Origin of the sequence: Arcicella rosea, assembly GCF_040543805.1 — a bacterium.
In the GTDB taxonomy this organism is placed as follows: domain Bacteria; phylum Bacteroidota; class Bacteroidia; order Cytophagales; family Spirosomataceae; genus Arcicella; species Arcicella rosea.
Genome location: NZ_JBEUMS010000004.1, coordinates 171780 through 229450 on the forward strand (window position 1 = coordinate 171780; position 57671 = coordinate 229450).

Consider the following 57671-nt stretch of genomic DNA (forward strand, 5'->3'; position numbering starts at 1 on the left):
AAAAAGCCCTTGGTAGTTTAAGTACAGAAAACCGTGAATTATTGATTTTAAGTAGGTATCAGGAATTGAGTTATCAGGAAATTGCCAAAATATTGGATACTACCGAAGGGGCAATTAAAGTAAGAGTGCATCGTGCGATGGGTCAATTAAAAAGTATTTATTTTAAAATTAATGTATAAAAAAGGCAAGTCTTATGAAATGTGAATATGATAAAGAGCGACTTACTTATTTGTTGAATAATCCTATCAACGATGTTGAACGTATAGCGTTAGAAGAACACTTAATTGAATGTCCAGCTTGTCAGAAAGAGTTTGAGCAATCTCAAACATTATGGACAATGATGGGCGAGCTTCCAAAGCCTATGCCTTCTGCTAATATGCGTACAGATTTTTATGCGATGTTGGAAGATTATAAAGAAACCGTAGCCGAAAAGAATAATCCGTTGACTAGTATATTGGCGAAATTCAAACAACTTTGGACGATTCAACCTGCATTGCAACTGTCATATAGTTTGATGCTTTTAGTTTTTGGACTCGGTATTGGCTATTTTATCAATCATTCTAGTGTTAAACTAGCCTCTAATCAAGAAATAACGGCTTTGTCGTCTGAAGTTCAGGAAATGAAGAAAATGATGATGATGTCGTTACTAGAAAATCCATCGGCCTCTGAAAGAATGCGTGCTGTGAGTTATTCAGAGGAAATTACAGAAGTAAATACACAGGTAGTAGATGCCTTGTTGATGACACTGAACAACGATGAGAATGTAAATGTTCGCTTGATGACCTTGGAAGCCCTTACCAAATTATCAGATAATGCGAGGGTTCGTGAAGGTTTAGTACAAAGTATTACGAAACAAGATTCTCCGTTGGTACAATCAGCCATTGCTGATGTAATGGTGAAGTTGCAAGAAAAAAAATCAATTAAACCGCTTCAAAAATTGCTTAAACAAGACAATCTCAACGAGATGGTCAAGGACAAAATAAAACAAAGTATTAATCAACTCATTTAAATAAACCTTTACATCATGAAAAGAACATTATTCTCCTTTATAATGGGAGTGGTACTCTCTTGTGCCCAATCGTCAACAAATGCCCAGAAATTTGATGAACATCTTCATAAAGAATTTGAAGTATCGAAGACAACCACTAACATTTTAGCTATTTATAATATCAATGGTTTTGTAAAAGTAGAAGGCTATGCTGGCAATAAAGTAGTAATAGAAGTGGATAAAAATATCTCAGCCCGTGATGAAGATGATGTAGAAACTGGCAAAAAAGAATTCCAGTTGGCATTTGAACAAAAGGGCGATAGTATTATTGCTTACGTGGCTAAACCATTTGATTCTCGCCCCAATCGTAATAACGAACGCAGAAACGACAAGCGTATAGAGTATCATTACAATGTTGAGTTTAAAGTAAAAGTGCCTTATAATATGAACTTGCATATTTCTACCATTAATAATGGATATGTAGACGTAAAGGATGTAGCAGGAGCATTGCATTTACGCAATATCAATGGCGAAATCTCTGTAGCGAATGCCAAAGGACAAAGCAATTTGCATACTATTAATGGCAATATCACCATCAACTACGTGAGCAATCCTCCAGAACCATCATCTTATTATACATTAAATGGCGACATCAAAGTAAGCTATCTCAATGACCTTTCGGCAGACTTACAGTTCAAGAGCATGAATGGACATTTCTATACAGATTTTTCTAATACAGAAGTATTGCCAACACAGGTAGTGAAAAACAAAGAGACTAAGGGAGAAGGGACTGTCTATAAACTAAATAAAACTTCTTCTATCAGAATAGGCTCAGGTGGAAAAGCTTATCGCTTCGAAACTATGAACGGAAGCGTATATATCAAAAAACAATAATAAAGTATTTAAAATAAAAACATATATCATGCAGATGAAAACAATAAAAACAGCAGGATTGCTACTATTATCAATGATGTTGATAAACAAGGCAGTGGCTCAAACAGAATCAAAAGACCAAATTACAGTGCCTTTAACTGACCCAACTAAGCCATATTCGTTAACAGTAAAACTAATCAATGGCTCTATTAAAGTAGCCAGTTATGCGGGTAAAGAGATTTTGATTGAAGCACAAGCTGCTAACGCTAAAAAAGAGGAAAGTAAAACCAATGCAGAAGGCATGAAGCGTATCGTGGCAGATAATGGATTGGAGCTTACTGCGGAGGAAAATAATAACAAAGTAGTAGTACACTCTGATTCATGGAAAAGAGCCGTAAACCTTACGATAAAAGTGCCACAAAATGGAAATTTTAAACTCCATACCATCAATAATGGAGATATTACGGTAGAAAATATCAATGGAGAAATGGAGGTAAACAATGTAAACGGAGCGATAAAACTTTCTAATATTTCAGGCTCTGTAGTGGCTAATACGGTGAATGGCAATATCATTACCATTTTCAAATCAGTAGATGGTAAAGCTCCTATGGCATTTACAACGTTGAATGGAAACGTGGATATTACTTTTCCTGCTACGATTAAAACAAATGTTAAGTTGAAATCAGACAGAGGAGAAATACTAAGCGATTTTGATATTGACATCGATAAAACTCAGCCTAAGACAAATACAGCCAGTGAAAAAGGGATGTATAAAATTAAAATTGAAGACTGGATTTACGGGAAAATCAATGGCGGAGGACCAGAAATCATGATGAAGAATATGCACGGAAATATCTATTTAAGAAAAGCCAAATAAACCTATTTTAACTTATTTATAAAGAATCTGTAGGTTTAAGATTTATTTTAAACTTACAGGTTTTTAACCTCAGCCCAAACCTATTGACCTGTTTTCTCATAATTAAGCCTGATAAAATTGCAACAAATCAGTAAAACCTCTTGTCCTTGTCTCAAACAAAAACCTCAACAAACAACCTAATATGCTATGAAAAAATTACTCGTGCTGATGCTCTTACTATGTATTGCTAGTTTTAGCTTCGCTCAAACGTTTACTATCAACGGAACTGTTAAGAATCAGCAAAATGAAGTAGTTCCTTTTGCTACGATTGCCCTGCATAATGCCAAAGATTCTTTATTGATAAAAGCAGACATTGCCACAGAAGAGGGTATTTTTAAAATGGCTAATATTGCTAAAGGATTGTATTATCTACAAATTAATGCAGTAGGGTTCAAAAGTTTTAGGTCTTCAGACATTGAAGTAATCAATCAAAACATTGATTTACCGTCTTTTACTTTATTAACCTCTGTTCAACAGTTAGAGGAAGTAAAAGTAGTAGCATCCAAACCTTTGATAGAGGTAAAACAAGACAAAATAGTTTTTAATATAGAGAGTAGCATTAATGCGACAGGCTCAAATGCGTTAGAATTATTACAGAAATCTCCAGGAGTACAAGTAGATAAGGATGATAATGTGTTGGTAAAAGGCAAAGCTGGCGTAAGGATTTATATTGATGGAAGACCATCGCAAATGAGTGGGAAAGACCTTGCCTCAACCCTGAGAAGTATGAACTCTGCTGATATTGAGGCCATCGAAATTATCACGAATCCCTCCGCTAAATATGATGCCGCTGGAGACTTAGGCATTATCAATATCCGTTTGAAGAAGAACCGAAAAATTGGAACTAATGGCAATATTAGCCTTGGGGCTAATTTTGGTATTACGCCAAAATATAATAGTTCTTTGAATATTAATCATCGTGATAAAAAGGTTAACCTTTTTGGTTCGTATAGTTATAATCAAGGAGCTTGGCATAATACCACTTTTGATGACCAAATTCTGAACAATACCATTTATAATAAGACGTGGCATGGCTTATGGAAGGATACCTCGCAAAGTGCCAAAGTAGGCGTTGATTATTATATCGATTCAAAAAATACGATAGGCTTTAGTGCCAATGGAAGAATGAGCGACCATAACGGTGGAGGCGAAAGCCAAACGCTGATTGGCAAAAGGTTTAGCTCAGTGCCAGATTCTGTAGTACTTTATTCACAAACATCTAACCCTGAAAAAAACAAGAACCTCAACTTAAATCTAAATTATCGTTTTGCCGATACTACTGGTCATGAACTAAATGTTGATGCCAATTATGGTATTTTTACTTCAAGAGGAATAAATTATCAGCCAAACAGGTATCAGTTTTATTCACCAGAGATTCCCGCCATCGAGCGAAACTATGTTAGTAAAACCCCGACAGATATTACCATCAGTTCTTTTAAAATTGATTATGAACAGCCTTTCCAAAAAGGAAAATTGGGCTATGGTGTAAAATGGTCGGATGTGACATCTGATAATACTTTTGATTTCTTTAATGTCATTAATAATACAGAAGTTAGAGATATTGACCGAAGTAATAGATTTACCTATACCGAAAGAGTATACGCTGGATATATAAATTATAATCTTCAGTTAAATAAAAAGTGGGATTTTCAAGTTGGATTGAGGGCTGAGAATACTAAGTCGTTAGGGAATCTTACCAGTTATAAGCACAACGATTTAGATAGAGTAGATACTACCTACCTAAACTTTTTTCCAAGCGGTACGCTATCTTTCAAGGCATCTGATAATCATTCTTTTAACCTTAATTATAGCCGTAGAATCAATCGCCCGAGTTATCAGAATCTAAACCCTTTTGAATATAGGATTGATGAATTGGTGTATTCAAAAGGAAATCCATTCCTTCGCCCTGAGCTAGCCAATAGTTTTAAATTGACACACGTATATCAATCTAAACTGACAACTTCTTTAGGATATTGGCGAACTAAATTCCCAGTGGTAGGTCTAAGAATTCCTTATGACAGTAGCCGAACCTATTTTATTTCGAGAAACTTAGATTATTCAGAAGGAGTAAGTTTGGATATGTGCATTACGGCTTCTATCACAAAATGGTGGCAAATTTATTTCAATGTGAGTGCCTACCACAATATCTGGAAGGCAAATCTCGAAAACGGATTAGTGATTGATAACAGCACGGCAGCACTTAATTGCAACGGACAGAATACCTTCAAGATAAAAAATAACTGGACGATAGAATTATCGGGCTGGTATAATTCTCCATATCGTAGAATAGATTACAATTCAGGAATGGGGATGATGGATGTAGGCGTACAAAAGAAGTTTTGGAGTGACAACGCCACTTTCAAGGTTTCTTATAGTGACGTACTAGGTACTGCTCGTGGTGGATACCATTCACGATATGCAGGGATTGAAACTAATTTAAGATTTACTTTTGAAGGTCAACAATTGAAATTTAGTTTTAATTATCGATTCGGAAATAAGGAAATCAAAGGAGCGAGAAATCGTAAATCAGGTTCTGAGGATGAAATGAATAGGATTAAGGGAGGGTGATTTTCTATTAGCGGGTGAGTTAAGTCCTGCCGATTACCCACAAGTATATAATTAACTGATAATCAAGGCATAAGAACCTCGCCTCCAACCCCTCTCCTTCAGAGAGGGGAGCTTTAAAAACCAGAGTCTGCTCCCCTTCTCTGAAGGAGAAGGGGCTGGGGGATGAGGTTATTTTAACCCTAATAAAACTTAGGTAAAGGATTCAGTTTTAGATTTTGTCTTTGATGCCAATATGGATAAATAGTTGGTACTTCGCTGGCTTTGTCCAATTTCTTTACTTGTTCTGTGGTCAAGTTCCAACCTACAGCCTCAATGTTTTGAAGGAGTTGTGCTTCATTTCTTGCACCAATGATGATACTCGAAACCGTTGGTCTTTGTAAAACCCAATTAATTGCTACTTGTGCTACGGTTTTGCCCGTTTCTTCGGCTACTTCATATAAAGTATCAATAATATTATAAAATACTTCTTCATTAATTACAGCTTCTGGAATAGGACTTCCGCCTTGTGCTACTCTACTATCTTGTGGCAAAGGCTGATTTCGACGATACTTTCCACCCAATCTTCCAGCCGCCAATGGAGACCAAACAATTCCGCCAACTTTTTGGTCTAAACCCAAAGGCATTAATTCCCATTCGTATTCACGATTGGCCAAAGAGTAATAAACCTGATGTGCTACATATTTATTCCAACCATATTTATCAGCAATAGCTTGGGATTTCATTAAATGCCAACCCGAAAAATTAGAGGCAGCAATATACCTAATTTTGCCACTTTCAATTAAATCATCTAAAGCACGTAAAGTTTCTTCAACTGGTGTGTTTCCATCAAAACCGTGCATGTGATAAAGGTCGATATAATCAGTATTTAGGCGTTTTAAACTTCCTTCCACTTGTTTGATTAATCTAAAACGAGAAGAACCTTGATTGTTTGGACCATCGCCAAAAGTAAAAGTAGCTTTGGTAGAAATTAAAGATTTATCTCTTTTACCAGCCAAAGCTTTTCCCAGAATCTCTTCTGAAAGCCCTTGAGAATAAACATCGGCAGTATCGAAAAAATTTAAACCTGCCTCCAAACAAATATCTACTAAACGAGTAGCTTCTTCTACTTGAGTACTTCCCCAAGCTTTGAAGAAATCATTTCCACCGCCAAATGTAGCAGTACCAAAACTTAGCACGGGCACTTCTAAGCCCGATGCACCTAATTGTCTGTATTCCATTTTAAATAGTTTTAATTTTTATGTCTCAACAAGTAAAGTACTTGATGATAAAATACAAAAAAGACAAAATGGGTTCGTTTGTATAAAAGAATTAGCTGTAAGAAAGGGTAGAAGAGGCTGATTTTCGAAGTCTTTTAAATCAAAACAGCTTCCCGAAAAATTCAGGAAGCTGTCGTTTTTCACCTAACCACTAATATTTATTGTTTTTGAATAATAACTTTCAAAAGACGACTGTTTAATTATCTTTTTGAAAATTTTCTTATTGTATCTTGAAACTCCGCCTTTCTTCTTCGGGCGATGTCTATTTTTTGTTCGTTAATCATAATTACACTTAGTTCCTCTACGGTATTAAAGGCTTTCAAGTACTTTAAATTAATCAGTACTGATCTGCTAATTCTTAAGAAATCGTAAGACTTAAAGAGTTCACAAAATTGTTTTAATGTTTTTGAGAACAAATGTTTTTCTCCGTTTTTGTAATGAACATAAGTATAATTACCTTCACCTTTGCACATCAAGATTTCCTCAATGTAAATTTCTGTTTTTCCTCTTTCTAAATAAATAATTGTTTTTTTTTCTCTATTAAATCTCTTAGGAGAATATAAAAAATTGGTTTGTATTGGTAAGTTCATAGTTGTTTGGTTTGCAAAAATCACCTTGATGAATAGTATTGCATAGTACAAAACAAATGCCTTTGCTATCAATATTTTAGCGTATAAATACCCTATGGGTAAATTAGCGTATTTGTACGTTATGATGAAACTAGCTTTTGGTACTACAATTTGTTAGTCGCAAAAGCATTTAAAAATGGTAACAAAAAAAGTAGAAATAATTTTATGGGTTTGAAGACACACGAATAATCCTTAATTTTGTAGCAAAACAAGATTTGCGATTTTCTTGCAAATCATATTACAACGACTATGCTTTCAGAACAAGAAGTACTTCGCCGACAAAAGCGAGAAGAATTGATGAAGTTGGGAATTGACCCTTATCCAGCTGAACTATACGAAATCAATGTAACTACTGAAGATATTCAGCAGCATTACGAAAACAATAAGATTGATTATAAAAACATCTCGATTGCAGGTAGATTAATGTCTTTCCGTATTATGGGAAGTGCATCATTTGCAGAACTACAAGATGCTTCTGGTCGTATTCAATTATATTTTCGTAGAGATGACCTTTGCCCTGGCGAAGACAAAACACTTTATAATACTGTATTCAAAAAGTTATTGGATATTGGCGACATCATTGGTGTGAAAGGTTATGTATTTACTACTCAAACGGGTGAAATTTCTATTCACGTTACTGAATTCAAGATTCTTAATAAATCTTTACGTCCGTTACCAGTTGTAAAACGTGATGAAGATGGCAATGTATTTGATGGCTTAACTGACCCTGAAACTCGTTACCGTCAGCGTTATGTTGATTTGATTGTTAATCCAGATGTTAAAAAAATATTTTTGAAGCGTTCAAGAATTGTAACGACGATGCGTTCAATTTTTGATGATAAAGGTTGGTTAGAAGTAGAAACACCAATTCTTCAACCTATTCATGGTGGTGCTTCTGCTCGTCCTTTCAAAACACATCATAATACATTGGATATGCCTTTATATATGCGTATTGCCAATGAATTGTATTTAAAACGCCTTATTGTTGGTGGTTTTGATGGTGTTTATGAATTCGGGAAAATGTTCCGTAACGAAGGAATGGACAGAACTCATAATCCAGAATTTACTTCATTGGAATTCTATGTAGCTTATAAAGACTACAATTGGATGATGGGAATCACGGAAGAAATTTTCGAAAAAGTTGCTTTGGCTACCAATGGACAAACGAAAGTAAAAGTTGGTGAAAACGAAATCGAATTTGCTGGACCATTTACTCGTTTGACGATTGCGGAGGCAATTGAAAAATATACTGGTGTTAATGTGGAAGGCATGGACGAAGTAACACTTCGTGAACATTGCAAATCATGGGGAATTGAAGTGGATGCTTCGATGGGAACAGGTAAATTAATTGACGAAATTTTCGGAGAAAAAGTAGAAGGCAATTTGATTCAACCAACTTTCATTATTGACTATCCAGTTGAAATGTCGCCTTTGACTAAAAAGCACCGTAGCAAACCGGGTTTAGTTGAACGTTTTGAATTATTTGTAAATGGTAAAGAAATTGCCAATGCTTATTCAGAATTAAATGACCCAATCGACCAACGTGAGCGTTTTGAAGAGCAGCTCAAATTAGCAGAAAGAGGTGATGATGAAGCGATGGTGATGGATGAAGATTTTCTTCGTTCTTTAGAATATGGTATGCCACCAACAGCAGGTATTGGTATTGGTATCGACCGTCTAACGATGTTGATGACTAACCAAACAACGATTCAAGAAGTATTATTCTTCCCGCAGATGCGTCCAGAAAAGAAAGCTGAACTTTCTACCAATGAAGAATATGAGGCAATCGGTGTTCCAACAGATTGGATTCCAGTACTTCAAAAAATGGGCTTTATGACGATTACTGCTTTGAAAGAAGCCAATCCGAATAAAGTATTTAATGATTTGGGCGGAATGCGCAAAAAACTCAAATTAGATATTACAATTCCTGCTAAGGACGATGTTCTTAAATGGTTTGAATAAACAATAGAAAACGGCTACTTCAATTGAGGTAGCCGTTTTTGTTTACTCACATTTTTCATCCGTGCTTTTCTCTAATGCTTAATGACAATTTTATAATCGTAATTTTTCAAAATCGGCTATTTTGTCATGTATGAAATTTAAAAAATAAAAAATAGCGGACAAAATGGCGCAATTTATTGGCTGGTATAAGATTTGAAATAAAAGGGATGTCTATTAATTAAAAATGGATAATTCATTTTAAACATCAAATCAAAAAACATTTAAACATAATAAAGCCATGAAACTTGTAAGATTCAACAACCCAGCATTCCAATTTTTCAATGAAGATTTCAACAACGTTTTAAAAAATCTAGACACTATGTATCCGTCAAAACAAAATCATCAATTAGCTTTCAATAATATTCCAGCAGTGAATGTAAAAGAAGTAGAAGGTTCTTTCCAGATTGAAGTAGCTGCTCCGGGTTTGAAAAAAGAAGATTTTAAATTAAGTCTTCACGAAAACCGCTTGAGTATTTCAACCCAAAAAGAAGAATCTAGTGAAGAAAAAACAGAAAAATATACTCGTCAAGAATTTAATTATTCTTCTTTCCAAAGAACATTCAATTTGCCAAAATCAGTAGATGGAGAAAAAATTGAAGCTACTTACAATGATGGTATTTTGAATATTAATTTACCTAAAAAAGAAGAAATCAAGCCAGCAGTAAAAGAAATTGCAGTAGCTTAAATAGTTGTGAGATTTGAGCAATGAGCTTTGAGAATAAATTTAAAAATATTGAGTTTTAAGAGAAAGTTTGATGCGTTTAAACTCATTATTTTGAAGATAAGACTTGAAAACTCAAAGCTCATCGCTCAAGGCTTAAAACTCATCGCTATTTTTCTTAAAAATTGTTAAAAAGCCCTACAGCGATGCACCTTAAAAAAAGTTTTTGCGTTAAATTAGCAGATGTGAATGAAAGACCGAAAGATTTATTCAATCTTTAACTGTTTTGTAAAATTTAACAAAATATCACAACCATGGAAATTAAAAATAATGTTAAAAACCTAGCTATAGCCGGAGTATTGAGTAGTGCTACTACGCTTGGAGCCTATAAGCTATTTTTAGAAAAATCATCATCAGATTCTCTGTTTACTAATACGCCTTCAGCTTTCACTAGAATGGTTTCGAATGCTGGTGCAGTACCAGCGGGAGCGCCGGGAGAATTTACCTTTGCTGCCGAAAAAGCAACACCTGCTGTAGTGCATATTAAAACAAAAATGACTCGTAATGTGAGCCGTCAAATGATGGATCCATTTGAGGATTTCTTTGGAGGTTTTGGCGGAGGCGGTCGTCGTCAACAACAAGAACCACAGGAAGCTTCAGGTTCAGGAGTAATTATTAGTTCAGACGGTTATATTGTTACGAACAACCACGTAGTACAAGATGCCGATGAAGTATCTGTAATTTTAAACGATAAGCGTGAATTAAAAGCAAAAGTAATCAGTACTGACCCTGCTACTGATATTGCGGTGATTCAAGTGAAAAGTAATAATTTGCCATTCTTAACTTTCGGTGATTCGGATGGTATTAGAGTAGGAGAGTGGGTATTGGCAGTAGGTAATCCATTTAATTTAGAATCGACAGTTACGGCTGGTATCGTTTCAGCGAAAGGACGTCAAAATATCATTGATCGTGATAAAGATGTAAATCCACTAGAATCATTTATTCAAACTGATGCTGCTGTAAATCCGGGTAACTCTGGTGGTGCTTTAGTAAACTTGAAAGGTGAATTAATTGGTATTAATACTGCAATTTATAGCCGTACAGGTCAATTTGCAGGTTATTCATTTGCTGTTCCTGTAAGCATTGTTAAAAAAGTAGCCGCAGATTTAATTAAATACGGAAACGTTCAACGTGGATATTTAGGAATCAATATTGCGGAAGTAAATGCCAAATTGGTTGAGGAAAAAGATTTGAAAGTAAGTGATGGCGTTTATGTAGGCGGTTTCCCAACTACAGGTGGAAGTTCGGCTCAATCAGCAGGTTTGAAAGTAAATGACGTCATTGTGAAAATCGACGGTATTGAAACGAAATCAATGTCAAAATTGATGGAGTTGGTTGGTCGCAAGCGTCCGGGTGAAACCGTAGTTGTTACAGTAAATCGTGATGGTTCTCTGAAAGATTTCAATGTAGTATTGAAAAACAAAGATGGAAATACGAACATTGTAAAAGGAGAAGTGGCTGGAAATGCTGTTAAAAGTGATTTCCTTGGAGCGAAACTTTCTAATTTAACAGATGGGGAAAAATCTAAATTCAAAGTAAGCGGTGGTGCTAAAATCACAGAAGTTGATCCTGAAGGACGTTTAGGTTACCAAGGTTTAGATAAAGGATTTATCATTACTAAAATTGATGATAAAGCTGTAGTTGATGCTAAAGAAGTAGCAGACATATTAGCCAACCGTAAAGGTAGAGTTAGACTTGAAGGTATTGATGTGGACGGTACTCGTGTACTTATGGTACTTTAGTCATTCTTGAATTCTATAAAAAAAACCTGTGAGGCTTAGCTTTACAGGTTTTTTTATGGTTTTAGTCAAGTCTTTTGATTGCTTCAGAAAGTTTTTTTGCCCAAAGTGGGTAAGCTGCTTGTTTCAAATGAATGCCATCTAAAGAATATTGATTTTTTAATGATTCTTTTTCAGACAGAACTTGATTGGCATCCACATAAACCAGTTGGTTTTGCAGACAAAAACTTGTTAGTTGTTGATTCAAAATCGTTATTTGTTGATTAATTTCAGGGAAATTGGTATAAATAACCGCATTAATAATGGGCTTAATTTGTTGTTTTTGAAGTATATGAATCATTTTGGTATAATTCTCAAAAACTCTTTGTTCAGGAACACCAGCCAATAAATCATTTACTCCACCTTCTATTACACATATTTTAGGTTTTATTTTCGGGCTTAGAACTTCTACATTTTTTAGAATATACAAAGTGATCGCCCCACCGTAAGCTAAGTTTGTAATGTCATTTCTTTCCAAAAGTAAAGCCCAATTTTCTTGTGCTAGTAAAGAATCGCCCACCAATAAAATATTATTTGAAGTTGGCGGAAATAAATATTGATGTAGCTTTTCTTTGAACTTAAAAGCTAAAGTTCCGCCCGTAAGAATAAGGATTACATTTAATATTAAAGAAAAAGTAAGTAATCTTTTTTGCATTATAAAAGGTTGTTAATTTCAAAAGAATCAGCATCTAAATAAGCTGGAAACTGTTCTCTGAATTCTGCTAAACTCTTTTTGTTGAGTACTTGTGTTTCCACAATTTCACTATCTGATTGATAAAAAAGATGATTTCCTTTGAAATCAATTATGGTTGAATTTCCTGAGTAAACTAAATCCATTCCATCTTTTCCCACACGATTTACTCCTACGACAAAGCTTTGATTTTCGATGGCTCGTGCTTGTAAAAGTGTATCCCAAACTTTTGAGCGTACTGCTGGCCAATTGGCTACATAAATCAATAAATCGTAAGCTTGATTTACATTTCTTGACCAAACAGGAAAACGTAAATCATAACAAATTAGCGGACAAATTTTCCAACCTTTCAATTCCACAATTAATTGTTGTGTGCCACCAGTAAAGTAATGATGTTCGCCACCCATTCTGAATAAATGTCGTTTATCGTATTGCTCAAAACTTCCATCTGGTCGCATCCAAATTAATCGGTTAAAATACTTTTCACCTTCTTTGGCAATAAAACTTCCAGTGACAACAGCATTTGTTTGTGCAGCTTGCTGTTTCATCCATTTTTGTACGAAAAAATTCATCGGTTCACCTACCTGTTCAACATTCATTGTAAAGCCAGAATTAAACATTTCTGGTAAAACAATCAAGTCGGTTGGCGTAGAAATCATCGCAATTTTTTCTTCCAATATTGCCAAATTAGCAGTTGAATTTTCCCAATATAAATCAGTTTGGATGAGTGTTACGGAAAGGTCTTGCATACAATTAAAATTGTTTAAGAAAGGAAAATAAGGAAAGCTATTTTTCAAAAATACTCATTTTATGTGGCTCAATCAAGTTTTGATTTCGTAGAATATGTTTGATTTAAAAGGAAACTGAAAACTTAACTAACAAAACAAGATACATTCATGAAGAAAAACATTTATCTTTTATGAAGCATAAAAAACAATTTTAAAAAAATGAAAAGAATACTTATCCTCTCATTATTAACGATTTGCGTAGGGATATTTGGCTTCAAAAATATTGAAGAGCATCCAACTTTAGAAATAGGTTCACCAGCTCCTAATTTCAATTTAAAAGCTACTGATGGCAAAATGTATTCTCTGAATTCTTTTGCTAAAGCCAAAGTGTTGGTCGTGGTATTTACTTGTAATCATTGTCCGACGGCGCAAGCTTACGAAGAACGCATCAAGAAATTGGTGACGGAATATAAAACTAAAGGAGTACAAATAATTGCGATTTCGCCAAACGACCCAGTAAGTGTCCGTTTGGATGAAATGGGTTACACCGATTTGGGAGATAGTTTCAACGACATGAAAGTAAGAGCCAAAGAACATCAATTTAATTTTCCGTATTTGTATGATGGTGATACCGAAGAAGCTTCTAAAAAGTTTGGACCAGTTGCCACGCCACATGTTTTTATATTCGACCAAAAAAGAATTTTGAGATATTCAGGCAGAATTGATGATGTAGAAAAACCAACGGGTACTCCTAAAAATCATGATACCAGAAATGCGATTGAAGACTTATTAGCCAATAAAACTGTAGCAATAAGTAAAACAAAAACATTTGGTTGTTCGGTAAAATGGGGTGGAAAGAGAGAATTAGCGGCTCAAGAAAAAATAGATTGGGCAAAAGAGCCAGTAAGTTTAGAAGCCATTGATGAAGAAGGAATAAAGAATTTATTGAAAAATAATTCTGGGAAATTACGTTTAATCAATGTTTGGGCTACTTGGTGCGGACCTTGCGTAGCAGAATTGCCAGATTTTATGACGATAAATAGAATGTACCGCCTAAGAGATTTTGAATTAGTAACGATTTCAGCAGATAAACCTGATAAAAAAGACAAAGCTTTGGCTACTTTAAAAAGGTTACAAGCTTCGACCAAAAACTATATTTTTAATTCAGACGATGCGTATAAATTGATTGAATTAATCGACCCAAAATGGCAAGGAGCTTTGCCTTATACTCTTTTGGTTGAACCAAATGGTAAAATTGTTTATCAAAAACAAGGAACGATTAATCCGCAAGAAATGAAGAGAATCATTGTAGATAATCCTTCTGTTGGTAGAGTTTATTAGCAAGTGCATTTTTAAAGAAATATTAAAATAGCGATTAAAACGGGCTTGAATGGCTGTTTTAGTCGCTATTTGTTTTGTAAAGATTTTCGCAATATGTCATTTTGTTTGCATGATTGGTCAAGGACGATTTCGGGGCTTTCCGACAACTTTGTATCATCATTAAACAACAAAAAACATGAAATCGGAAATCTTAGTTTTAGGCTCAACAGGAAGCATCGGTTATGCTTTTACCGAAAATTTACTTAGCAAAAATATTCCAGTAACCATTATTGTCCGTGATGTAGCGAAAGCGAAAAACCTTTTTCAAAGCTTCAATCATGTAGAAATTATCAAAGGAGATGCTCAAGATTTGAATCTTTTGAAACAAGTAGCCGCCGACAAAAAGTATATTTTTCATGGTATCAATTATCCATACAATGAATGGTTTGGTAATATGGATGTGGTAACCAATAAGATTATCGAAGCGGCAAGCTTGAATAAAGCCATGATTGTTTTTCCGGGAAATGTTTATAATTATGGCAATACGCCTTTGATTAAAGAAGATTCTCCAGAAAATCCATGTACTCGAAAAGGAGCTTTGCGAGTAGCCATTGAAAAAACGTTGAGAGATGCAGCTGACGCTGGTAAATGTAAAGTGCTCAATGTTTGTTTGCCAGATTTTTGGGGACCAAATGTGCTAAATTATGGTATTAAACCAATTTTTATGAATGCTTTGAATGGCGAAGCACTTCCTTATATGGTTCGTCAAGATATTCCACATCAGTTGGTTTTTACCAAAGATGCTGCTGAAATAATGGTAAGATTGATGCAAAGAGGTGTTCAAAAATCGTATGAAAATTATAATTATGGCGGACAAGTACATCCAACGATGAAAGGCTTATTAAACAGAATTTCAAGATTGGCGAATGCTCCAGAAAAAATAAAACTTCACCCAAAATGGTTATTTTCAGTATTGGGAATTTTTATGCCCATAATGAAAGAAGTAAAAGAAATGCTTTATCTTTTTGAAGGAACAGTACTTTTAGATGATAATAAAGTAAGAAGTATTTTCCCTGATTTCAAAGAAACGCCTTTGGATGAAGCGATTACAGAAACTTTGAATTGGTTTAGAGAGAATCAGTTATAAGCTTTGAGCAATAAGCTTTGAGTTTTTACTCATGCCACGACTTCAAGTCATGGCATGAGTATATTACACAAATAATATTAACAAATTTTAGATAAAACATTTTGAACATGAAAAATATTTTAAAATTAGAAGAATTGGCTGAGTTTATATTGGGGATATTGATTTTCAGTCGTTTAGAGTTTGCTTGGTGGTATTTTCCTGCTTTACTTTTATTGCCAGATTTAGGAATGCTTGGGTATTTGGTGAATCCCAAAATAGGAGCGTGGCTGTACAATTTTGTGCATCATAAGGCTTTAGGAATTGCTATTTTAGCATTAGGTTTTTATGAACAAAATCAAGGTATTTTATTGTTGGGAACAATCCTTTTTGCTCATTCAGCTTTTGACAGAATGATGGGCTATGGACTAAAGTATGAAGATAGTTTTGAAAATACGCATTTGGGAAGGATAGGTAAAGCAGCAAAATAGCTTTCAGCTTTTAGAGAGTAATTTTATTTCAATATTAAAATCCGAAATCCGACCGCCGAAATCCTCCTATGCTACCATTTTAGGATTTTTACGATAAACATTAGGCGTATGTCCTGTCCATTTTTTGAAAGAACGAGAAAAAACACTTGGTTCAGAATAACCCAATAAATAGGCAATATCTGTTGTACTTAAATGTGATTCTTGTAAGTGTTGAAGGGCTAAATTCTTACGAATTTCATCAAGGAGTTGCTGAAAAGTGACTCCTTCTTCTTTCAATTTCATTTGTAAAGAACGTAAACCAATTCCCAAACTTCTTGAAACATTAAAAAGTGAGGGTTCTTCGCCTTTTAAGCCATCTAAAATTTCTTTTTTTACTTTTTCTTTGAATGAATTATCTTGTTTCAAACCATCCAGAATACTTCTTGCGTGTTTATCAAACAAATGAAAAAGACTGGAGTTTGCATTGATTATGGGTAGATGGAAGTACTTTTTTTCAAAAACCATTCCCGTAAAATTACTTTCAAAAATAACTTCTTGCGTTTGAAAAACTCGCTGATATTCAGATGAATCGGAGTATGTTGGATAATTGAAATGAACAGATTTTAGTGGTAAATCTTTACCAATCATCCCTTTCATGGCAGCGTGGTAAATAGACAATTCCGACTCAAAAGCATAGTGTGGATACAACATTTCATCACTTAGTTGAGAAAGCGTTACATAAACTAAACCATCTTGGATAAAAACACTTGTTTTTGAACCATCACAAACAATATCTTGATACTGACAAAGTTTTTCTAAAGCTTTATCTAAAGTAGGGCAGTGCATCATCACATAAGCTAAAATCCCGACTGCAATGGTGTTGATAGATTCGCCAAGATGAAGCGCCAAATGTTTGTCGCCTGTCATTTCTACGGCTTCTTTCCAAAGTATTTGTACTTTTTTGATGGGCAAACGGGCGTCTGGGTCTTGTAGCATTTCTGGACTTAAACCAACTTTTTCGCACAAAGTATTAAAGTCTGCCCCTTTTTGTTGAGCAGCATATAAAATCAGATTGAAAGAGGCTACAGAGAGGGAATTGTTTTTCATGGTTGGAGGATTTTTAGCTATGAGCTATGAGCTATGAGCGGTGAGCTTTGAGCTTTTTTATTTTCCATAATTTTAATTGGAATATTTCTCATTAAGGATTCTAAAAAAGTTCAAAACTTATGAGCGATGAATATTATAGAATCCTTAATTTCAATAGAAATGTTACTTGTCAAAGTATAAAAAAGCTCAAAGCTCACGGCTTACTGCTCATAGCTCACAGCTAAAAAACTTACTTTATATAACGCCAATCTTCATTTCCTTTTAGGGCAAGCAAAGATTCATAAATCAAGTTAATAACTGCTTGTACATCGTCTTTTGAAACAGTTTCAACAGTCGTGTGCATATATTTCAATGGCAAGGAAATCAAAGCAGACGCAACACCTTCAGTAGCATAAGCAAACGAATCGGTATCAGTACCCGTAGAGCGAGAAACCGCCTGACGCTGAATTTTGATTTCTTTAGATTCAGCTACGTCAATGATAAAATCACGTAAATTGTTTTGCACCGCTGGACCATAACAGATCACAGGACCAGAACCACATTTCAAATCACCTTGCTCTTTTTTATTGTACATTGGTGATTGAGTATCGTGAGTAACGTCAGTTATGATAGCAACATCTGGTTTCAAACGTCTTACAATCATTTCAGCACCACGCAAACCGATTTCTTCTTGTACTGCATTTACAACATACAAAGTAAAAGGTAATTCAACGTTGTTTTCTTTCAACATTCTGGCTACTTCGGCAATCATAAAACCACCCATGCGGTTATCCAAAGCACGACCTACAAAGTAACGATTGTTCAATTCTGTAAGTCCATCTTCAAAAGTAACGACTGTTCCAACATGAACGCCCATTTCTTCTACTTCCTTTTTGTTGGCAGCACCCAAATCAATAAAAATGTCATTGACAGTAGGAGCTTTGTCTTTTGCCAAATCACGCACGTGAATGGCAGGGTAACCAAATACTCCTTTTACAATTCCTTTTTTCGTGTGCAAATTACAACGCATAGAAGGAGCAATCACTGCATCAGAACCACCATTTCTTCTTACGAAAATATAGCCGTTATCGTCGATATAATTCACAAACCAAGAAATTTCGTCGGCATGAGCTTCGATAACTACTTTGTAAGATTGTGCTAAAGAAGCATTTTTAGGTTTAATAACACCAACTGCTGTGCCGTACACGTCAATGATGGTTTCGTCGATATAGGGCTTGATATAATCTAACCAAATTTGTTGTCCAGAAGCTTCAAAGCCAGTTGGCGAAGCATTGTTGAGGTATTCGTAGAGGAATGTTTTTGCGTTTTCAGTCATAATCCAATTATTAAAAATCTAAATGTCATTTTTACAAAAATACAAAACCCCAAAGGTTTTTAAAGCCTTTGGGGATAAAAATCAGTTTTTGATTAAGTATTCTGGAAAAAGAAAAGCTCATTGCTCACAGCTCAAGGCTTAAAGCTCACAACTACAAAGGAATATTCCCATGTTTCTTTCTCGGTAAATTCGCTACTTTATTTTCCAACATTTTAAAAGCACGGATTAATTTCTGACGAGTTTCTGAAGGCTGAATTACTTCATCAATATAACCTCGATGTGCCGCACGGTATGGATTCGCAAATTTTTCGGTATAATCATCTACTTTTTCCTGTAGTTTTTCAACTGGACTTTCAGCTTCTGAAATTTCTCTTTTGAAAATAATTTCTGCTGCTCCTTTTGCACCCATAACCGCAATTTCTGCTGTTGGCCAAGCATAATTCATATCTGCTCCAATATGTTTTGAATTCATTACATCATAAGCTCCGCCGTATGCTTTACGAGTAATTACGGTAATTCTTGGTACGGTTGCTTCGCAGAAAGCATATAATAATTTTGCTCCGTGTGTAATAATGCCACCCCATTCTTGGTTTGTGCCGGGCATAAAACCGGGAACGTCTTCCAATACCAACAAAGGAATATTAAAACAATCGCAGAAACGAACAAATCTTGCAGCCTTCTGGCTTGCCTGAATATCCAAAACTCCTGCCATCACCGCTGGTTGATTAGCAACAATGCCAATACTTCTGCCTGCCAAACGTGCAAAACCAACTACAATATTTTCTGCGTAATTTTGATGTACTTCAAAAAAAGAATCGGCATCAGTAATGTGTTCAATTACTTCTTTAATATCATAAGGCTGATTGGGGTTTTCTGGAATGATACTATCCAATGCTTTTCGTCCTTCATCACCAAATTCATAAGGTAGAGAAGGTGCTTGGTCTTCGCAGTTTTGAGGTACGAAGGATAATATTTTCTTGATATTATTGATACAAGTAACTTCGTTGGCACATGAAAAATGCGTAACTCCAGATTTAGTAGAGTGCGTAGAAGCACCGCCTAATTCTTCAGAAGTAACAACTTCGTGTGTAACGGTTCTTACTACATTTGGTCCTGTTACAAACATGTAGGAAGTATTTTCAACCATTAAAACGAAGTCAGTAATAGCTGGAGAATACACTGCACCACCCGCACAAGGTCCCATAATGGCAGAAATTTGTGGAATTACACCTGAAGCCAAAGTGTTTTTATAGAAAATATCTGCATAACCAGCCAATGAAGTAACGCCTTCTTGAATTCTTGCTCCGCCAGAATCATTCAGACCAATAATTGGTGCGCCATTTTTCATGGCTAAATCCATGATTTTACAAATTTTTTCAGCGTGACTTTCAGATAAAGCCCCACCAAAAACAGTAAAATCTTGCGCAAAAACATAAACTAATCGTCCGTTTACGGTTCCATAGCCTGTAATGACTCCATCACCTAAATAATATTCTTTATCTAGACCAAAGTCTTTACAGCGGTGCATGACGAATTTTCCAATTTCTTCAAAGCTACCTTCATCTAGCAATAGAGTTATTCTTTCACGAGCAGTTAACTTTCCTTTTTTGTGTTGAACTTCAATGCGTTTTTCTCCACCACCCAATAAAGCTTCTGTATTTTTTTTTGCTAATTCATCAAATTTTGCTTGATTGCCACCTGTATTCATTTTCGATGATTTTGTTCTAAATGGTTCTGTTTGAATTCTTATCAAAGATATAATTCAAGAATCAAATACCTGCAAAAATGATATAGTTTCTTGATTTTGTATATTTTTTGATTTTGCCGATTTTAGGGTTAAAATATCGAAGTCTATTCATTAAAAATACTTGATGATAAAGAACGAGAAATAAATGGAATAAATTAGATTGATTTGGAGTCTTGAATCGTTTTCTACAAAATGTCTTTTTTTAAAAGTATTGTATGCTCAAATTAAACTAATTTTGGGTTTGAAAGACAAAATCAATTCATTCAGCATGACTAAAAAATACTATTGGATTTTTTTTACGATATTTTTTCTACAAATCGCAAAGCAAGGGTTTTGTCAAATTGGTGGTAACGGAAGTTTTAGCTTCTTAAATATTCCTAGCAATCCTATTCAGCTAGCTTTGGGTGGTGTTAATGTTTCTCGTTCAGAAAAAGATGTTAATGTGCTTTTTCAAAATCCTGCACTTTTAGATAGTAGTTTACACAACCTTTTAGCGGTAAATTATACTCCTTATTTCTCTGGAATTAATTATGCTACAGCGGCTTATGCCAGAAAATTCAAAGAAAATATTATTGCTTTGGGTGTTCAATCTATTAACTATGGAAACTTTCAATTGACGGACGCTTCAGGAAATATACTTGGACAATTTGCAGCAAATGATGTAGCAATGACTTTGTCGAGTTCTCGTACTCAAGGAAATATAACATTTGGTGGAAGTTTGAAATTTGCATCCTCAGTCATAGAAAGTTATTCAGCGGTAGCCTTACTTATGGATTTTGGTGCTATATTTAAGCATCCAACGCAAGCTTTAACGCTTGGTTTAACGGTGAAAAATGTAGGAGTCGCACTAAAATCTTATACTCCTTTTGATAAAACCGATTTACCTTTTGATGTACAAGCTGGTATAAGCTTTAAACCTAAATACATGCCAGTGCGTTTTTCTTTTACGGCTCATCATTTGTATCAGTATGATATTTCATATTTAGATAAAAGTATCATCAAAAAAGATTTGAATGGTAATGTTATCGAAAACAAAATAAGTCCTGTGGATAATTTTGCAAGACATTTCGTCATCGGTGCAGAGCTTTTATTGAGTAAAAACTTTCATGCCTTAATTGGTTATAATCATTTAAGAAGTGCAGAATTAAGCCAACAAAATGTTAGTGGTTTCTCTGGATTTTCGCTTGGTTTTTTGATTCATACTAAATTATTTAATTTTTCTTACGGGTATTCAGGATATAATACTGCGGGAAATTTGAATAGTTTTGGTTTAGTTTGTGATTTAAACAGAATAATAAAATAAAAATTTACTGACCTAGCAAAATTGTGTTCACGCAAATTTGTGGAACGTTTAAAAGATGGCAAATTTAGATTCATTAACTCCTAAACAAATTGTCGCTGAACTCGACAAATACATTATTGGGCAGAAAGATGCCAAGAAAAATGTAGCAATTGCACTTCGAAATCGTTGGAGACGAATGAATGCTCCAGAAGAAATGCAAAAGGAAATTACACCCAATAATATCTTAATGATTGGTTCTACTGGTGTTGGGAAAACCGAAATTGCTCGCAGATTGGCTAAATTAGCAGATGCTCCATTTACAAAAGTGGAGGCTTCTAAATTTACAGAAGTGGGTTATGTTGGGCGAGATGTAGAATCAATGGTTAGAGATTTGGTAGAATCTTCAGTGCATTTGGTACAAATAGCCAAGAAAGAAGAAGTAAAAGATAAGGCTTCGGAAATCGTTGAGGAAATTATTGTGGAAGCACTTGTTCCATCTATGGGAAAGACTGGTAAAAAGAAAAAACAGGAAAAAATCGGTTTTGAAAATGAAGTGCCAGAATCTGACGAAGAACTCAACCAAAGAACCAGAGAACTTTTCCGTGAAAAATTAAGAAGAGGTGAATTAGAAAGCCGTAAGATTGATATTGCCGTTAGAAGTACCAATTCTCCGAACATTGGTGTGATGGGTGGCCCAATAGATGAAATGTCGATGATGAATATTTCTGAAATGATAGGCGGAATGTTACCTAAAAAAGAGAAAAAACGCAAAATGACGATCGCTGATGCTCGTAAAGTTTTGTTGGAAGAAGAGTCAGCAAAGCTGATTGACATGGATGAAGTAAAAGAGGAGGCAATCAGAAAAGCGGAGAATTTAGGAATTATTTTTATTGATGAAATTGATAAAATAGCCTCTTCAAGAAGTGGAGGTGGTGGACCAGATGTAAGTCGTGAAGGAGTACAAAGAGATATGCTTCCGATTGTTGAGGGTTCAACAGTAAATACAAAATATGGTGTGATTAATACCGACCATGTTTTGTTTATTGCAGCAGGTGCTTTCCATGTTTCAAAACCAAGCGATTTGATTCCTGAATTGCAAGGGCGTTTTCCAATCAGAGTAGAGTTGCAAAGCTTGAAAGAAGAAGATTTTTATAGAATTTTGAAAGAGCCAAGAAGTGCGCTTACAAAACAATATATATCATTGTTACAATCTGAAGGCGTAGAATTATCGTTTGAAGATGACGCTCTAGCAGAAATTGCTAGAATTGCTTTCGCTGTCAATTCAGAAGTCGAAAACATTGGAGCTAGACGTTTGCAAACAGTGATGTCACATTTATTAAATGATATTATGTTTGATATTCCTGATGTAATTATGCCAAACGAAAAAATAATTATTGGAAAAGATTTAGTTATTGAACGTTTGGGTGGAATGGTTAAGAACAGAGATTTAAGTCAATATATATTATAAAACAGCATAAGTCAGTCATCAAAAAGAGCTTCTCGAAAATTTTCGAGAAGCTCTTTTTGATGACAAACATTTAGAAAATCAGGGCTAATTACTTACCTCTCTCGTTATAGATGTTTTGTAATTTGATAGCTACAACTGTTGAAGCTCCCATTAGAACGATAAAGAAAGCCCAAGTTAATACTGTTCCAGACATTTTTATATGATTTTGAAGGTTCAATTATTCTATTTAATCTTGCCACAAAGGTAAGTAAGAATTGTTAAAAATGGATTAATAGGAATTAATTCTTTGGTTAATTTCCTATACAAAATGATTTTAGAGATTTATAAAACGCCTTTAGTTGAAGGCAGAATATCTAAATCTTTGATTTCTCTTTTCGTTGCCATTTTGATAGCTTTTGCAAAAGCTTTAAAAATCGCTTCGATTTTATGATGTTCGTTATCCGCTTCTGCTTTAATATTTAGATTACATTTGGCAGTATCTGTAAACGATTTGAAGAAATGGAAAAACATTTCGGTTGGCATTTCTCCAATTTTCTCACGAGAGAATTTTGCATCCCAAACCATCCAATTTCTACCAGAGAAATCAATCGCAGCATGAACCAAGGCTTCGTCCATTGGTAATAAATAAAAACCATAACGAGTAATTCCTTTTTTATCACCCAAAGCTTTTAAATATGCTTCGCCCAAAGCTAAAGCAGTATCTTCAATTGTGTGATGCTCGTCGATATGCAAATCTCCATTTACTTTGATGGTCAAATCAGCGCCAGAATGTTTAGCCAATTGGTCTAACATGTGGTCGAAAAAACCTAAACCAGTATCAATATTTGATTTTCCTTTTCCATCTAAATTCACAGTTACCCAAATTTGTGTTTCTTTGGTAATGCGCTCTATACTTCCGATGCGTTCTGGTAAACGAAGGAATTGGTAAATTTCATCCCAATCTTTTGAATCCAAAGCAATGGCATCCGCTAGTTGTTGGTCTTCAGGTTTATTATCACCCAAATAAATTGCTTTTGCACCTAAGTTTATGGCTAATTGAACGTCGGTAAGTCTATCGCCCAATACAAACGAGTTTTTTAAATCATAAACCGAAGTATCGAAATATTTTTCCAACATTCCTGTTCTTGGCTTACGAGTAGGAGCGTTTTCATGTTCGAAAGTACGGTCGATGTGTACTTCGGCAAAATGAATATTTTCATTTGTCAAAGTTTCCATCATTTTGTTGTGTGCTGGCCAAAAAGTGTTTTCAGGAAAAGAGTCTGTTCCTAATCCGTCCTGATTCGTTACCATCACTAATTCAAAGTCTGATTCTTCCGCAATTTTGCGAAGATTTGAAATCGCTTTTGGAAGGAATGCTAATTTTTCAAGTGAATCTACTTGGAAATCTATCGGAGGTTCAGCGATAATAGTACCATCACGGTCAATAAACAATATTTTTTTCATGGAATATAACATGATTATAAAATCATGAATTTGAAATGGGAACTACAAAATTAGTACTACATTCCTAGAGTTTTATCACTTTTATCAAATTTGCTTGATGTTTATTCTTTTGAATGTCTAATTTTTAAGTAAAAATTCCGTTTTAACTGCAAAATGAGGAATTTGTTCAAAAAAGAAATAGATGAAAATTGAGTACAAATTCTCAGCGAAGATTTGTTCTTGTAAATATTTTGAGTGTTTTTTTGAGAATTAGGTTGTAATTTTGACTTAACATTAAAAGATTTTAAAAACAAAGAGTATGAATTTATTTGGAGAACTTAGAGAGCTGCTAGCAGGAGATATTTCATTCAAAATAGCCAACATAACAGGAGAAAAAGAAGAGAAAGTAAAAGTGGCAATTGATGGATTAATCCCTACTTTGGTTGGAGGTTTGATGAAGAGAGTCTCTAACGAAGCAGGCGCAACAACCTTAATGAATGTTATTCAGAGAGGTAAACATGATGGAAGCATTAGTGAAAAATTACAAGATTATTTAAGAGATAAAGAAAGTTTTACACCACTTTTTGAACAAGGAAGTGCTTTGGTTAGTCAGGTTTTGCCAGACAAAAAAAGCTCAATTGCAACCTTAATTTCACAATTTGCAAGTATTAGAAACTCCTCTGCTACCTCAATAATGGCAGTAGTTGCACCAGTTGTGGTTGGGAAATTAGGTAAATTGGTAATAAGCCAAGGTTTGGATAAAATTCATTTAGCCAATTATTTACTTGATCAAAAAATACATTTAATTGATGAAACACCTGATGCACTTCAGCCAAAAATGATAGATACGCTTGGCATTGCAATTTTCATGAGTCAGGAAATTAAGCCAATTCAGTTTGCTCCAGCTGCGCCTATCAAGTCTGTTGCTGTCAATAATACTGTAGCACCAAAGCCTGAAAAAGAGTCAAAAATGACTTATTCGACTAAAAACTACGAAAGCGAATCAAGTGGTGGTTTGGGAAGTATTCCGAAATGGTTTTTACCATCAGTATTAATTGTAGCAGTTATTGCAGGTTTAGGATATTTTGCTTTTACTTATGATTGGAAAAGTTTAAGTACTTCATCCGACAGCATGGTAGATTCATCTGAAATGGAAGAAGTAACTGGAGCAGTTATTGATACTAATAGTTTAGCAAAGGACTCTTCAACTGCAAAAGTGGATACAACAGCTTTAAAAGCGGAAGAAAAAACAATAGCTGTAAATTTACCAAACGGGCAAAAAATAGATTTAACCAATGGCTCTTTTACTTATAATTTTGCTAGATATTTGGCAGATTCTTCTGCTACAGTAAACCGAGTTTTTACTTTTGATAACATTGGTTTTGAAGGAAATACTGGTGCATTAACAGCAGGTTCTGATAAAACAGTGATTGATTTAGCAAAAATCATGTCGGCTTATCCAAAATCACAAATTAAGCTGACAGCCTATATTGATAACATGGGCGATTCACTTCAAAGTAAACGATTAGGCTCAAGACGTGCAGCGGCTATCAGAAATATATTAATAGGAAATGGTATTAATGCGATTAGAATAGACTTTATGGGTATTGTTTTAAGAAATGCAAGCAATAAAGGAGTAGAGTTAAAAGTGGTTAAGAAATAAAAATTAAGAGGCTAATGTTTTTAAACATTAGCCTCTTAATTTTTAACGATAAGCCAAACGATTGGCTTTCCAATTACTATTTTCTATAGTCGTGGAATTAGCAATGGTGCTATTATTGGTCTTTTTATTAGTCATCAAGAAGTTTGCTAAAGCTGCTGCTAACATTTCCTCTTCAGCATCAGGTAATTCGTCCAATAATTCTGGAGAGTAATACAAACTGATAAATCTTGTATCAAAATTTCCAGACAAAAAAGCTTCGTGTTGCATCACAAATTTACAAAAAGGTAAAGTTGTTTGAATACCTGAAATTTTGAATTCATCAATTGCTCTAATCATTTTAACAATTGCTTCCTCTCTATTTTTGCCATAAGTAATCAATTTTGCAATCATAGGGTCATAGAAAATCGGAATAGCCATTCCTTGCTCAAAACCATCATCTACTCTTACTCCATTCCCTTCTGGTCGAATATAAGTATTCAAAGTACCAACATCTGGTAGGAAATTATTTCTTGGATCTTCAGCACATACTCTTATTTCTATTGCATGTCCTTGAATATGAATATCTTCTTGTTTAAAAGAAATACTTTCTCCTTCAGCAATTCTAATCATTTCTTTAACCAAGTCGATTCCCGTGATGAGTTCAGTAACAGGATGTTCAACTTGTAAACGAGTATTCATTTCTAGGAAATAAAAATCTAAATGTTCATCTACGATAAACTCAACAGTACCTGCGCCATAATAATTACAAGCTTTTGCTACATCAACAGCACAACGACCCATAGCTTCACGAATTTCAGGCGTTAAAACAGCAGAAGGAGCTTCTTCAACAACTTTTTGATGACGGCGTTGGATGGAACATTCTCTTTCAAATAAATGTACAACATTTCCATGTTGGTCGCCTAATACTTGTATTTCGATGTGTTTGGGTGCAGTAATATATTTTTCAATAAAAACAGCTCCATTTCCGAAAGAAGTAATAGCTTCAGAAACAGCTCTGTCCATTTGTTCATCAAAATCTTCTTCTTTTTCAACCACACGCATCCCTTTTCCACCACCACCTCCAGAAGCTTTAATCAATACTGGATAACCAATTTCTAAAGATTTTTCTTTAGCGATGCTTCTGTCGGTTACTGCATCTGGCGTGCCGGGAACCATAGGAATATTGTATTTCGCTACAGTATGTTTAGACGTTAGTTTATCGCCCATCAATTCAATACTTTCTGGAGAAGGACCAATGAAAATCAATCCTGCTTCTATTACTTTTTTACAAAAAGCAGCATTTTCAGAAAGAAAACCATAACCAGGATGAATGGCATCAACATTCAATTTTTGACAAATCTCAATGATTTTATCACCTAAAAGATAAGATTGATGAGAAGGAGGAGGACCGATACAAATGGCTTCATCAGCAAAACGGACATGAGGAGAATTTCTATCTGCTTCAGAGAAAATAGCTACCGTTTGAATATTTAACTCTCTGGCTGTACGCATGATACGCAAGGCTATTTCTCCACGATTGGCGATAAGAATTTTATTGATTTTTGACATATAATATCCTATGCTGTTTTTATGATTTTGTTTAAACAAAGGTAAACTACATTATTAAATGTATAGATTTTTTTTAATTTTTTCTGGTAAATATGATATATTTATTAATAAAGTACTTGTGCTCAATGATTGTTGAATTATATTTATACGTCATCTTAATAATATTTAAAAATAATGCTAGATTATTTTGTGTATTTATGGTACTATTCGTTGGTAATTTATTTTTTGGTATAAATTTTGATATTTAAATTTGTTGTCAACTAAGTTGAAAAATGTATTTATCATTTTTCTTGTATATTTTAATAAATACAATTTTTGGACTTTTTTGATAAACCGTTTTTTTATGAGGTGTAAAATAGACTAACGATTTATGGTTGTTTAAATAAGAATTTACCTGCATGCTGAATTGAATAGTTTCTTCTTAATAGCTATTTAATTATTTCAAATGCTTGTAAACCTATAATTTATAGCAGATTGATTTTTGTTAGTTTTTTTACTTCTAAAGAAAATTAAATTAATTTTGTAGTAAATATGTTTCTAAAACTATTAAAATTTTAAAGTGATTTTACCAAGAAATTAAATAAGGGTAAAAAAGCCTTAAAAGTTAACATACATTAATCATTAATTACTAAACACAACAACACTTAAACGAATGCTCTATAAAAAGTTTAGGGCGAAAATTAAAATGAGAACAAAATTTTTATCAATTGTACTTGGATTAGCAGTTATTGTAGCATCTTGTACTTCAGAACTGATTGTTGATGGAACAAAAACGAATGACATTAATAGTCTAGTAGTTCCTGCTGGTTTTGATTGGAAAACATCAAGAGATGTAAATTTCAACATTTCTATCAGTGACATCCGTTTCAAAAGTGCACTTCATGTTGTATCTGTTTATGGTGCTGATCCAACTACTGGTGCAGTTGCTCTTTCAAAAGGTGCCGCATCAATATCTTCTCCTTTTTTAACGAAGATTTCAATACCATCTTCTGTCAAAGAAGTTTATTTTGTTAAAACAGCTCCAGATGGAACTAAAATAACACAAAAAGTGGCGCTTACTGCTTCTTCTAGTCTTACTGTATCATTAGGAACAGTTTCTTCGGGAAGATTTGGTGTTTCTTCGGATTCAGAGAAGTATGTAACGGCAGCTTCATCTGAAACAAGCCCTGATTGTAGCACTGGATGTGATATTTCGGTAAGTAGTGGAACAACAATTGACCTTAATAATAGCACAGGTTCAAAAACATATTGTTTAACAGGGAGTGATTATACAGTAAACTTCAATCCAAATACTTTGAATGGTGGTACTCTTCGTATTTGTGGTACTAACATTACACTTAATAATTTGAATTTTAATTCTGGTGCTAAATACACCGTAATTATTACTTCAAAAGGTTCGGCTAATTTCAGTAATGTTAACTGGAATTCAGCAGATGTAACTGTGAAAAACTTCGGTACTTTAAATTCTTCAGGTAATCTTATTGTTGGAGGTACTTTTTATAATTACGGAGTTGTAAATGCTAATGCTGAATTACAATCTCGTTCAGGTTCAAATATTATAAACGAAGGTCAGATTATTGTTAAAGGTTCTTCTCCATTAGATGGTGCAATGACTAACAATGCTGAGATTACATTTAATGGCGAAGTTAGATTGAATTCTTCTGGTCAGACGGTAACAAATAATGGTAAAATGACTGCTGTAGGTAATTTTATTATTAATAGCTCAACCACATTGACAAACAATAGCTATATGACTGCTAATAGTATGCAGATAAATAGTTCTGGTATTTTGAATAACAAATGTCAATTAATTATCAAAACTGATTTGGGTGTTGATAAAACAATTAATAATGATAGTTATATTTCAGTTGGAGGTAGTACTCGTATTAATGGGTCTGGTGTTGTTAATTTATTCAACGGAGCTTTATTAGTAACTAATTCTCTATCTACTTACGACGGTAAAATTACTGGTACAGGGAGCAATTATTCATTATTCAAGGTATTAACTACTGCAGGTGGTAATATCAACAATGGTGGTGGACAAAAACTTACAGGTACTGTTCAATTCTCAGAGCCAAGCGATGCTCTTAAAGCAAGTTTCTTAGATGGAACAGCTCAGAAAACTAAAGATGGAGGTATTTACATCGCAAAAACTGCATGTAATGAAGGAAATGGTACAGAACCTGTAGCAAGTAATGATTCAGATAAAGATGGTATCATTGATAGTGAAGATGCTTTCCCTAATGATGCTTCTAAAGCATTTATAAATTCTTCTGCTCCATCTACAGTAGCATTTGAAGACCAATGGCCAAATAAAGGAGATTATGATTTGAATGACGTTGTTCTTTCGTACAGATATCAGATTATTACTAATTCGTCTAATATTGTAGCACAAGTAAAAGCTACTTATACTTTACATGCTACAGGTGGATCAATTCAAAATGGTGCTGGTGTTCAGTTTAACATTCCAGCTGGAAAGGCAACTAACTTTACATCAAATACAGGTGGAAGCTTAGAAGCTGGACAAGATAGTGTTGTAGTAATTCTATTCAAGAATAGCATAGGGGAATTAGCTGCTTGGAATACAATTGCTGGTCAAAGCCCAGTTGCATCTAAATCTTATTCATTTAGTTTTGATGTTGTTGGTGGACCATCTTTAGGTGCATTTGGTGTGGGTTCTTATAATCCATTTATTTGGAATAATTCAAATGGTACAAGAGGTAAAGAAACACATTTACTTGGTAAAAATCCAACTAAGTTAGTTGATAAATCATTCTTCGGAACAATAGATGATTCTTCATTGACAACAGCACTTTACAGTACAAGTACAAGACTACCTTGGGGGATTGAAGTATCAACTGAAAACTTTAAATATCCAAGTGAATTGAAAAATATCACACAAACGTATTTCAAATTCGCAGATTGGGCTACATCAGGAGGTAAATCAAGTGTAGATTGGTATTCAAATGTTTCAGAAGGATATAGAAATAATGCTAATATTTTTAATCCTTAATTGATTTAGGGTTATTATAAAAAGAGCTTCGAGAGTATTCTCGAAGCTCTTTTTGTTATATGGTTGCTTTTTTACTCTTCTTCAAAATCTTCTCTATTAAACAAAGCTCTGAAAGTTTCAGACATGGCGATTAAGTCATGCACTTTGTTTTTGGCTAATTTCAATACTCTTGTTTCTTGGCAATTTTGGATTCTTTTATCAAAATGATTCCACAGATGAATCATATCGTTCATATTTTCTGCGAAACGATCAATGATAAAGCGTTCAAATTTTGGTTTTTCTCCTTCTGCTAAATATAAAATGACGTGAAAGCTTTCACCCACAAAAAACCATGATAGCTGACTTCTACTAAAGTCTTTTATCATGGCATTGTTATCAACCAAGAAGTCAATTATATCCACTTCGTTGCTTACATCGTATAAGTTTTGCGAGTTTTTCATATCATTATTGTATTTTTTTAAGAAAATAGACTCTAAAAATTTTACAAAAATTTGACTACTCTAAACATTAGCTGTAATGAATATAATAATAACAATCGATATTTTACTTCAAAATGAATAAGTTCTTGAAATATTACTAGAAAATATCAATGAATTGTTGAATACAAATGAAATAGCACTTAATGTTGGCACATTTTTGCAGAAAGAAAATAATACCTTAACTTTGTGATTATTTAAAGATTATAAAATGTTTTTCTCTTGAAATATATAATATTATTTAGACAGCGAAATATTTTGTAATTGAATTCAAAGAAAATGTTTTTAGTTTTCCTTGAAGACATATTTAGTTTTAATCATTAAACACAAAAAAAAGTGGATATTTTCGATAAAGTCAGCAAAGGTCTGGGACCTATCGGTGCCCATGCTCATTATTCTCATCACTACTTTACTTTTCCTAAATTAACAGGAGAGTTAGGGCCAAGAATGACCTTCATGGGTAAAGAAATGTTAAACTGGTCATTAAACAATTACCTAGGTTTAGCGAATCATCCTGAAGTGCGTGAAGCTGATAATAAAGGGACTCAAGATTATGGTTTGGCTTATCCGATGGGAGCTAGAATGATGTCAGGTAATTCAGATTTACATGAAGAATTTGAAGCTCAATTAGCTGAATTTGTTGGAAAAGAAGATGCCTTTTTATTGAACTTTGGTTACCAAGGAGTAATGTCAGTAATTGAGTGTATTTGCGACCGTAACGATATTATTGTTTATGACGCTGAAGCTCACGCATGTTTGATTGATGGTATTCGTTTACACAAAGCTAAAATGGGTGATTATTATAAGTTTAATCACAACGACATGGATTCTTTGCGTAAAAATTTAGAAAGAGCTACCAAAAAAGTTGCTGAAACAGGCGGAGGTATTTTAGTAATTACCGAAGGTGTTTTCGGAATGTCTGGTAAAGTAGGTTCTTTAGATGAAATTGTGAAAATGAAAGAAGATTTCAATTTCAGAATTTTAGTGGATGATGCACACGGATTTGGAACTATGGGACCAAACGGTCGTGGAGTACATGAAGAATTGAATTGTATTGATGGAATAGATTTATACTTCTCTACTTTTGCAAAATCAATGGCATCAATTGGTGCTTTTATTGCAGCAAGCAAAGAAATCGTAATGTTCTTGAAATATAACATGCGTTCACAAATTTATGCAAAAGCATTACCAATGCCTTTTGTTGTAGGTGGAATGAAACGTTTGGAATTAATCAAAAAACACCCAGAATTACGTGAGAAATTATGGGAAAATGTAAGAGCTATCCAAACAGGATTTAAAGCAAAAGGATTTGATGTTGGTGAAACTACTTCACCAGTAACGCCAATCTTCTTACATGGTGATTATGAACTTTCGCACGTTACTGCACTTGTACGTGATATGCGTGAAAATATGGGTGTATTTTGCTCAATCGTAACATATCCAGTTGTTCCTAAAGGACAAATTATGTTGAGAATTATTCCTACAGCTTCACATACTTTGGAAGATGTAGCTTATACCTTAGATTGTTTCGAAAAAGTACAGCAACGCTTACAAGACGGTACTTATCGCAGAATTGCTGAAGAATTTTTAGCTCAGCAAGCAGAATTAGCATAATTTATATAGGTTTTTGACTTATTTCGCTTAAAATTTGTTGCTTGGATTTGTAAGATGTAATAAAATAGCTATATTTCGGACACAAAAAATGCGTCTCAACGCTATTAAAGGCTTTTTCAACCAATTATCAACTTAAATCCAGTTTCTATTATGAACAGATTTGCAGAAGTGAAGGACTTAATTTTGTCCTTAGAAGGAGATTTCGAGAAATTTTATGACAAAGGCAATCAAGCTGCTGGTACTCGAGTTAGAGGTGGTATGCAAGAATTGAAAACTTTAGCTCAAGAAATCCGTACAGAAGTTCAAGAGATAAAAAACAATGCAGCGAAATAATGCTAAATAGTTAAGATTTTATAAAAAGGCTCAAAGTATTTTGAGCCTTTTTATTTTTTAGACTAAAACTCTTCTTTGTTCATTATCGTAGCTGAACCTTCAGTAGTTTTCTTCCCAGTTTGAACATCAAAAATCTCAGTTGAAATTTCGGCAGTATGTTTATCAGCATTGATTGATGTTACAGTAAATACTGCTTCATATTCATTATTCACAAACATTGGGCGTTTATAGTCTGAAACCTGTTTTAGATAAACACTTCCGAAACCTGGAAATTCTGTTCCCATAATTTTAGAAAAAACACTTGAAGCCAATGCTCCGTGAATAATCGGACGCTTAAATGCAGTAGTTGCTGCAAATTCAGCATCAAGATGAAGAGGGTTATTATCTCCAGATACTTTTGCAAATAAAATTACATCTTCTTGTGTGAAAGAAAACTTATGACGGTAAACAGTTCCGAGTTGAATCATTGTATAATTAATCTTTGTGATTTGACTTTAATAGCTACAAAATTACGACAAATCCTTCCGAATATTAAATGTTCTGTTAATCAATAGGTAATCACGAATAAAAATAGATACTAAAAACCATCTTAATAGTATCTATCTTTTAAGCTTATTGCTTACAGCGTTATTATGATGAATGATCAGCTACAATTACCCATTGTCCTTTTATTTTTCGCCAAAGTAAAGTATAATGCCCGCCAATATCTCCTTTTTCAGGACGAGTTAAATGCCATTTGCCAACAACAAAGCAAGCATCTTTGGCAATGAAATTGACTTTGATAATATCAAATTTCAAAGTGCCCATTGTGTCTTTGTCTGGATAGTTTTTCCGATAACTGTCCAAAGTTCCTTGGTAACCATATTTTACGCCACTTTTGCCAATGTACATCAGTGAATCTGAAACCCAATAGCCATTCATGAACTTTTCAACGTCGCCGCTGTTCCATGCTTTGGTCTGAGTATCCAAAATATTCAGAATTATTTGTCTGTCTTTGCCCGTTTGAGCGAACACATTCAATGAGAAGAATGTTAATGAAAGCAAGAGTAATTTTTTCATCCCTTAATTTTTATGTAAATTTGAATATATATTTAATTCTTATCCAAATATAAGAATATGTTTAAATACTCTTGATGAAGAGTTTGCTGCTTATGAAATTCAAAGAGTTTTACGAAAAATACAAAGATTATTATTTAGTTGACGGAATGATGTACTTGTCGTTCGTAATTATGATAATATTGATGTTTATCTTTTTTAGCTGATATGGTTTGGTTTGTGATGAATCCTAAGTCGGGAACTACTACACCCGCACAAAAAAATAAAATTACTAGTCTGGTCGGAAAACAAGCAAATGCTAAATTGTTTTTTACGGAATATAGTGGACATGCCACAGAGATTGCCCAACAAGCAGTTAGAGAAGGTATTGTTAAAATTATTGCAGTTGGCGGAGACGGAACAGTAAATGAAGTAGCACGTGGTTTAGTAGGTTCAGAAACAGCCTTAGGAATTGTTCCGATTGGTTCAGGAAATGGTTTGGCCAGACATCTGAAAATTCCTTTAAAAATTGATAAAGCCATTCAGTTTGCACTTTCTTCTAATGTATCATCTATAGATGTCTGTTTTTTGAATGAGATTCCATTTTTTTGTACAGCAGGAGTAGGGTTTGATGCTTTTGTAGCCAATGAATTTGCTCAGCAAGATTCAAGAGGCTTGAAGACTTATGCAAAAATGTCTTTAAAATCATTCAGAACTTACAAACCAGAATCGTATCATCTTGAATCTCAACAAAGTGTTGAAATCAAAAATGCGTTTTCTATTACTTTTGCCAATGCTACGCAATATGGTAATAATGCTATGATTTCGCCAAAGTCAAAAATCGATGATGGTTTAATCGAGATGGTAGTATTGAAGCCTTTTCCATTTGGTGCTGCTCCGATTATTGGAGTTCGTTTGTTTAGAGGAACGTTACCAAATTCAAGGTATATCGAAACAGCATCTGATACAGCATTTATTTTGAAAGCTGAAGAAGATTTATTGATACATTACGATGGAGAACCTTTACAATTATCAACGAATGTTTTGAAAATTACCTTGAAACCCAAAGCTTTAAAAGTAATTGGTTATGTCTAAAAATAAAAAAATACCATTAGGAGTAGTTTACTCTACCAATCCAGATTTTGATTATGCTTTTGAAAATGATGGAGAAGTAACAACATTAGAACCCAACAAACAGAACTTGAAAGTTCAATTAGATAAAAAAGCTCGTGCTGGAAAGCAAGTGACGCTTATTTCTGGCTTTGTTGGTAGCAACGATGATTTAGAAATTTTGTCGAAAAAACTAAAAAATCTTTGTGGTTGTGGCGGTTCAGCTAAAGATGGAGAGATTTTAATTCAAGGAGATTTTAGAGAGAAAATTTTAACTTTCTTAATTACAGCAGCTTATAAAGCTAAAAAGGTGGGAGGATGATTAATTGTTATGAATTTTAAATGTTTTTTATACTCTATAAGTTTTAAGCTGAAATATAATAATTTAAAATTCATAACTCATAATTTTATTAACCTTCCATCAAATCTTTTAAAATTTTCTGGGCAGCAATAGAAATTACTGTTCCCGGACCAAAAACACCTGAAACACCTGCATCGTACAAAAATTGATAATCTTGTGCAGGAATTACTCCACCAGCAATTACCATAATATCTTCTCGACCATATTTTTTAAGTTCTTCAATTAATTGAGGAATTAATGTTTTATGTCCAGCTGCTAAACTTGAAGCTCCCACTACATGCACATCATTCTCAACGGCTTGTTTGGCTACTTCTTCAGGCGTTTGGAAAAGCGGCGTAATATCTACATCAAAACCTAAATCGGCAAAACTTGTTGCAATTACTTTTGCGCCACGGTCATGACCATCCTGACCCATTTTAGCGACCATTATTCTTGGTCGTCTTCCTTCGAGATTAGCAAATTCATTTGCCATTTCTCGGGCAATTCTGAAATTTTCGTCGTCTGTCACTTCTGCTGAATATACTCCTGAAATGGAGCGGATTATGGCTTTATGTCTGGTAAATACTACTTCCAAAGCATCTGAAATTTCACCCAAAGTAGCTCTTAATCTTGCTGCTTCAACAGCCAATTGAAGTAAATTACCTTCACCAGTTTCAGCTGATAGAGTCAATTTTTCTAAAGCGTCTTGAACTGCAATCTTATTTCTGCTTGCTTTAATGTTATTTAATCTTTCAATTTGAGAAAGTCTCACCGCTTGATTATCAACATCTCTTACTTCTAATTCAGTTTCTGTATCAATTTTAAAACGATTTACACCTACGATAATATCTTTCCCAGAATCGATTCTAGCTTGTTTTCTAGCGGCAGCTTCTTCGATTCTCATTTTTGGTAAACCAGTTTCAATGGCTTTTGCCATTCCGCCCAACTCTTCTACTTCTTCAATAAGTTTCCAAGCTTTTTTGGCTAATTCTTGCGTCAAATATTCAACATAATATGAACCACCCCAAGGGTCAATTACTTTGGTAATATTGGTTTCATGCTGAATATATAATTGTGTATTACGGGCAATTCTGGCAGAAAAGTCTGTTGGTAAAGCAATTGCTTCATCTAAAGAATTGGTATGCAAACTTTGGGTATGTCCTAAAGTTGCTGCCATTGCTTCTATACAAGTACGAGTAACGTTATTGAAGGGATCTTGTTCAGTAAGCGACCAGCCAGAAGTTTGACAATGCGTTCTAAGCATCAAGGATTTATCGTTTTTAGGATTAAATTTCTTAACGATTTTCGCCCATAATAATCTTCCAGCACGCATTTTTGCAATTTCCATGAAGTGATTCATTCCAATTGCCCAGAAAAACGATAACCTTGGAGCAAAATTATCAATATCCAAACCTGCTTGAATTCCTGTTCTTAAATATTCTAATCCGTCGGCTAAGGTGTAGGCTAATTCTAAATCTGCGGTTGCTCCAGCCTCTTGCATGTGGTAACCAGAAATAGAAATAGAATTGAATTTAGGCATATTTTCAGCTGTATAAGCAAAAATATCAGCAATGATTCTCATAGAAGGAATTGGCGGATAGATATAAGTATTCCGAACCATAAATTCCTTTAAAATATCATTTTGGATTGTTCCTGATAATTTTTCAGGCGATACTCCTTGTTCTTCAGCCGCAACAATGTAAAATGCCATAATGGGCAAAACAGCGCCATTCATTGTCATCGAAACGGACATTTCATCCAATGGAATCTGGTCGAAAAGTATTTTCATATCTTCAACAGAATCAATCGCTACTCCAGCTTTTCCAACATCACCAGTTACTCTTGGATGGTCGGAATCATAACCTCTATGTGTTGCTAAATCAAAAGCGACAGATAATCCTTTTTGCCCAGCAGCTAAGTTTTTACGATAAAAAGCATTTGATTCTTCAGCCGTAGAAAATCCAGCATATTGACGAATTGTCCAAGGTTGTTGTGTGTACATCGTGGCATAAGGACCTCTCAGAAAAGGAGATAAGCCAGCTCCAAAACCAAGATGTTCTGCTTCTTTTATATCATCAAAAGCAAAGTAAGGTTTTACAGAAATTCCTTCTGGTGAACGCCAGTTTTGTTTAGCAGAAGAGGTTTTGCTTTCTTCTTCTTTACTTGCTTTCGTTAGTTTTATATTGGATATATTCGGTCTCATGGCATGGCTCTTTTACATTTCAAAACTTTCAGATAAACGCAAGTTTGGTAATAATTCCCAATCAGAATGTGCTACAGAAGTACTTTCAAGGATTTTAATGAATGGTTTTTCATCTAATCTGAATTTATTTACACCAACCATAATATATTTATTTGCCTGTAAATCGTCCTGTTTTTTGATGTTTTCAGCACTTATTTTTTCTTGAATAAAACCCTTTTTGAAGGCTTCCATTATTCCTCCTAAAGATTCTACTTCTTCTAATATTTTTAAAGATTCTTCCGCAATTTCAAACGTCAATTTTTCGATAAAGTAACTACCTGCCGAGGGGTCGCTTACTTTATCGAAATAGCTTTCTTCTTTTAAAATGATAGAAATATTTCTGGCGATACGTTGTCCAAAATCATCTGTATTTTCATCATTTTTATCGAAAGAAAGAATACTTATAGAATCACAACCACCAATGATTGCAGACATTGCTTCGGTAGTAGTTCTCAATAAATTGCTGTGTGGCGTAATCGCTGAATGATAATATGAAGACGTTTGGCAATGAAACGAAGTAGTATTTGTCAAAGAAATACCAAATCCATAAGCCTCCAAAAGTATTTTTTTCCAGAGAAATTTTAAGGCTCTTAGTTTTGCAATTTCAGCAAAATAATTGGTGCCAATTGAAATAGAAAATTCAATATTTTTAAGAATGTCTTTTACTTCTATTCCTTCTTGACTCAATTTATCAATCGTTTCAATGGCTTGTGCTAATACAAAGGCTAATTCTTGAGCCACATTTGCTCCAGCATTATGGAAGTGATGGCTTGAAAAATGGAGTGCTTTGAATTGAGGTGAATTTTGTACTTTTCTAATAAGTTCGGCAGTATCTTTCCAATGGTTTTTATCCCAATTTCCAGTGTTCATCCATCTTCCAAAGGCATCGTTAATGATTCCTCCTTTCCACTGATAAGTTGCGAACTTTTGTAACTCATTTACCAAATCTAAAGCTTGATTTTCCACTTTAAAAAAAAAGGGTGTATCAGATAGTTTGAAATTGTGCAACAATTTCTTAATTTCAACATTAGAAAGTAACACGTCGCTTAAGTCAATCAGAAAAGAATCAACACCCTGTCTTAATAGTTTGAAAATCAATGAATTAGTCTCTTTTTCTGATGAATATCTAACAATTTCTCGATAGTTCCAATTAGAGTTAACTCTTTGGTTTTGAGCTTGTTGTATGTTTTTTGTAGATTGAAAATCAATCTCTTCAGAAGCATAGTATGGTTCAATCTGGATATTCTTGTCAATATTCCAGACCATCATTTCGTCGAAGTTTTTACCTTTTAATTCTTTGACGGCCTGTTGTTTCCATTGCTCTTTTGTATGAGAATGAAATTCATTAAAAAGTTGATTCGCCATAATCGTATTTTCTGAAATATTTAACTTTTCAAAGTTAGTCAAATTTATGAATTTAGACTTTTCAAAACAAAAAAACAAGGAAAGTTACCAAATAGGCTTATCTTGTTGGATTATCCCAAGAAAAATGCTGGTATATTATTTTTTAAATTATTTTAATTGAGAATGAAACGAAATTGATTTTTCTCTCCAAGAAAATTCACTATTTTTGCCATCCTTTTGGGGAAATGAAATATAGATTTTCAGCTAAATAGCTAATCGTTTGAAAATCAAATATTTAGTAAAAGTGCTTTTCTTGAGCCGCCAATATAGATTATAACATGCATTCAACATCTCAACTTCAAGCAAGGCAAGTTTGGTCAAAGTGCCTTGAGATTATACATAACGATATCAACGAACAAAGTTTTAAAACTTGGTTTGAACCTATCATACCCCTGAATGTAAGTAATCAAACTCTTTCTATACAGGTGCCAAGCCAATTTTTTTATGAATGGCTTGAGGAAAACTATATCCATGTACTTCGTAAAGCAATTGATTTTACTTTAGGAAAAAATGGAATGCTAGAATACTCAATTATAGTTGATAAAGGAGATAAGAAAAACCCACCGATAACTTATAATATCCCAAACCAAAAATCATCTGTTCCTGTAACAGCTCAACAACGTAAACCAGAACCAACTTTGTACGAAAGTCCATTTCAATTAAAAGATTTGGATTCTTTAGATTTGGATTCTTATTTAAACGCACATTACACCTTCGATAATTTTGTAGAAGGAGATTGTAACCGTTTGGGGCGTTCTGCGGGTTTAGCGGTAGCACAAAGACCAGGTGTTACTTCATTCAACCCATTGATGATTTACGGAAGTGTAGGTTTAGGAAAAACGCACTTGATTCAAGCAATCGGGAATTATATCAAAAATACGCAAACCAATAAGTTTGTTTTATATGTTACTTCCGAAAAATTCTGTAATCAATTTATCAACGCTATCAAAAATAATACACTACAGGCATTTACTAATTTTTATATGCAAGTAGATTGTTTAATTATTGATGATGTGCAGTTTTTAGCAGGAAAAGAAAAAACGCAAGAATCATTCTTCCATATTTTTAACCACTTGCATCAATCAGGAAAGCAAATTATTATGTCGTCTGATAGAGCGCCAAGAGAATTGGCTGGTATGCAAGATCGTTTACTTTCACGTTTTAAATGGGGTTTAACGGCAGATGTACAGCAACCAGATTTTGAAACAAGAATTGCGATTTTACAGAAGAAACTTCAAGCTGACGGTATTTATATTGAAGATAAAGTAATTGAATATTTAGCACACAGTATCGATACCAACGTTCGTGAAATGGAAGGAGTAATTGTGTCTTTGATGGCGCATGCTTCTTTGAATCGCAAGGAAATAGATATGGATTTAGCTAGAACTACTTTGAAAAATATTGTAGTTGATAACGAAAAAGAAGTAACGGTTGATTCTATTTTAGATGCAGTAACAAGCCATTTTGATGTAAATATGTCGGATTTGAAAAGTAAAAGTCGTAAGAAAGAAACGGTTTTCCCTCGTCAAATTGCGATGTATTTAATGAAAGAATTTACCAATTTACCTTTAAAATCGATTGGGTACCATTTTGGTGGGAGAGACCACAGTACGGTAATTCATGCAGTACAAACAATCAGTATCATGCTTGAAACCGACAAAGAAGTAGAAAAAACAATGCAGAAATTATATAAATATTTTAACAGAGTAAGAGTTAAAAATTAGAAAAAATAACGAAAAAGCCCGAAGAAAATGTAAAGATTCTTCGGGCTTTTTTTGTTAGATTACCTTGTATAATAGCAGTCAAATCGTATTTTTGTTCTACAATTCAGCTCTTCAACTTCAATCTTATGAAAAAAAATATACTCTTGACTTTATTATTAATCAGTTCGTTTTATAGCAATTCTTTGGCAGATGATGTTAATCCCATTGAATTGATGCCTTTGAAACATAAAAATTTGATGTTAGATAACCCGAAAGGAAAGCTGAAAATCAAATTTGTGATGAATGATTTCAAATCATCTGGTGATACGACTAAACCCAAAAGTCTTTTTGCAAAAATTAAAAATGTTGTAAATTCTTTGCTAGATGCTTCCGATAATCCACCATTTAAATTACAAGTGGTTCGAGAAAAGAAAAACTAAAAGCGTTGAGATTTTAAATCTCAACGCTTTTAGTTTTTATGATAAGGCAAATTTAATTGCTCCTGTAATACTCAGAATTGTAAAGAATGAAATGATGTAAAGGAAAAACAGAATGAAGGATTTAAAGATAGTTTTGAATAATCGCTGACGATAAACCACTTTCAAGGCTACAATAAAATAAACAATAAAACCTAACATGGTAGCAGCTAAAGCTTCTTTCCAGTATCCAAAAAATACGCCTCCACCTACAAAAATAACAATCATTAAAAATAACACACTGTGAATGTGAATAGAAAAAATAAGATGTTCATAATAATAGCGAGTATGTCCTTCTAAAATATTAGGAACATATTGATACCTTCTGGTTTTTCTGAAACGAATAAGGTAAAGGAAATAATCCCATAGGTAACGCAAAATTCTAAAAGGATAAGTGAAAAAACTATGCGAACGTTTGCTATAAAGAAACTTCAAAAGAATTGCTACAATCGGCATTAAAATGAACATCATCAATGAGAATACTCCAATTCCAAAATGAGTAATCTCTTGAATTGCTGTTTCAGCATCTTCTTCAAAAGCTAATTCATAATGTGTTACATTTCTTAAAAAACCTCTTTCTAATGCAAGAAAACCCATGAAATTTGTACTTGCTCTTCCAGTTTTTTTTCTGTGAGTAATTAGACTATCTAATTCAGTATCAGACATTTTTAAGATTCTCTGTTTATACGCTTTATTCTCGACACTTCCATCACTTCCTTTTATGGTAATAATAGTATCCTGAAAATATTGTACTTTCAGCAAAGCATTGTTTTTTAAGGAATGAAGTCTTAATACATACTTTAACTGGCTTTTTGTACCAATCGTTTCTGTAAAATACTCACTCATTTCGTTACTGACATCACTCAATTCTACCGTATTTACAGTATCTAAAACGATTTGCTTTTGAATGGCAATTAACCTTTGTCGTTGTTGATGTTCGGGTAGCTTTTCTATTAGTGTTCTTAAAGTATCGTCATTTTGGATGTTCATTTCATCCAAAATTTCATCAGCATCAATATTGACGAAATCTATCCAGCTATTTGTTTTCTTTTGTAAATCTTTTGTTTGTTCATTCAGATTCTCTAAATCTTTAATATCACTTTTAACATCATTTAACTCGTATTCAGCCTTATATAAGCCATTGGTATCGCTTGATGATTTTATTTCCTTCAAGGCTTTCTTAGCGTTCTTTAGTCTTTTTTGATTTTCTTTTTCTGCCTTACTTTTTGATTCAGAAACGCCATCAACCACACCATCAAAAAAGCCATTTTGTCCTTTTTCAATAGCAGTATCAATCATAAAGCCTAAGAGTAAGAAAAAAAGAAAAGACGCCAGAAAATAAAGGCGAATAGGAGGGACATAGCGCCCACGGCGACCTTCCAGAAAGTCTTTCGTGATTTTGCCAGGATACAAAAAAATAGCACGAAGGGTATTATATAATTTGGTGTCGAGATGGGTGAAGCCTTCAACTACTTCAAAAATTAAGTGACCAACTGGTACTTTTAAATCATGATTTTCTTGCCCACAATTCGGACAAAAATTATCTTCAGGTTTTAAGATTGTGTGGCAGTTATGACAAATTTCTACTTTTCTGCGTTTTTTGTGTTCAGACATTCCAATGGTTAGTGTTAAATAATGAAGTGCGATTTAGAATTTCCATTGAAAGTAATAAAAAAAAGGAGAAAATCAGCTGATTTTCTCCTTTTTAATGCAAAACAATGACTGTTTTGGCTAAAAAATGAAATTTATTCTAATTCGCCATCATCAGCGATATTAGGCTCACTTGTATCAAGTAATGCTTTTTCGTCGCCTTTGATTTTCTCCTTGATTTTATTTTCAAGTTCTTCTAATAAATCTGGATTATCTTTTAGCATTTCTTTTACGCCGTCACGTCCTTGTCCTAAACGGTTAGTACCATAGCTAAACCATGAACCTGATTTTTTCACAACTTCCATATCAACGGCTAAATCAAGTACTTCACCAGCTTTAGAAATTCCTTCGCCATACATGATGTCGAATTCAACGACCTTGAATGGAGGAGCAACTTTGTTTTTAACAACTTTTACACGAGTACGGTTACCAATTACGTTGTCTCCGTCTTTAATTTGACCAATTCTACGAATATCCAAACGAACAGAAGCATAGAATTTCAAGGCATTACCACCCGTTGTTGTTTCTGGACTACCAAACATTACGCCGATTTTATCACGCAATTGGTTGATAAAAATACAGCAACAGCCAGTTCTATTAATAACACCTGTCAATTTACGCAAAGCCTGCGACATCAAACGAGCTTGAAGACCCATTTTAGAATCGCCCATATCGCCTTCTAGTTCTGCCTTTGGAACAAGAGCCGCCACAGAGTCAATTACACAAATATCAATCGCACCTGATGAAATCAATTGTTCAGCAATTTCCAAAGCTTGCTCACCACTATCAGGTTGTGAAATCAATAAATTCGCAGTATCGATACCTAGTTTTTCAGCATAACCTTTATCAAAAGCATGTTCAGCATCAATAAAAGCGGCCAAGCCACCTGCTTTTTGTGCTTCTGCAATGCAGTGCATTGTTAAAGTAGTTTTACCAGAAGATTCTGGTCCGTAGATTTCAATGACTCTTCCACGAGGTACTCCACCTACACCAAGTGCTAAATCTAGCCCTAATGAACCTGTTGAAATCACGGGAACGTCAAGTACTTTACTATCCGACAAGCGCATTACTGTACCTTTTCCGTATGCTTTGTCTAATTTTTCAAGCGTTGTTTGTAATGCTTTTAATTTTTCGTTGGCAGGATTTGTTGCCTCCGCTTGTTGTTTTGCCATGTTGGATTTTTAGGTTAAATTTTGGTTTTAATTCGGGGAATCAAGCTGAGTTATTGAAATTTTGTTGAGAAACAATTAGCAATAGGGAATCAAAGCCAGTTTTTTTCTGTCATTGATTAGTAGAACTCAATACCCGAATTCAAAATTTTTAATGGTGAAATTACCAAATTTTCAGCAATTTAAAGTACTTTGCTTACAAATGTTCAGACGATTTTTTCAAATAAACCTAGCCCTCTTTTTGTTTACTGCTCAGTATAGCTTTGCTCAGTTAAACAATACTCATCTGGAAACTTTCCAGCACATCGATTCCACCAAAAACCAACAGCTTTATTTTCAATTCGATAGCTTTAGTTTTTTGAAAAATAATGAATACTTCGGAAAAATTGCCGATGGATTTACTCTTTTTGGGAATCAATTTTCTCCAAAGTTTATTTATCAGCCAGCACCTAATGTAAGTATTGAAGCTGGAGTTTATGCTTGGAAAGATTTCGGAAATGATAAGTTCACAAGTGTACAACCAATTTTTACTATCAAAGTTCAAAAAGATTCTTCGCAGTTTTTGTTTGGAAATTTAGATGGTCAGTTGAATCATCATTTGATAGAACCAATGATGAATTTTGAAAGAGTAATCTTAAATCGCCAAGAATTTGGACTTCAATACACCAAACGTACCTCAAAAACCTTTTTTGATAGTTGGATTGATTGGCAACAAATGATTTATAAAGGTTCTGATTTTCAAGAAAAAATCTTTGCTGGTTTTTCTTGGAACAAACGCTTGATTCAACATAAAAATTTCACGCTTTCTTTGCCAGTTCAATTGACTTTATTGCATCATGGCGGACAAATAACGAGTTCAAAAGATACCAATCAAGTAGTTACTTATACCAATGTAGCGCTTGGAGTAGAGGCTGAATTGAAAACCAATGGTTTTATTCAAAGTATCAAAACTCAAAATTATTGGTTGGGTTATCGTCAAAATTCGGGCTACAATCCATATTTTTCAGAAGGTTCAGGTATTTATTTGAATTTATTGGCTGAAACAAAAGTGATGAATTTGATGCTGAGTTACTGGAAATCAAGTGGATATACTTCAGAAATGGGTGGAGATTTGTACCAATCGGTTGGAAGAGTTTACCGAAATCCGAATCAATTAGAAAAAGAGCGTAAATTGTTATTCTTTAGATTTATGAAAGACTGGAAACTGATTGATAATTTATGGCTTACTTTTAGATTTGAACCTTATTTAGATTTGAATAATCACTCTTTTGAACATTCCGAAGGTTTATTTTTAACTTATTGTAAAGGATTTAGACTTAAGTGATTGAGATTCAATTAAATTATTCAATAAATTTGTACAATTCATTAAACAAATAGGAAACATGAAAAAGTTAGTACTGGTTTTGTCATTAATGGTAGCTGCATTTTCAATCAATGCACAAAGTAAATTCGGACAAGAAATAAACGAAGAAGGTGCAATTCCTACAACTGAATTATTGAAAAAAGCAGATGGAAAAGAAGAAATTACGGCTAAGGTTTCGGGCGTTGTTGAATCAGTTTGCCAAGTAAAAGGTTGCTGGATGAAAGTAAAACTAGACGACGGACAAACGATGCGTGTTACTTTCAAAGATTATGGTTTTTTTGTACCAAAAGACATCGCAGGTAAAACGGTAGTTATCGACGGAACGGCGAAAGTAAAAACCACATCAGTAGCTGATTTAAAACATTATGCAGAAGATGCAGGCAAAAGCAAAGAAGAAATTGCCAAAATCAAAAAGCCAGAAAAAGCTTTGGGTTTTGTAGCTAATGGTGTAATTGTAAAATAAATCCCATGAAAAAGGCTAAGAAATTTAAAATTCTTAGCCTTTTTTCTTTTGATGATTTTGCTTAAAATCTCAAGATAAAATGTTGTTTAGGTTGATTTTTTCTAAAAAAAACCAAACCAATAAAGAATAAATCTATCGTTATCATCACGCTTGGATGTGCTTTAATATATTGCCAAGCTTCCTGCATTTCTTCCGACCAATGAATATCATCGAATATAAATAATGATGATTCGCTTGCTCTGCTTAAGCACATTTCAAAATACTTCACCGTTGGCTCATAACGATGGTTGGCATCAAAAAAAGCGAAGTCAATCGTTTCAGTTTTGGCAATTTGTGTTGCCAATGTTTCATCTAAATTTCCTACTACAATTTCTATATTATTGGCAGATAATTCGTCAAAATTTTCTTGAGCAATTTTTGCTGTTATCGGGCAACCTTCAAAAGTAATCACTTTAGCATTTTGCAAAGCCTTAGCTTCGTACAATGTGGTAATTCCGAGAGAAGTCCCTAAATCAAAAATTACTTTAGGTTCAAAATGTTGAATAAGTCTGAAAAGTAATTTGCCAAATTTTGAAGGCTTTTCGGCACTTTTAGCAATTTGTTTGATTTGCCTTGAATTGGATGAATGAATCTTTGAACCTGCTCCAAAATCTGTAATTTCTATTACTTTATCGTTTTTCAGCAATCTTTTTCGCAAAGCTTCAATGCTTTTGAAATGTGGAGATTGAAAACTTTTTGCAAGAATAATTTTAGTATAAAGTTGAAAAACAAAAGGCGAATGAATTGCGTGTTCGTTTTTGGAAGCAAGTAAATATTGAAAATATCTTTTAATCAAAATATGATTTTATTTTGTGAATGAGCAACAATAGCAAAGTAAGAAAAAACAATAAGAAATATTGAACTGAATATTTCTTGTGCGTAAGCAATTTTTCGAAATTCCGCTGTTTGAGCGGAGCGAGTTTCGGAATTTCTTGATTTTCTTTTGTTACTTTTCTTGTATCAATACAAGAAAAGTAAGGTCTTTGGAAAATGAAGTATTATATTTTTAAATGTAAATCAAACTCCTAAATATTCATTTAATTCATCCTAAAAGGAGCAACCATCGTAAAATCTGGAATAACAACATTGAAAAACTTACCATCAAAAATACGTTCCATCTGATAAGTCCCCGCCATTTTACCAAGCGAAGTATTCAAATTACAACCGCTAGTATATTCGTAGGTTTGTCCAGGTTCTAAAGTTGGTTGCTGACCAACTACACCTTCGCCTTCAACTTCACGCACCAAACCATTAGCATCATGGATATACCAATGACGACGCAATAATTTCACCGTATAATCGCTTCCATTATGAATTTTGATATGATATGAAAAAACAAAATTTCCTTGAAATGGATTAGAATATTCAGGTTGAAAGTGGGTCAAAACGCTTACCTTTACACCATTTGTGATAGCTGAGACCATTTTTTTAATTAGTTTTTTACAATATATTTTAGCGAAAATTACATTACATTGTCTGAAAAATCAACGTAATTGATAAATTTATTAAAACCCATTGAAGAATGAACGTAAAAATTGAAGATTCTTGGAAAGAAAGATTGAGTCCAGAATTTGAAAAACCTTATTTTAAAACCTTAGTTGACTTTGTTAAAAACGAATATACCGCTGGAACGGTATATCCACCCGGAAAACTAATTTTTAACGCTTTTGATAAATGTCCTTTTAATGAGACTAAAGTAGTGATTCTTGGGCAAGACCCTTATCATGGAGCTGGGCAAGCGATGGGACTTTCCTTTTCTGTAAACGATGGAATTTCTGCGCCACCTTCGTTAATCAATATTTTTAAAGAAATTAAAGATGATTTAGGTATCCCGATTCCAAAATCTGGCAATTTAGAACGTTGGGCAAACCAAGGCGTATTATTATTAAATGCCACTTTAACAGTTAGAGCTTCTGAGGCTGGTTCACACCAGAAAAAAGGGTGGGAAACTTTTACCGATGCTGTAATTAAATGTATTTCGGAAGAGAAAGAAGGAGTAGTTTTTATGCTTTGGGGAAAGTACGCTCAGGACAAAGGAGCGGTAATTAATGCCTCAAAACACTTAGTTTTGAAATCTAAACATCCTTCGCCAATGGCTGCTAATTCGGGCGGTTGGTTTGGAAATCATCATTTTTCAAAAGCTAATGAATATTTAGTACGTAAAGGACTTGCAGGTATTCAATGGTAAAAAAACTCAAATCTTCTATGAAAAAATTACTTTTAATTGCAACGCTTTTAGTTAGTCAGTTTTGTTTCGCACAGAAGCGATTTGAAAATGAAATAAAAGCTTTTGAAAAAAGCGATTCACTTTCAATGCCAGCACCCAAACAGATTTTGTTAGTAGGAAGCTCATCCCTTCGATTGTGGGCTACTTATAAAGAAGATTTAGCAGGATATTCTGTCATTAACAGAGGTTTTGGTGGTTCTGTTATGAGTGATGCTAATGAGTATTTCGAAAGAATTGTCTCTAAATATCAGCCTAAATACATTTTAGTATATGAAGGCGACAATGATATTGCATCGGGTAAAAGCCCAGAAACAGTATTCGAAGATTTTAAAATTTTTGTCGAAAAAGTAAAGAAACAAATACCAAAAGCTACTGTGGCTTATATTGCTATTCGTCCAAGTATTGCAAGGGTGAAAATCGTAGAGCAACAAAGAAAGGCAAATCAATTGATTGAAGCGTATTGTAAATCAGAAAAAAAACTTCATTTCATTGATATTCAAAAGCATTTTTATTTACCCAATGGAGAATTAATGCAAGATATTTTTGTGGCGGATAAATTACATTTGAATCAAAAAGGGTATCAGATTTGGACAGCAGCCATCAGAAAATATTTGGCAAAACACGTGAAGTAAACCTATGAAAAAAATCTTTTCAGTACTTCTTATTTTATGTTATTCATTCACTTTCGCTCAGGAAACAACTATTTCGGGCAAAGTAGAAAATATTGGAAAGGGTGATACACTGATTTTGGTGTATGACCCTTTGCTATTAGGAGTAAACCCCTCGATTCAGCAACTGGTTTTGAACTCTGAAAATCAATTTCAATGTAAGCTGAATGTACAGAGTCAAGCAATTGTTGAACTCAAATTCAAAGAGCAAAGTACATTACTCTTTGTTGCGAAAGGAAATCAAATTTCCTTAGCATTTGATGCTAAAGATTTCGAGAAAAGCTTGAAAATAAAAGGGGAGAATGCTTTAGAAAATGATTTTTTAGTAAAGTTTTATCAGACATTTAAAGCGGATTTCACGTCGTCGTTAATGTTGAAAAAAGTAAATAGTATGTCTATTGATGTACTTGAAATGGATTTGTTTGAAGCTAAAAAAGCACAATCAGATTATTACAAGTCATTTCCAGAACAAAGGAAATTTTCGGAAGTATTCAAAAAATATGTAGAAAATCAAATTCGTTGGAATTATTGGTCATACATTTTAGCTTATCCGATTATCAGAGGAAACGCCAATCAAGCCCAAACACAGGTAATATCTCTTCCTAATTCTGTTTTAGAAACCTTGGACGAAAAAAAGATTCAGGATGAATCAGCTTTACTTTCGTCTTCGTACCGCAATTTCCTGATTCATTACATTACTTATTTCAATTCAAAAGCGCATGGCTTTGTGAAATATGCGGATGTCAATAAGGCAATGGAAGATAAACATCTTTTTGCCAGAGAACATTTGCCAACCAAAGCGTATCAATATTACTTGGCTTATTTGTTGGATACTCAGTGCCAGTTTTGTTTGCCTTCTGTGGTAAGAAATACTTTTTCGGCTTTAAGTGCCACGCCTAATTCAGAAGCATATACCAATTTGGTTAAAGCGAAATGTGGCGAGATAATGAGTAAAAATGATGAAGTCATCAAAGCAAAAGAGGAGGACGGTAAATGGTTTAAAGCGATTACTCCTGATGGAAAAGAATTGTCTTTAGCAAGCTTGAAAGGCAAAGTTGTTTATCTTGATTTTTGGGCTTCGTGGTGTGGTCCTTGTCGAAAAGAGTTTCCGTTTTCTAAGCTTTTACAAGAAAAATTAAGCGAGAAACAAAGAAAAGAAGTCGTGTTTTTATACATTTCTATTGATGAAGAGGAGGAGAATTGGCGAAAAGGAATGAAAGATTTGCAAATAGAAAACCAAAAAAATGTTCATTCAAAAGGTGGTTGGGAATCTGGCGCAGCTAAATTCTTCAAGTTAGAGTCTATTCCAAGATATATGTTGATGGACAAAAAAGGAAATATCGTTGACAGCAACGCCAAACGCCCAAGCGACCCTAAAATTTTGTCTGATATTTTGAGACTAATTGGAGAGTAGGTTGAATGCTTCTTCTCAATAGGATTGTATTTCTAGCATATTTTAAAATTCACTAATTTAAAGGAGTGTTTAGAGGAATACATTTTATCATTTATATTTGTAGAATTATTTGCCCACATCTATATATAAAGCATATTTAGATTTTTACATTTGTCGGATAGCAATAGGTAGTACACATTTTAATAAGTTAGCAGTATCTCTAACACCTACTTCTTTATCAGGCTCTTCTAATTCATATCCTAATATAGTAATGGAGTATTACACTCTTCCAAAAATTCTTTTTACTTTATTTAGGCTTATAGGTTTACATTAAATTGTTACAGATTGTAACAATTCAACCATTAATTAGTAGCTTAACGACACACCACTAGTAATCATATTAAATCATATATACTTAGAATGAAAAAGTTTTTTACCTTAATTTTATTGTTGTCAGTATTCTCTACTCATGCACAGCGTATTTACAATACTGTTTTCGAACAACTTCCTGAAGATTACCAGCTTTATCCTCGAAATGAAAAAAATGAATCTTATGTCTCCATCAATGGATATGTAGATGTTCCAGGTTGGCGTGCTTTTTCTGTAGAAATTTTTCGGGAGGATGTGAAAATAGGTTATCAAAAATCTGAAATTACCTATGTTGATGCTAAGGGTAAATTCAAATTCAACCCAATAACAATTAAGGCTGAACTAGCAGAATACAGTTTTAGAATATTTGCTATTAGTTCAAAAGGCGATTCTGGTGAAGTGGTACATCGTAAACATGTAGTTTCTGGAGATGCCTATGTTATTGGCGGGCAGTCTAACGCTGTGGCTTTATTTAATGATGGTGTTCAGCCTTATTATAACAGATTTGCTCGTACCTATGGTGCAAGTTATCCTTATGAAGAAACTATTAATTGGCGAGTATCTGAGTATGGAAATTATAGAGTAGGACAAATGGGAGGAGGCCTTCAGAAAAGAATTATTGAAAAATATAAAATTCCAGTATGTGTCATTAACCGTGCAGTAGGAGGTATCAATTTAGGTGCTAGTTTAATTAGAAATCCTTATAATGTTGGAGATTTATCTAATGTTTATGGTCAAACTTACTACATGGTAAAAAATGCTGGTTTATTGAATGGCGGAGTAAAAGCTTTTATCTGGAGACAAGGTGAAAATGAATCTTCTGGAGGGTCTCTTTATTGGGGAGAACTGTTTAATAAATTATATAACTATTGGCATGAAGACTTTCCTGATATTCATAAATATTATATTTTTCAAGTAGGTTTAATTGCTTGGCCTGAAAAACACGCTGGAGCATTAAGAGACTACCAAAGACGTGCAAAAAACATTTATAACGATGTTGATAATATCACTGTAATTGGAAATAGGGGCTATGATGGAATTCATTATGATACTTCTGGGCATACACAAACAGTAAATGAATTGTTTAGAATGATTGACCGTGACCTCTACGGAGGAAAATATAATGAGAATGTAAATTCTCCTAATATACAAAGAGCCTACTTTTCAAAACCAGATAGAAAAGAACTCGTCCTTGAATTTGAACAAGACCAACAGATGGTTTGGGTAGAAGATACCGTTTTGATTGATAAACAAGGAAATGCAGTAAAACAGTATATGAAAAATATGTTTTACTTTAACGAGAATAGTGAAAATACACTTGTTACTTCTGGTAAAGCTGTTAATAATAAGATTATTCTAAGCTTAAATGCCCCTGCTCCGAAAGATAAGTTCAATTATCTCCCATCTTTTCATGATGACCAAATCTTTCAACAATTTGGAGGACCATTCTTAACAAATAGAATTGGGATGAGAGCTTTTTCATTTGACCAAGTGGCAATTGAAGAATATACTGCGCCACTATTAACCCCAGAAATTACAATTAATCCGCTTGCTTTTAATCAACTTAAGATTTCTTGGAAGAGTGTTCCCAAAACGCAAAAATATATATTAGAAGCTAAGAGGGCAGATGAGGATACCTTTAAAGAAATAGCAATCTTAGAGGCTGGACAAACAGAGTTTTTGCATACTCAATTATCACAAAATACAACCTATGAATATCGTTTGAAGGCTTTAGGTGATAAAACAGAATCTGAATATGGGTTACAGGTAGCTTTAACACCTACAATTTTAGCAACAGAAAGTGATATTCAACGTGAGGTAGTTATATTCCCAAATCCAAGTGTGAATAAAGAAGCAGTTATCAGATTTCAAAAACCAATGACCGGGAAAATAAGTATTCTAACTATAAACGGTTCACTGCTTTATGAAGAAGATATTAAAAATGTGTATGAATTAAGTCTTCCTGTTCGTAATTATCCACAAGGTACTTATTTGATTAATATCAAAAATGAACAAAAAACAACCGTTAGAAAATTAATGATTGAAAACTAAAGCTAGATTAGGCAATCTTATTACTGATAGGATTCATTCTTGATTTTGGTAAAACTCTTTATAATAAAACCTCCTTGTTTATTTTGTGAATCATAAGAAACACAAAAACAGGTGGTTTTATTATTTCAAGAGGAGTCTCCAAGATTCTCCGATACACTGTCTATATTCTCGTAGCGGAAGCTCTAATACTCCGAGCAAGTGCCTATATTCTCGAAGCGGAAGCTCTAATACTAAATGCGGAAGCCTATATTCTCCTAGCGGATGCTCTAATACTAAATGCGGAAGCCTATATTCTCGAAGCGGATGCTCTAATACTAAATGCGGGAGCCTATATTCTCGAAGCGGATGCTCTAATACTAAATGCGGGAGCCTATATTCTCCAAGCGGGTGCTCTAATACTCTTCTATAAGTTTGCTATCAGCGAAGCTGTAATTATCCGAATAATATTATATCTTTAAAATAAGTTGGAAAGAGAGTAAATACAATATAAAATCAGATTTTGTATGCTAAAGAAACATTCAATTCTCATTGGAATCATTATTTCAATATCATTGCTAGTGATTGCTACATTGTATTATCCGGGTGGCTCACAATTTGATAAAAATGCTATTGGCTATGACTGGAAAAATAATTTTATCAGTAATCTTTTCGGAGAGAAGGCGGTGAATGGTGCAGATAATCCATCTCGTTTTTGGGCTGTTGGAGGAATGATTTTTCTTGCTGCAAGTTTTGCCACTTTCTTCATAGGATTCTCCAAGAGGATACCAGCAAAAGGTGCGGCAAATGTTATAAAATACTTTGGGGCTATCGGTATGATATTTACTTTTTTAATAGCTACTCCCTTGCATGATATCATGATTACCATCGCAAGTACAATGTTTCTGCTAAGTTTATTTTACATTACTGTCTTTGTATTCAAAACAAGGCTACATCTTTTCAAATTCCTTTGCACTGTATTCCTTCTTGATTTTTATGGCACATTATTCCTTTTTGGCTCTGGTTATTTTTGGGAGTTTTTACCGATAATGCAGAAAATTTTGTTCGCCCTTAGCATTGGTTTAATGCTTGGCTTAGAATATTTTACCAAAAAAGAAGATTTTCAACACATAAAATTGGGTAAATAAATTTAGTAAGTTATAGCCGAAGGGCTTATCAAGAAGGATTTTGCTCAAAGGTTAATTATTGCGATTGTATTAGGAAACTGACAAGGTTTGGTTAAACTGAAAATAACCCAAAATGCTTAGTTCATTGCCATTGTATAGGGCAATGTTTAGGGCATATTCTTTTGTTCCTTGTCCCACTAAAAAGTCTGAGCAATACCAAAAATCTTTTTCAACATATTGACAAATAAGTGGATTGAAGCTTTCTGGAGCAATCGTTTTTACATCCGAAAAGAATTGTAGATTCAGCGATTTACTTGAAATAGCACTAGCTGTAAGTTGGTTGATTTGATAAAGAATAACTGGATTGTCATAATTAGAGGTTTCTGAAAAAGTAAAGAAATTTACTTCTACTGCTACACTTTTTGAGGAACGAATGTTGATACTTTTACCTGAAAATCCTCTAATTGCTTCGCTACTTTGTCCAGATTTTACAAAATAGATATACGAATTAGGTATCTTCGTTGGGTTTAAAGGGTCTTTACTCGGATTCAGAAAATCCTTTATTAACTGTTCTGTGAATACTATAATAGTAATATTGACGACCGAATTCATGATGATATGATTTGAAGGAATGAATATAAACTAGATAGATTCTCTAAATAATTAGCTGATTTATAAGAGGTAAAATGGAAAGGACTTCATTGCTATTCAAACAGTATGTCGAAGCAATCAATTACTTTCATTCATCAATTGCTTCGACAATGTCAATTAAATTACAGCTTATACAGCAGTAATTTGTGGGTCCCAAGAGAAGTATCCGAAAATACTTAAATCAGAATTATACACTGCAAAGCGTAACCCATAATTTTCAGTACCTTTTTTGTTTACTGTGTTTTGAGCAAACCAAAAGTTTTGAGTTGGATTCGGGCTTTGCAATACCAATGGATTGAAGCTTGCTGGGCCAACGGTTACTACATCGGGGAATTGTTGTAATTCAAAATTAGGATTTGTGAAAACATCATCACCACCATATTTAAACAGGTTATACAAAATGACAGGACTGTCATAGTTGTTGTATTCAGAAACAGCGTAAAAACGGACTACATCTCCCTGAATTGCAGTAAAGCTAAGGTCACCTGTTCCTTGTCCATTAATATTTGTTCCATCTGCTACTACCATGTATTGATAGGTATGGTCGATACCCGTAGGATTGTTTTGGTCTGTACTTGGACTAGTGAAGGTTTTCATTAATCGAGTGGTATCAATGATGATGTTAACATTGATGATTTTGTTCTTTGACATGGTTATAAAAGTTTTGAGATTGTTCCTACTCGTATGGCTTTTCAGAATGCGCCCTCATAGTAAATGCTTCTATAAGTAAGCCCGTTTATTTAAGTGGTAGCTGAACTCCACTCATCAGAAATTTTTGATGTACAAAGTTGGCTCTAAACACAGCGCCGTAAAAGATGATAAATAGCCCTTTTTACAATCGGTTATTTATACCTGATTTGCTAAAAAGTACAGGTATAAATACCTGTTTTTAAGTTCTGATTGCTTATTCTTAGTAGTTTCTATCTATGCTTTAATTATTATTGTGTCGCATTAAACATGATACTATTTAGCAGGCCTGCGAAATAAAAGATTGTTGTATTAAACCTTTAATAACAAAAAATAACCATGAAAAGTATAAGCTTAAAAATCGCTGCAATTTTGTGCGTAATGACCATGATTGCCTGTAACAATTCAAAAGATGAAGCGTTGAATGAAGGTCGCCCAGCACCTGTACCACTAGATTCCTTACTTGTACCCAAAGGCAAAGCCATGGTGAATATTGCTTATTTCGATTCTATCAGTAGTAAGAAATTATCAGATATTCCCATTAAGGCATATACTATTAGGTCTCAAGAATTATTAATTGCGATGGGTTTAGATTCATCATTAATCAGTAAAGCCATTTATAATAACATCCGTGTTTATTTAGCCTATCAGCCAAGTGGCGAAAAGCAAGGAACTCCCGGTTATAAATTATATATTGTACCTGTGGTTGGTGCTAATTTAGATGCTTATCCTCCGATTGGCGGAAAAGATGTAATGCTTGATAAGAATGGAAAAGGAATTAAGCCAGAGCTTTTAGGTAATTATGCAGATGGCGACCAATACGTATTAGATTTAAACACACCATGCCCAAATACTTGTGCCATTAATGGAGACCTTTTAACGAAGAAAATTAGTCATTGAGAATGAATATAGCCAAGATAATATTACTGTTATCGGATTTGCCGGTACTGTTAACACTAATATATACCATTGTTTGCTTTAAAAAGTTGAATAAAGCATTACGAGTATTTGCATACTTTATATTTTTTTCAAGCTTTATACAATTGTTTTCTTTGGTGTTTTGGCTATATCGAATGAACAACTTGCCTTTGCTTCATCTGTACGTGCCAGTTGGCTTTGTGCTATTGGCTTGGTTTTATAGAACCATCTTAGGCGATTTTATTAATAAGAGAATAATATGGTTTACGGCCATATTATTCTCTGTTTTCAGTATCATTAATTCACTAACACTCCAAAATATTTTTACCTTCAATTCAAATGCTTTAACGGTTGAATCTATTCTGATTATCATCCTCGCACTTTTCTCTTTTATGGTTTTCTTAAATGATATCGTTAAGCAAAATGCTTATAATGATATCATCAGTCTTAACTGGATAAATTCAGGATTATTTATTTATCACACTTCCAATTTGTTGATATTCTATTTTGGTGCTACTATTGTAAGTAAGTTTTCAGTGGACACCAATCTTTATACATGGATACTGCATGCTTTTTTCTCTATTATCATGTATTGTTGCTTTTTTATTAGCTTATGGAAACGGTCACGCAGTTGAGTATTGTTGAAACCATATTACCTATGACGGTTATTGTGTTTATAATAGCGATAGGTGTGGTACTTTTGAATCAGCATTTTCACAAAAATTTATTTGAACAGAAGCTTAAACAAGAATCCTTAAAAATACTTTATCGAAACGAGTTACTCCGTTCTAGCATACTTATTCAAGAAGAGGAGCGCAAAAGAATTGCTCAAGATTTGCACGATGAATTAGGCGCAGTACTTTCTATTATGCGTATGCACTTGATAGTATTAGAAAAACAAATTACGAATGATAATACCAATATGCTGGCTGGCGTTGAAAACGTTCGTCAATTGTCAGAATCTGCACTGAGTAGTATTCGTAGTATTAGTCATCAGCTAATGCCACCGCAATTAGAGAAGTTTGGCTTGATAAAAACCTTAGAATCTGTTACGAATCAAATCAATAAAACAGGCAAAATACAGATTCATTTAACTACCTCTTGCGACGATACACCTATCCTTACTTGGGCAATCAGTTTAGGCTATTACAGAATAATAATGGAATTAATTAACAACACCATTAAACATGCTAATGCTACAGCGATTGATTTAAATATATTATGTAATACTTTTGACATAAAATGTACATACAGCGATAATGGTTGCGGTATTAACACAGAAAATAGCTCTGCTGGCTTAGGACTCAAAAGTATTGAAGGTAGAGTAACAGCCCTAAACGGAACATTAAAATGGGGCAATAACGAAAAAGAAAATGGTTTTTATACCTTTATTGAAATACCAATTGACAATACAACCCTTAATAACCCATAACAATTATTTTATCAATTTTCAGGAAAGAACATTATCTAAACAAATGTTATTATGGAAGAAAAAATAAGAGTTGGGTTAGTGGAGGATCAAGTACTTTTTAGAGAGGGAATGAAAGGGATTCTCAATC

Annotated in this window: 51 protein-coding genes (2 of these 51 cut by a window edge); 31 read left to right on the top strand and 20 right to left on the bottom strand. The window is 33.8% G+C overall.

What is annotated here, in order from left to right; genetic code table 11:
- From ABID42_RS07000 to ABID42_RS07020, 5 genes are all read left to right on the top strand, one after another.
- Positions 1–179, top strand: partial view of an RNA polymerase sigma factor gene (locus ABID42_RS07000; protein ID WP_367283021.1) — the final stretch only. Its footprint begins 346 nt before the window's first position; 179 of the gene's 525 nt are visible here — the last part of the coding sequence; its start codon lies beyond the left edge, outside the window; its stop codon occupies positions 177–179.
- 14 nt (positions 180–193) lie between these two features.
- Positions 194–1009, top strand: coding sequence for a HEAT repeat domain-containing protein (locus tag ABID42_RS07005; protein WP_367283022.1), 816 nt, complete (start codon positions 194–196; stop codon positions 1007–1009).
- Between the two features lie 15 nt (positions 1010–1024).
- Positions 1025–1882 carry a DUF4097 family beta strand repeat-containing protein gene (locus ABID42_RS07010; RefSeq protein ID WP_367283023.1) on the top strand — a complete coding sequence of 286 codons (858 nt, stop codon included), beginning with the start codon at positions 1025–1027 and terminating at the stop codon, positions 1880–1882.
- A 34-nt stretch (positions 1883–1916) separates the two neighbouring features.
- Complete coding sequence (locus ABID42_RS07015) at positions 1917–2738, top strand: DUF4097 family beta strand repeat-containing protein (RefSeq protein WP_367283024.1); 822 nt, start codon at positions 1917–1919, stop codon at positions 2736–2738.
- 186 nt (positions 2739–2924) lie between these two features.
- Positions 2925–5345 (top strand): TonB-dependent receptor domain-containing protein, encoded by a 2421-nt coding sequence (locus ABID42_RS07020; RefSeq protein WP_367283025.1) that lies wholly within the window; start codon positions 2925–2927, stop codon positions 5343–5345.
- Between the two features lie 179 nt (positions 5346–5524).
- On the opposite strand, the gene ABID42_RS07025 is transcribed toward ABID42_RS07020, so the two are convergent.
- Both ABID42_RS07025 and ABID42_RS07030 read right to left on the bottom strand, forming a co-directional pair.
- Positions 5525–6562: an aldo/keto reductase gene (locus ABID42_RS07025; RefSeq protein WP_367283026.1), complete on the bottom strand. Its 1038-nt coding sequence runs from the start codon at positions 6560–6562 to the stop codon at positions 5525–5527.
- Positions 6563–6801: 239 nt separating this feature from the next.
- Positions 6802–7263: a LytR/AlgR family response regulator transcription factor gene (locus ABID42_RS07030; protein ID WP_367283027.1), complete on the bottom strand. Its 462-nt coding sequence runs from the start codon at positions 7261–7263 to the stop codon at positions 6802–6804.
- Positions 7264–7479: 216 nt separating this feature from the next.
- Between ABID42_RS07030 and lysS the strand changes: the two genes are divergently transcribed.
- The 3 genes from lysS to ABID42_RS07045 all read left to right on the top strand — a co-directional run bounded on the left by lysS (position 7480) and on the right by ABID42_RS07045 (position 11694).
- Positions 7480–9192 carry a lysine--tRNA ligase gene (gene lysS, locus ABID42_RS07035; RefSeq protein WP_367283028.1) on the top strand — a complete coding sequence of 571 codons (1713 nt, stop codon included), beginning with the start codon at positions 7480–7482 and terminating at the stop codon, positions 9190–9192.
- 277 nt (positions 9193–9469) lie between these two features.
- Positions 9470–9916: an Hsp20/alpha crystallin family protein gene (locus ABID42_RS07040; RefSeq protein WP_435521471.1), complete on the top strand. Its 447-nt coding sequence runs from the start codon at positions 9470–9472 to the stop codon at positions 9914–9916.
- A 290-nt stretch (positions 9917–10206) separates the two neighbouring features.
- Complete coding sequence (locus ABID42_RS07045; RefSeq protein ID WP_367283029.1) at positions 10207–11694, top strand: Do family serine endopeptidase; 1488 nt, start codon at positions 10207–10209, stop codon at positions 11692–11694.
- Between the two features lie 61 nt (positions 11695–11755).
- On the opposite strand, the gene ABID42_RS07050 is transcribed toward ABID42_RS07045, so the two are convergent.
- The gene (locus ABID42_RS07050) at positions 11756–12385 is read right to left on the bottom strand and encodes an SGNH/GDSL hydrolase family protein (protein ID WP_367283030.1); all 630 of its coding nucleotides are present in this window, start codon (positions 12383–12385) and stop codon (positions 11756–11758) included.
- Positions 12385–13170, bottom strand: a complete 786-nt coding sequence (locus tag ABID42_RS07055) for an amidohydrolase (protein WP_367283031.1) — start codon at positions 13168–13170, stop codon at positions 12385–12387. Before ABID42_RS07055 ends, ABID42_RS07050 begins: the two co-directional genes overlap by 1 nt.
- Positions 13171–13368: 198 nt before the next feature.
- Here ABID42_RS07055 and ABID42_RS07060 point away from each other — a divergent pair, with 198 nt between their 5' ends.
- The 3 genes from ABID42_RS07060 to ABID42_RS07070 all read left to right on the top strand — a co-directional run bounded on the left by ABID42_RS07060 (position 13369) and on the right by ABID42_RS07070 (position 16083).
- Complete coding sequence (locus ABID42_RS07060) at positions 13369–14490, top strand: redoxin domain-containing protein (RefSeq protein ID WP_367283032.1); 1122 nt, start codon at positions 13369–13371, stop codon at positions 14488–14490.
- Positions 14491–14665: 175 nt separating this feature from the next.
- Positions 14666–15616: an NAD-dependent epimerase/dehydratase family protein gene (locus ABID42_RS07065; protein WP_367283033.1), complete on the top strand. Its 951-nt coding sequence runs from the start codon at positions 14666–14668 to the stop codon at positions 15614–15616.
- A gap of 107 nt (positions 15617–15723) precedes the next feature.
- Entirely contained in the window at positions 15724–16083 is a 360-nt protein-coding gene (locus ABID42_RS07070) for a DUF4260 domain-containing protein (protein WP_367283034.1), read from the top strand.
- 66 nt (positions 16084–16149) lie between these two features.
- Here the strand turns inward: ABID42_RS07070 and ABID42_RS07075 are convergent, their stop codons facing one another.
- The 3 genes from ABID42_RS07075 to ABID42_RS07085 all read right to left on the bottom strand — a co-directional run bounded on the left by ABID42_RS07075 (position 16150) and on the right by ABID42_RS07085 (position 20192).
- Entirely contained in the window at positions 16150–17169 is a 1020-nt protein-coding gene (locus ABID42_RS07075) for an AraC family transcriptional regulator (protein WP_367283035.1), read from the bottom strand.
- A 229-nt stretch (positions 17170–17398) separates the two neighbouring features.
- Positions 17399–18484 (bottom strand): M42 family metallopeptidase, encoded by a 1086-nt coding sequence (locus ABID42_RS07080; RefSeq protein WP_367283036.1) that lies wholly within the window; start codon positions 18482–18484, stop codon positions 17399–17401.
- A gap of 151 nt (positions 18485–18635) precedes the next feature.
- Complete coding sequence (locus tag ABID42_RS07085; RefSeq protein ID WP_367283037.1) at positions 18636–20192, bottom strand: acyl-CoA carboxylase subunit beta; 1557 nt, start codon at positions 20190–20192, stop codon at positions 18636–18638.
- A gap of 307 nt (positions 20193–20499) precedes the next feature.
- Between ABID42_RS07085 and porQ the strand changes: the two genes are divergently transcribed.
- Positions 20500–21534, top strand: coding sequence for a type IX secretion system protein PorQ (gene porQ / locus ABID42_RS07090; RefSeq protein WP_367283038.1), 1035 nt, complete (start codon positions 20500–20502; stop codon positions 21532–21534).
- A 55-nt stretch (positions 21535–21589) separates the two neighbouring features.
- Positions 21590–22981, top strand: coding sequence for an ATP-dependent protease ATPase subunit HslU (gene hslU / locus ABID42_RS07095; protein WP_367283039.1), 1392 nt, complete (start codon positions 21590–21592; stop codon positions 22979–22981).
- 321 nt (positions 22982–23302) lie between these two features.
- Here hslU and hisB read toward each other — a convergent pair whose 3' ends face one another.
- Positions 23303–24424 carry a bifunctional histidinol-phosphatase/imidazoleglycerol-phosphate dehydratase HisB gene (hisB, locus tag ABID42_RS07100; protein ID WP_367283040.1) on the bottom strand — a complete coding sequence of 374 codons (1122 nt, stop codon included), beginning with the start codon at positions 24422–24424 and terminating at the stop codon, positions 23303–23305.
- A 298-nt stretch (positions 24425–24722) separates the two neighbouring features.
- Between hisB and ABID42_RS07105 the strand changes: the two genes are divergently transcribed.
- Positions 24723–26066: a DUF937 domain-containing protein gene (locus ABID42_RS07105; protein ID WP_367283041.1), complete on the top strand. Its 1344-nt coding sequence runs from the start codon at positions 24723–24725 to the stop codon at positions 26064–26066.
- A gap of 42 nt (positions 26067–26108) precedes the next feature.
- Here ABID42_RS07105 and ABID42_RS07110 read toward each other — a convergent pair whose 3' ends face one another.
- Positions 26109–27614 carry an acetyl-CoA carboxylase biotin carboxylase subunit gene (locus tag ABID42_RS07110; RefSeq protein ID WP_367283042.1) on the bottom strand — a complete coding sequence of 502 codons (1506 nt, stop codon included), beginning with the start codon at positions 27612–27614 and terminating at the stop codon, positions 26109–26111.
- Between the two features lie 685 nt (positions 27615–28299).
- Between ABID42_RS07110 and ABID42_RS07115 the strand changes: the two genes are divergently transcribed.
- A complete protein-coding gene (locus ABID42_RS07115; RefSeq protein ID WP_367283043.1) occupies positions 28300–30627 on the top strand; it encodes an LruC domain-containing protein in 2328 nt (775 codons plus the stop codon).
- 71 nt (positions 30628–30698) lie between these two features.
- On the opposite strand, the gene ABID42_RS07120 is transcribed toward ABID42_RS07115, so the two are convergent.
- Positions 30699–31067, bottom strand: coding sequence for a hypothetical protein (locus ABID42_RS07120; RefSeq protein ID WP_367283044.1), 369 nt, complete (start codon positions 31065–31067; stop codon positions 30699–30701).
- A gap of 372 nt (positions 31068–31439) precedes the next feature.
- On the opposite strand from ABID42_RS07120, the gene ABID42_RS07125 reads away from it, so the two are divergent.
- On the top strand, positions 31440–32717 hold the full coding sequence (locus ABID42_RS07125; RefSeq protein ID WP_323689700.1) for an aminotransferase class I/II-fold pyridoxal phosphate-dependent enzyme: 1278 nt from the start codon (positions 31440–31442) through the stop codon (positions 32715–32717).
- A 150-nt stretch (positions 32718–32867) separates the two neighbouring features.
- A complete protein-coding gene (locus ABID42_RS07130; protein WP_184137647.1) occupies positions 32868–33050 on the top strand; it encodes a BF3379 family histone-like protein in 183 nt (60 codons plus the stop codon).
- Positions 33051–33112: 62 nt separating this feature from the next.
- Here ABID42_RS07130 and ABID42_RS07135 read toward each other — a convergent pair whose 3' ends face one another.
- Together ABID42_RS07135 and ABID42_RS07140 are read right to left on the bottom strand one after the other, a co-directional pair.
- Entirely contained in the window at positions 33113–33517 is a 405-nt protein-coding gene (locus ABID42_RS07135; RefSeq protein WP_323689699.1) for a MaoC family dehydratase, read from the bottom strand.
- Positions 33518–33680: 163 nt separating this feature from the next.
- A complete protein-coding gene (locus tag ABID42_RS07140; RefSeq protein WP_367283045.1) occupies positions 33681–34109 on the bottom strand; it encodes a YybH family protein in 429 nt (142 codons plus the stop codon).
- 219 nt (positions 34110–34328) lie between these two features.
- Here ABID42_RS07140 and ABID42_RS07145 point away from each other — a divergent pair, with 219 nt between their 5' ends.
- Together ABID42_RS07145 and ABID42_RS07150 are read left to right on the top strand one after the other, a co-directional pair.
- Positions 34329–35180, top strand: a complete 852-nt coding sequence (locus ABID42_RS07145; protein WP_367283046.1) for a diacylglycerol/lipid kinase family protein — start codon at positions 34329–34331, stop codon at positions 35178–35180.
- Positions 35173–35517 (top strand): translation initiation factor, encoded by a 345-nt coding sequence (locus ABID42_RS07150; RefSeq protein ID WP_367283047.1) that lies wholly within the window; start codon positions 35173–35175, stop codon positions 35515–35517. Before ABID42_RS07145 ends, ABID42_RS07150 begins: the two co-directional genes overlap by 8 nt.
- 88 nt (positions 35518–35605) lie before the next feature.
- Here the strand turns inward: ABID42_RS07150 and scpA are convergent, their stop codons facing one another.
- Entirely contained in the window at positions 35606–37738 is a 2133-nt protein-coding gene (scpA, locus tag ABID42_RS07155; protein WP_367283048.1) for a methylmalonyl-CoA mutase, read from the bottom strand.
- A 12-nt stretch (positions 37739–37750) separates the two neighbouring features.
- Entirely contained in the window at positions 37751–39142 is a 1392-nt protein-coding gene (locus tag ABID42_RS07160; protein ID WP_367283049.1) for a methylmalonyl-CoA mutase family protein, read from the bottom strand.
- A 317-nt stretch (positions 39143–39459) separates the two neighbouring features.
- Here ABID42_RS07160 and dnaA point away from each other — a divergent pair, with 317 nt between their 5' ends.
- Both dnaA and ABID42_RS07170 read left to right on the top strand, forming a co-directional pair.
- Positions 39460–40905, top strand: a complete 1446-nt coding sequence (dnaA, locus tag ABID42_RS07165) for a chromosomal replication initiator protein DnaA (RefSeq protein WP_323689693.1) — start codon at positions 39460–39462, stop codon at positions 40903–40905.
- A gap of 125 nt (positions 40906–41030) precedes the next feature.
- Positions 41031–41324: a hypothetical protein gene (locus ABID42_RS07170; protein ID WP_323689692.1), complete on the top strand. Its 294-nt coding sequence runs from the start codon at positions 41031–41033 to the stop codon at positions 41322–41324.
- A gap of 36 nt (positions 41325–41360) precedes the next feature.
- Here the strand turns inward: ABID42_RS07170 and ABID42_RS07175 are convergent, their stop codons facing one another.
- Positions 41361–42974 carry a DUF3667 domain-containing protein gene (locus tag ABID42_RS07175; protein ID WP_367283050.1) on the bottom strand — a complete coding sequence of 538 codons (1614 nt, stop codon included), beginning with the start codon at positions 42972–42974 and terminating at the stop codon, positions 41361–41363.
- A 131-nt stretch (positions 42975–43105) separates the two neighbouring features.
- Entirely contained in the window at positions 43106–44182 is a 1077-nt protein-coding gene (recA, locus tag ABID42_RS07180) for a recombinase RecA (RefSeq protein WP_323689690.1), read from the bottom strand.
- A gap of 151 nt (positions 44183–44333) precedes the next feature.
- On the opposite strand from recA, the gene ABID42_RS07185 reads away from it, so the two are divergent.
- Both ABID42_RS07185 and ABID42_RS07190 read left to right on the top strand, forming a co-directional pair.
- Positions 44334–45503, top strand: coding sequence for a lipid A deacylase (locus ABID42_RS07185; RefSeq protein WP_367283051.1), 1170 nt, complete (start codon positions 44334–44336; stop codon positions 45501–45503).
- A gap of 58 nt (positions 45504–45561) precedes the next feature.
- Positions 45562–46005 carry a DUF4920 domain-containing protein gene (locus ABID42_RS07190; protein WP_367283052.1) on the top strand — a complete coding sequence of 148 codons (444 nt, stop codon included), beginning with the start codon at positions 45562–45564 and terminating at the stop codon, positions 46003–46005.
- A gap of 61 nt (positions 46006–46066) precedes the next feature.
- On the opposite strand, the gene ABID42_RS07195 is transcribed toward ABID42_RS07190, so the two are convergent.
- A complete protein-coding gene (locus tag ABID42_RS07195; protein WP_367283053.1) occupies positions 46067–46840 on the bottom strand; it encodes an O-methyltransferase in 774 nt (257 codons plus the stop codon).
- A 241-nt stretch (positions 46841–47081) separates the two neighbouring features.
- Positions 47082–47468 (bottom strand): Co2+/Mg2+ efflux facilitator ApaG/CorD, encoded by a 387-nt coding sequence (gene apaG, locus ABID42_RS07200; RefSeq protein ID WP_184133494.1) that lies wholly within the window; start codon positions 47466–47468, stop codon positions 47082–47084.
- Between the two features lie 98 nt (positions 47469–47566).
- Between apaG and ung the strand changes: the two genes are divergently transcribed.
- From ung to ABID42_RS07225, 5 genes are all read left to right on the top strand, one after another.
- A complete protein-coding gene (gene ung / locus ABID42_RS07205; protein ID WP_367283054.1) occupies positions 47567–48232 on the top strand; it encodes a uracil-DNA glycosylase in 666 nt (221 codons plus the stop codon).
- Positions 48233–48249: 17 nt separating this feature from the next.
- The gene (locus ABID42_RS07210) at positions 48250–48903 is read left to right on the top strand and encodes a GDSL-type esterase/lipase family protein (protein ID WP_367283055.1); all 654 of its coding nucleotides are present in this window, start codon (positions 48250–48252) and stop codon (positions 48901–48903) included.
- 4 nt (positions 48904–48907) lie between these two features.
- The gene (locus tag ABID42_RS07215) at positions 48908–50353 is read left to right on the top strand and encodes a TlpA family protein disulfide reductase (RefSeq protein ID WP_367283056.1); all 1446 of its coding nucleotides are present in this window, start codon (positions 48908–48910) and stop codon (positions 50351–50353) included.
- A gap of 399 nt (positions 50354–50752) precedes the next feature.
- Positions 50753–52753 (top strand): T9SS type A sorting domain-containing protein, encoded by a 2001-nt coding sequence (locus ABID42_RS07220; protein ID WP_367283057.1) that lies wholly within the window; start codon positions 50753–50755, stop codon positions 52751–52753.
- A 503-nt stretch (positions 52754–53256) separates the two neighbouring features.
- Entirely contained in the window at positions 53257–53877 is a 621-nt protein-coding gene (locus ABID42_RS07225) for a hypothetical protein (RefSeq protein WP_367283058.1), read from the top strand.
- Positions 53878–53946: 69 nt separating this feature from the next.
- On the opposite strand, the gene ABID42_RS07230 is transcribed toward ABID42_RS07225, so the two are convergent.
- A complete protein-coding gene (locus ABID42_RS07230) occupies positions 53947–54468 on the bottom strand; it encodes an AidA/PixA family protein (protein ID WP_367283059.1) in 522 nt (173 codons plus the stop codon).
- 168 nt (positions 54469–54636) lie between these two features.
- Complete coding sequence (locus tag ABID42_RS07235) at positions 54637–55158, bottom strand: AidA/PixA family protein (RefSeq protein ID WP_367283060.1); 522 nt, start codon at positions 55156–55158, stop codon at positions 54637–54639.
- A gap of 375 nt (positions 55159–55533) precedes the next feature.
- Here ABID42_RS07235 and ABID42_RS07240 point away from each other — a divergent pair, with 375 nt between their 5' ends.
- The 3 genes from ABID42_RS07240 to ABID42_RS07250 form a co-directional block, all read left to right on the top strand.
- On the top strand, positions 55534–56094 hold the full coding sequence (locus ABID42_RS07240; RefSeq protein ID WP_367283061.1) for a hypothetical protein: 561 nt from the start codon (positions 55534–55536) through the stop codon (positions 56092–56094).
- 631 nt (positions 56095–56725) lie between these two features.
- Positions 56726–57544 carry a sensor histidine kinase gene (locus ABID42_RS07245; protein WP_367283062.1) on the top strand — a complete coding sequence of 273 codons (819 nt, stop codon included), beginning with the start codon at positions 56726–56728 and terminating at the stop codon, positions 57542–57544.
- Between the two features lie 51 nt (positions 57545–57595).
- Positions 57596–57671: the start of a response regulator transcription factor gene (locus ABID42_RS07250; protein ID WP_323688909.1), read on the top strand. Its footprint extends 605 nt past the window's final position; the window shows 76 of its 681 coding nt (coding positions 1–76); the start codon lies at positions 57596–57598; its stop codon lies beyond the right edge, outside the window.

Excerpts from the sequence above, each read along its gene's own strand:
- ABID42_RS07060 (WP_367283032.1), top strand. The coding sequence starts at position 13,369 with ATGAAAAGAATACTTATCCTCTCATTATTAACGATTTGCGTAGGGATA.
- ABID42_RS07170 (WP_323689692.1), top strand. The coding sequence starts at position 41,031 with ATGAAAAAAAATATACTCTTGACTTTATTATTAATCAGTTCGTTTTAT.
- ABID42_RS07225 (WP_367283058.1), top strand. The coding sequence starts at position 53,257 with ATGCTAAAGAAACATTCAATTCTCATTGGAATCATTATTTCAATATCA.
- ABID42_RS07220 (WP_367283057.1), top strand. The coding sequence starts at position 50,753 with ATGAAAAAGTTTTTTACCTTAATTTTATTGTTGTCAGTATTCTCTACT.
- ABID42_RS07160 (WP_367283049.1), bottom strand. The coding sequence starts at position 39,142 with ATGGCGAATCAACTTTTTAATGAATTTCATTCTCATACAAAAGAGCAA.
- ABID42_RS07190 (WP_367283052.1), top strand. The coding sequence starts at position 45,562 with ATGAAAAAGTTAGTACTGGTTTTGTCATTAATGGTAGCTGCATTTTCA.
- ABID42_RS07115 (WP_367283043.1), top strand. The coding sequence starts at position 28,300 with ATGAGAACAAAATTTTTATCAATTGTACTTGGATTAGCAGTTATTGTA.
- hisB (WP_367283040.1), bottom strand. The coding sequence starts at position 24,424 with ATGAAAAAAATATTGTTTATTGACCGTGATGGTACTATTATCGCTGAA.
- ABID42_RS07045 (WP_367283029.1), top strand. The coding sequence starts at position 10,207 with ATGGAAATTAAAAATAATGTTAAAAACCTAGCTATAGCCGGAGTATTG.
- scpA (WP_367283048.1), bottom strand. The coding sequence starts at position 37,738 with ATGAGACCGAATATATCCAATATAAAACTAACGAAAGCAAGTAAAGAA.
- ABID42_RS07005 (WP_367283022.1), top strand. The coding sequence starts at position 194 with ATGAAATGTGAATATGATAAAGAGCGACTTACTTATTTGTTGAATAAT.
- ABID42_RS07010 (WP_367283023.1), top strand. The coding sequence starts at position 1,025 with ATGAAAAGAACATTATTCTCCTTTATAATGGGAGTGGTACTCTCTTGT.
- ABID42_RS07020 (WP_367283025.1), top strand. The coding sequence starts at position 2,925 with ATGAAAAAATTACTCGTGCTGATGCTCTTACTATGTATTGCTAGTTTT.
- ABID42_RS07185 (WP_367283051.1), top strand. The coding sequence starts at position 44,334 with ATGGTGAAATTACCAAATTTTCAGCAATTTAAAGTACTTTGCTTACAA.
- ABID42_RS07050 (WP_367283030.1), bottom strand. The coding sequence starts at position 12,385 with ATGCAAAAAAGATTACTTACTTTTTCTTTAATATTAAATGTAATCCTT.
- ABID42_RS07075 (WP_367283035.1), bottom strand. The coding sequence starts at position 17,169 with ATGAAAAACAATTCCCTCTCTGTAGCCTCTTTCAATCTGATTTTATAT.
- dnaA (WP_323689693.1), top strand. The coding sequence starts at position 39,460 with ATGCATTCAACATCTCAACTTCAAGCAAGGCAAGTTTGGTCAAAGTGC.
- ABID42_RS07175 (WP_367283050.1), bottom strand. The coding sequence starts at position 42,974 with ATGTCTGAACACAAAAAACGCAGAAAAGTAGAAATTTGTCATAACTGC.
- ung (WP_367283054.1), top strand. The coding sequence starts at position 47,567 with ATGAACGTAAAAATTGAAGATTCTTGGAAAGAAAGATTGAGTCCAGAA.
- ABID42_RS07215 (WP_367283056.1), top strand. The coding sequence starts at position 48,908 with ATGAAAAAAATCTTTTCAGTACTTCTTATTTTATGTTATTCATTCACT.
- ABID42_RS07135 (WP_323689699.1), bottom strand. The coding sequence starts at position 33,517 with ATGATTCAACTCGGAACTGTTTACCGTCATAAGTTTTCTTTCACACAA.
- ABID42_RS07070 (WP_367283034.1), top strand. The coding sequence starts at position 15,724 with ATGAAAAATATTTTAAAATTAGAAGAATTGGCTGAGTTTATATTGGGG.
- ABID42_RS07245 (WP_367283062.1), top strand. The coding sequence starts at position 56,726 with ATGGAAACGGTCACGCAGTTGAGTATTGTTGAAACCATATTACCTATG.
- ABID42_RS07085 (WP_367283037.1), bottom strand. The coding sequence starts at position 20,192 with ATGAATACAGGTGGCAATCAAGCAAAATTTGATGAATTAGCAAAAAAA.
- ABID42_RS07130 (WP_184137647.1), top strand. The coding sequence starts at position 32,868 with ATGAACAGATTTGCAGAAGTGAAGGACTTAATTTTGTCCTTAGAAGGA.
- ABID42_RS07140 (WP_367283045.1), bottom strand. The coding sequence starts at position 34,109 with ATGAAAAAATTACTCTTGCTTTCATTAACATTCTTCTCATTGAATGTG.
- ABID42_RS07150 (WP_367283047.1), top strand. The coding sequence starts at position 35,173 with ATGTCTAAAAATAAAAAAATACCATTAGGAGTAGTTTACTCTACCAAT.
- ABID42_RS07080 (WP_367283036.1), bottom strand. The coding sequence starts at position 18,484 with ATGACTGAAAACGCAAAAACATTCCTCTACGAATACCTCAACAATGCT.
- lysS (WP_367283028.1), top strand. The coding sequence starts at position 7,480 with ATGCTTTCAGAACAAGAAGTACTTCGCCGACAAAAGCGAGAAGAATTG.
- hslU (WP_367283039.1), top strand. The coding sequence starts at position 21,590 with ATGGCAAATTTAGATTCATTAACTCCTAAACAAATTGTCGCTGAACTC.
- ABID42_RS07065 (WP_367283033.1), top strand. The coding sequence starts at position 14,666 with ATGAAATCGGAAATCTTAGTTTTAGGCTCAACAGGAAGCATCGGTTAT.
- ABID42_RS07025 (WP_367283026.1), bottom strand. The coding sequence starts at position 6,562 with ATGGAATACAGACAATTAGGTGCATCGGGCTTAGAAGTGCCCGTGCTA.
- ABID42_RS07145 (WP_367283046.1), top strand. The coding sequence starts at position 34,329 with ATGAATCCTAAGTCGGGAACTACTACACCCGCACAAAAAAATAAAATT.
- ABID42_RS07055 (WP_367283031.1), bottom strand. The coding sequence starts at position 13,170 with ATGCAAGACCTTTCCGTAACACTCATCCAAACTGATTTATATTGGGAA.
- ABID42_RS07110 (WP_367283042.1), bottom strand. The coding sequence starts at position 27,614 with ATGTCAAAAATCAATAAAATTCTTATCGCCAATCGTGGAGAAATAGCC.
- ABID42_RS07040 (WP_435521471.1), top strand. The coding sequence starts at position 9,470 with ATGAAACTTGTAAGATTCAACAACCCAGCATTCCAATTTTTCAATGAA.
- ABID42_RS07120 (WP_367283044.1), bottom strand. The coding sequence starts at position 31,067 with ATGAAAAACTCGCAAAACTTATACGATGTAAGCAACGAAGTGGATATA.
- ABID42_RS07230 (WP_367283059.1), bottom strand. The coding sequence starts at position 54,468 with ATGAATTCGGTCGTCAATATTACTATTATAGTATTCACAGAACAGTTA.
- apaG (WP_184133494.1), bottom strand. The coding sequence starts at position 47,468 with ATGGTCTCAGCTATCACAAATGGTGTAAAGGTAAGCGTTTTGACCCAC.
- porQ (WP_367283038.1), top strand. The coding sequence starts at position 20,500 with ATGACTAAAAAATACTATTGGATTTTTTTTACGATATTTTTTCTACAA.
- ABID42_RS07210 (WP_367283055.1), top strand. The coding sequence starts at position 48,250 with ATGAAAAAATTACTTTTAATTGCAACGCTTTTAGTTAGTCAGTTTTGT.
- ABID42_RS07015 (WP_367283024.1), top strand. The coding sequence starts at position 1,917 with ATGAAAACAATAAAAACAGCAGGATTGCTACTATTATCAATGATGTTG.
- ABID42_RS07240 (WP_367283061.1), top strand. The coding sequence starts at position 55,534 with ATGAAAAGTATAAGCTTAAAAATCGCTGCAATTTTGTGCGTAATGACC.
- ABID42_RS07105 (WP_367283041.1), top strand. The coding sequence starts at position 24,723 with ATGAATTTATTTGGAGAACTTAGAGAGCTGCTAGCAGGAGATATTTCA.
- ABID42_RS07235 (WP_367283060.1), bottom strand. The coding sequence starts at position 55,158 with ATGTCAAAGAACAAAATCATCAATGTTAACATCATCATTGATACCACT.
- recA (WP_323689690.1), bottom strand. The coding sequence starts at position 44,182 with ATGGCAAAACAACAAGCGGAGGCAACAAATCCTGCCAACGAAAAATTA.